Annotated in this window: 57 protein-coding genes (2 of these 57 only partly in view); 28 read left to right on the forward strand and 29 right to left on the reverse strand. The window is 68.8% G+C overall.

Features of this window, described 5'->3' with window-relative positions; translation table 11 throughout:
• Positions 1-502: the 5' end (the start) of a phosphoenolpyruvate carboxykinase (GTP) gene (locus IEY88_RS25910; protein WP_189157436.1), read on the reverse strand. 1,310 nt of this gene lie to the left of the window's left edge; only the first 502 of its 1,812 coding nucleotides appear in the window; the start codon lies at positions 500-502; the stop codon falls past the left edge of the window.
• 311 nt (positions 503-813) lie between these two features.
• Positions 814-1,500, reverse strand: coding sequence for a DUF6802 family protein (locus IEY88_RS25915; RefSeq protein WP_189157437.1), 687 nt, complete (start codon positions 1,498-1,500; stop codon positions 814-816).
• A gap of 99 nt (positions 1,501-1,599) precedes the next feature.
• Here IEY88_RS25915 and IEY88_RS25920 point away from each other — a divergent pair, with 99 nt between their 5' ends.
• The gene (locus IEY88_RS25920; protein ID WP_189157438.1) at positions 1,600-1,983 is read left to right on the forward strand and encodes an Imm32 family immunity protein; all 384 of its coding nucleotides are present in this window, start codon (positions 1,600-1,602) and stop codon (positions 1,981-1,983) included.
• Here the strand turns inward: IEY88_RS25920 and IEY88_RS25925 are convergent.
• Genes IEY88_RS25925 through IEY88_RS25935 form a run of 3 tightly spaced genes read right to left on the reverse strand, consistent with a single transcriptional unit; the run spans position 1,980 to position 5,661 of the window.
• A complete protein-coding gene (locus tag IEY88_RS25925; RefSeq protein ID WP_189157439.1) occupies positions 1,980-3,800 on the reverse strand; it encodes a dynamin family protein in 1,821 nt (606 codons plus the stop codon). The two genes, IEY88_RS25920 and IEY88_RS25925, sit on opposite strands and share 4 nt — an antisense overlap.
• On the reverse strand, positions 3,797-4,162 hold the full coding sequence (gene grpE, locus IEY88_RS25930) for a nucleotide exchange factor GrpE (RefSeq protein ID WP_189157440.1): 366 nt from the start codon (positions 4,160-4,162) through the stop codon (positions 3,797-3,799). The genes IEY88_RS25925 and grpE overlap by 4 nt, the downstream gene beginning before the upstream one ends.
• Positions 4,159-5,661, reverse strand: a complete 1,503-nt coding sequence (locus tag IEY88_RS25935; protein ID WP_189157564.1) for a dynamin family protein — start codon at positions 5,659-5,661, stop codon at positions 4,159-4,161. Before IEY88_RS25935 ends, grpE begins: the two co-directional genes overlap by 4 nt.
• A gap of 54 nt (positions 5,662-5,715) precedes the next feature.
• Here IEY88_RS25935 and IEY88_RS25940 point away from each other — a divergent pair, with 54 nt between their 5' ends.
• Positions 5,716-6,165, forward strand: a complete 450-nt coding sequence (locus IEY88_RS25940) for a hypothetical protein (RefSeq protein WP_189157441.1) — start codon at positions 5,716-5,718, stop codon at positions 6,163-6,165.
• Here the strand turns inward: IEY88_RS25940 and IEY88_RS25945 are convergent.
• Positions 6,150-6,518, reverse strand: a complete 369-nt coding sequence (locus tag IEY88_RS25945; RefSeq protein WP_189157442.1) for a GntR family transcriptional regulator — start codon at positions 6,516-6,518, stop codon at positions 6,150-6,152. The genes IEY88_RS25940 and IEY88_RS25945 overlap by 16 nt on opposite strands.
• Complete coding sequence (locus IEY88_RS25950) at positions 6,515-7,183, reverse strand: hypothetical protein (protein ID WP_189157443.1); 669 nt, start codon at positions 7,181-7,183, stop codon at positions 6,515-6,517. The genes IEY88_RS25945 and IEY88_RS25950 overlap by 4 nt, the downstream gene beginning before the upstream one ends.
• A 116-nt stretch (positions 7,184-7,299) precedes the next feature.
• Here IEY88_RS25950 and IEY88_RS25955 point away from each other — a divergent pair, with 116 nt between their 5' ends.
• On the forward strand, positions 7,300-8,475 hold the full coding sequence (locus tag IEY88_RS25955) for a sensor histidine kinase (protein WP_308426011.1): 1,176 nt from the start codon (positions 7,300-7,302) through the stop codon (positions 8,473-8,475).
• A gap of 9 nt (positions 8,476-8,484) precedes the next feature.
• The gene (locus IEY88_RS25960) at positions 8,485-9,141 is read left to right on the forward strand and encodes a response regulator (protein ID WP_089918409.1); all 657 of its coding nucleotides are present in this window, start codon (positions 8,485-8,487) and stop codon (positions 9,139-9,141) included.
• On the opposite strand, the gene IEY88_RS25965 is transcribed toward IEY88_RS25960, so the two are convergent.
• The 3 genes from IEY88_RS25965 to IEY88_RS25975 are packed head-to-tail and all read right to left on the reverse strand — an operon-like array spanning position 9,138 to position 11,048.
• Positions 9,138-10,058 (reverse strand): SDR family oxidoreductase, encoded by a 921-nt coding sequence (locus IEY88_RS25965; RefSeq protein ID WP_189157444.1) that lies wholly within the window; start codon positions 10,056-10,058, stop codon positions 9,138-9,140. The genes IEY88_RS25960 and IEY88_RS25965 overlap by 4 nt on opposite strands.
• Complete coding sequence (locus IEY88_RS25970) at positions 10,042-10,521, reverse strand: pyridoxamine 5'-phosphate oxidase family protein (protein WP_189157445.1); 480 nt, start codon at positions 10,519-10,521, stop codon at positions 10,042-10,044. The genes IEY88_RS25965 and IEY88_RS25970 overlap by 17 nt, the downstream gene beginning before the upstream one ends.
• On the reverse strand, positions 10,521-11,048 hold the full coding sequence (locus IEY88_RS25975; RefSeq protein ID WP_189157446.1) for a TetR/AcrR family transcriptional regulator: 528 nt from the start codon (positions 11,046-11,048) through the stop codon (positions 10,521-10,523). Before IEY88_RS25975 ends, IEY88_RS25970 begins: the two co-directional genes overlap by 1 nt.
• A 48-nt stretch (positions 11,049-11,096) precedes the next feature.
• Between IEY88_RS25975 and IEY88_RS25980 the strand changes: the two genes are divergently transcribed.
• Positions 11,097-11,879: an HAD family hydrolase gene (locus IEY88_RS25980; RefSeq protein WP_229693757.1), complete on the forward strand. Its 783-nt coding sequence runs from the start codon at positions 11,097-11,099 to the stop codon at positions 11,877-11,879.
• Here IEY88_RS25980 and IEY88_RS25985 read toward each other — a convergent pair.
• Positions 11,876-12,310 carry a PPOX class F420-dependent oxidoreductase gene (locus tag IEY88_RS25985; protein ID WP_189157447.1) on the reverse strand — a complete coding sequence of 145 codons (435 nt, stop codon included), beginning with the start codon at positions 12,308-12,310 and terminating at the stop codon, positions 11,876-11,878. The two genes, IEY88_RS25980 and IEY88_RS25985, sit on opposite strands and share 4 nt — an antisense overlap.
• Before the next feature lie 131 nt (positions 12,311-12,441).
• Between IEY88_RS25985 and IEY88_RS25990 the strand changes: the two genes are divergently transcribed.
• From IEY88_RS25990 to IEY88_RS26000, 3 genes are all read left to right on the forward strand, one after another.
• A complete protein-coding gene (locus IEY88_RS25990; protein WP_189157448.1) occupies positions 12,442-13,353 on the forward strand; it encodes an ABC transporter ATP-binding protein in 912 nt (303 codons plus the stop codon).
• A gap of 5 nt (positions 13,354-13,358) precedes the next feature.
• Positions 13,359-14,114 (forward strand): hypothetical protein, encoded by a 756-nt coding sequence (locus IEY88_RS25995; RefSeq protein ID WP_189157449.1) that lies wholly within the window; start codon positions 13,359-13,361, stop codon positions 14,112-14,114.
• Between the two features lie 93 nt (positions 14,115-14,207).
• On the forward strand, positions 14,208-15,110 hold the full coding sequence (locus IEY88_RS26000) for an ABC transporter ATP-binding protein (RefSeq protein ID WP_189157450.1): 903 nt from the start codon (positions 14,208-14,210) through the stop codon (positions 15,108-15,110).
• Here IEY88_RS26000 and mycP read toward each other — a convergent pair.
• The gene (gene mycP / locus IEY88_RS26005; RefSeq protein ID WP_189157451.1) at positions 15,076-16,224 is read right to left on the reverse strand and encodes a type VII secretion-associated serine protease mycosin; all 1,149 of its coding nucleotides are present in this window, start codon (positions 16,222-16,224) and stop codon (positions 15,076-15,078) included. The genes IEY88_RS26000 and mycP overlap by 35 nt on opposite strands.
• 175 nt (positions 16,225-16,399) lie before the next feature.
• Here mycP and IEY88_RS26010 point away from each other — a divergent pair, with 175 nt between their 5' ends.
• The 4 genes from IEY88_RS26010 to IEY88_RS26025 all read left to right on the forward strand — a co-directional run bounded on the left by IEY88_RS26010 (position 16,400) and on the right by IEY88_RS26025 (position 20,298).
• Positions 16,400-16,891 carry a hypothetical protein gene (locus tag IEY88_RS26010; protein WP_229693758.1) on the forward strand — a complete coding sequence of 164 codons (492 nt, stop codon included), beginning with the start codon at positions 16,400-16,402 and terminating at the stop codon, positions 16,889-16,891.
• Between the two features lie 68 nt (positions 16,892-16,959).
• Positions 16,960-17,604: a tRNA (guanosine(46)-N7)-methyltransferase TrmB gene (gene trmB / locus IEY88_RS26015; RefSeq protein ID WP_229693779.1), complete on the forward strand. Its 645-nt coding sequence runs from the start codon at positions 16,960-16,962 to the stop codon at positions 17,602-17,604.
• A gap of 132 nt (positions 17,605-17,736) precedes the next feature.
• Positions 17,737-18,843: a nitric oxide synthase oxygenase gene (locus IEY88_RS26020; protein WP_229693759.1), complete on the forward strand. Its 1,107-nt coding sequence runs from the start codon at positions 17,737-17,739 to the stop codon at positions 18,841-18,843.
• Between the two features lie 294 nt (positions 18,844-19,137).
• Positions 19,138-20,298, forward strand: a complete 1,161-nt coding sequence (locus IEY88_RS26025) for a sensor histidine kinase (protein WP_189157454.1) — start codon at positions 19,138-19,140, stop codon at positions 20,296-20,298.
• 1 nt (position 20,299) lies between these two features.
• Here IEY88_RS26025 and IEY88_RS26030 read toward each other — a convergent pair whose 3' ends face one another.
• Entirely contained in the window at positions 20,300-20,506 is a 207-nt protein-coding gene (locus IEY88_RS26030; protein WP_189157455.1) for a hypothetical protein, read from the reverse strand.
• 221 nt (positions 20,507-20,727) lie between these two features.
• Here IEY88_RS26030 and IEY88_RS26035 point away from each other — a divergent pair, with 221 nt between their 5' ends.
• On the forward strand, positions 20,728-22,041 hold the full coding sequence (locus IEY88_RS26035) for an amidohydrolase family protein (RefSeq protein ID WP_189157456.1): 1,314 nt from the start codon (positions 20,728-20,730) through the stop codon (positions 22,039-22,041).
• A 32-nt stretch (positions 22,042-22,073) separates the two neighbouring features.
• Here the strand turns inward: IEY88_RS26035 and IEY88_RS26040 are convergent, their stop codons facing one another.
• Positions 22,074-22,751, reverse strand: a complete 678-nt coding sequence (locus IEY88_RS26040) for an SDR family oxidoreductase (protein WP_189157457.1) — start codon at positions 22,749-22,751, stop codon at positions 22,074-22,076.
• A 12-nt stretch (positions 22,752-22,763) separates the two neighbouring features.
• Between IEY88_RS26040 and IEY88_RS26045 the strand changes: the two genes are divergently transcribed.
• Entirely contained in the window at positions 22,764-23,942 is a 1,179-nt protein-coding gene (locus IEY88_RS26045) for an MFS transporter (RefSeq protein WP_229693760.1), read from the forward strand.
• On the opposite strand, the gene IEY88_RS26050 is transcribed toward IEY88_RS26045, so the two are convergent.
• The 4 genes from IEY88_RS26050 to IEY88_RS26065 form a co-directional block, all read right to left on the reverse strand.
• A complete protein-coding gene (locus IEY88_RS26050; protein WP_189157458.1) occupies positions 23,915-24,454 on the reverse strand; it encodes a DUF3455 domain-containing protein in 540 nt (179 codons plus the stop codon). The genes IEY88_RS26045 and IEY88_RS26050 overlap by 28 nt on opposite strands.
• A gap of 103 nt (positions 24,455-24,557) precedes the next feature.
• Complete coding sequence (locus tag IEY88_RS26055; protein WP_189157459.1) at positions 24,558-26,645, reverse strand: PhoX family protein; 2,088 nt, start codon at positions 26,643-26,645, stop codon at positions 24,558-24,560.
• Between the two features lie 129 nt (positions 26,646-26,774).
• Complete coding sequence (locus tag IEY88_RS26060) at positions 26,775-28,796, reverse strand: PhoX family protein (protein ID WP_189157460.1); 2,022 nt, start codon at positions 28,794-28,796, stop codon at positions 26,775-26,777.
• Between the two features lie 64 nt (positions 28,797-28,860).
• Positions 28,861-30,027 carry an MFS transporter gene (locus IEY88_RS26065; protein WP_189157461.1) on the reverse strand — a complete coding sequence of 389 codons (1,167 nt, stop codon included), beginning with the start codon at positions 30,025-30,027 and terminating at the stop codon, positions 28,861-28,863.
• A 67-nt stretch (positions 30,028-30,094) separates the two neighbouring features.
• Between IEY88_RS26065 and IEY88_RS26070 the strand changes: the two genes are divergently transcribed.
• A complete protein-coding gene (locus tag IEY88_RS26070) occupies positions 30,095-30,721 on the forward strand; it encodes an HAD family hydrolase (RefSeq protein ID WP_189157462.1) in 627 nt (208 codons plus the stop codon).
• Here the strand turns inward: IEY88_RS26070 and IEY88_RS26075 are convergent.
• Entirely contained in the window at positions 30,670-31,251 is a 582-nt protein-coding gene (locus IEY88_RS26075; protein WP_189157463.1) for a hypothetical protein, read from the reverse strand. The genes IEY88_RS26070 and IEY88_RS26075 overlap by 52 nt on opposite strands.
• A gap of 442 nt (positions 31,252-31,693) precedes the next feature.
• Here IEY88_RS26075 and IEY88_RS26080 point away from each other — a divergent pair, with 442 nt between their 5' ends.
• Positions 31,694-32,428: an SDR family NAD(P)-dependent oxidoreductase gene (locus IEY88_RS26080; protein WP_189157464.1), complete on the forward strand. Its 735-nt coding sequence runs from the start codon at positions 31,694-31,696 to the stop codon at positions 32,426-32,428.
• 39 nt (positions 32,429-32,467) lie between these two features.
• On the opposite strand, the gene IEY88_RS26085 is transcribed toward IEY88_RS26080, so the two are convergent.
• Together IEY88_RS26085 and IEY88_RS26090 are read right to left on the reverse strand one after the other, a co-directional pair.
• Complete coding sequence (locus IEY88_RS26085) at positions 32,468-33,553, reverse strand: inositol-3-phosphate synthase (protein ID WP_189157465.1); 1,086 nt, start codon at positions 33,551-33,553, stop codon at positions 32,468-32,470.
• A gap of 31 nt (positions 33,554-33,584) precedes the next feature.
• Entirely contained in the window at positions 33,585-34,121 is a 537-nt protein-coding gene (locus tag IEY88_RS26090) for a PadR family transcriptional regulator (protein ID WP_189157466.1), read from the reverse strand.
• 164 nt (positions 34,122-34,285) lie between these two features.
• On the opposite strand from IEY88_RS26090, the gene IEY88_RS26095 reads away from it, so the two are divergent.
• From IEY88_RS26095 to IEY88_RS26105, 3 genes are all read left to right on the forward strand, one after another.
• Entirely contained in the window at positions 34,286-34,684 is a 399-nt protein-coding gene (locus IEY88_RS26095) for a DUF5318 domain-containing protein (protein WP_189157467.1), read from the forward strand.
• A gap of 338 nt (positions 34,685-35,022) precedes the next feature.
• Complete coding sequence (locus tag IEY88_RS26100; RefSeq protein ID WP_189157468.1) at positions 35,023-37,530, forward strand: transglycosylase domain-containing protein; 2,508 nt, start codon at positions 35,023-35,025, stop codon at positions 37,528-37,530.
• A 101-nt stretch (positions 37,531-37,631) separates the two neighbouring features.
• On the forward strand, positions 37,632-39,245 hold the full coding sequence (locus IEY88_RS26105) for a glycosyltransferase family 87 protein (protein ID WP_189157469.1): 1,614 nt from the start codon (positions 37,632-37,634) through the stop codon (positions 39,243-39,245).
• On the opposite strand, the gene IEY88_RS26110 is transcribed toward IEY88_RS26105, so the two are convergent.
• From IEY88_RS26110 to IEY88_RS26120, 3 genes are read right to left on the reverse strand one after another with little or no spacing between them, the layout of a single operon-like run.
• Positions 39,157-40,164, reverse strand: coding sequence for a GDSL-type esterase/lipase family protein (locus IEY88_RS26110; RefSeq protein ID WP_189157470.1), 1,008 nt, complete (start codon positions 40,162-40,164; stop codon positions 39,157-39,159). The genes IEY88_RS26105 and IEY88_RS26110 overlap by 89 nt on opposite strands.
• Positions 40,165-40,183: 19 nt before the next feature.
• Positions 40,184-41,560 carry a glycosyltransferase family 87 protein gene (locus IEY88_RS26115; protein ID WP_229693761.1) on the reverse strand — a complete coding sequence of 459 codons (1,377 nt, stop codon included), beginning with the start codon at positions 41,558-41,560 and terminating at the stop codon, positions 40,184-40,186.
• 23 nt (positions 41,561-41,583) lie between these two features.
• Positions 41,584-42,354 carry a deoxyribonuclease IV gene (locus tag IEY88_RS26120; protein ID WP_189157472.1) on the reverse strand — a complete coding sequence of 257 codons (771 nt, stop codon included), beginning with the start codon at positions 42,352-42,354 and terminating at the stop codon, positions 41,584-41,586.
• A gap of 131 nt (positions 42,355-42,485) precedes the next feature.
• Between IEY88_RS26120 and IEY88_RS26125 the strand changes: the two genes are divergently transcribed.
• The 6 genes from IEY88_RS26125 (at position 42,486) to dnaB (ending at position 47,891) form a co-directional block, all read left to right on the forward strand.
• On the forward strand, positions 42,486-43,421 hold the full coding sequence (locus tag IEY88_RS26125; protein WP_189157473.1) for a hypothetical protein: 936 nt from the start codon (positions 42,486-42,488) through the stop codon (positions 43,419-43,421).
• Positions 43,422-43,522: 101 nt separating this feature from the next.
• Entirely contained in the window at positions 43,523-43,897 is a 375-nt protein-coding gene (gene rpsF, locus IEY88_RS26130; RefSeq protein ID WP_189157474.1) for a 30S ribosomal protein S6, read from the forward strand.
• 29 nt (positions 43,898-43,926) lie between these two features.
• Positions 43,927-44,436 (forward strand): single-stranded DNA-binding protein, encoded by a 510-nt coding sequence (locus tag IEY88_RS26135; protein ID WP_189157475.1) that lies wholly within the window; start codon positions 43,927-43,929, stop codon positions 44,434-44,436.
• A 58-nt stretch (positions 44,437-44,494) separates the two neighbouring features.
• Positions 44,495-44,734, forward strand: a complete 240-nt coding sequence (rpsR, locus tag IEY88_RS26140; protein WP_030480165.1) for a 30S ribosomal protein S18 — start codon at positions 44,495-44,497, stop codon at positions 44,732-44,734.
• Between the two features lie 17 nt (positions 44,735-44,751).
• The gene (gene rplI / locus IEY88_RS26145) at positions 44,752-45,204 is read left to right on the forward strand and encodes a 50S ribosomal protein L9 (protein ID WP_189157476.1); all 453 of its coding nucleotides are present in this window, start codon (positions 44,752-44,754) and stop codon (positions 45,202-45,204) included.
• A 728-nt stretch (positions 45,205-45,932) separates the two neighbouring features.
• Entirely contained in the window at positions 45,933-47,891 is a 1,959-nt protein-coding gene (gene dnaB, locus IEY88_RS26150) for a replicative DNA helicase (RefSeq protein WP_373294191.1), read from the forward strand.
• A 10-nt stretch (positions 47,892-47,901) separates the two neighbouring features.
• Here dnaB and IEY88_RS26155 read toward each other — a convergent pair whose 3' ends face one another.
• The gene (locus IEY88_RS26155) at positions 47,902-48,240 is read right to left on the reverse strand and encodes a hypothetical protein (protein WP_189157477.1); all 339 of its coding nucleotides are present in this window, start codon (positions 48,238-48,240) and stop codon (positions 47,902-47,904) included.
• 289 nt (positions 48,241-48,529) lie between these two features.
• Positions 48,530-49,132 carry a TetR/AcrR family transcriptional regulator gene (locus tag IEY88_RS26160; RefSeq protein WP_189157478.1) on the reverse strand — a complete coding sequence of 201 codons (603 nt, stop codon included), beginning with the start codon at positions 49,130-49,132 and terminating at the stop codon, positions 48,530-48,532.
• Positions 49,133-49,258: 126 nt separating this feature from the next.
• On the opposite strand from IEY88_RS26160, the gene IEY88_RS26165 reads away from it, so the two are divergent.
• Genes IEY88_RS26165 through IEY88_RS26175 form a run of 3 tightly spaced genes read left to right on the forward strand, consistent with a single transcriptional unit; the run spans position 49,259 to position 52,002 of the window.
• Complete coding sequence (locus tag IEY88_RS26165; RefSeq protein WP_189157479.1) at positions 49,259-50,104, forward strand: SDR family oxidoreductase; 846 nt, start codon at positions 49,259-49,261, stop codon at positions 50,102-50,104.
• Between the two features lie 27 nt (positions 50,105-50,131).
• Positions 50,132-50,794, forward strand: a complete 663-nt coding sequence (locus IEY88_RS26170; protein ID WP_189157480.1) for a hypothetical protein — start codon at positions 50,132-50,134, stop codon at positions 50,792-50,794.
• A 14-nt stretch (positions 50,795-50,808) separates the two neighbouring features.
• On the forward strand, positions 50,809-52,002 hold the full coding sequence (locus tag IEY88_RS26175; protein WP_189157481.1) for a glycosyltransferase: 1,194 nt from the start codon (positions 50,809-50,811) through the stop codon (positions 52,000-52,002).
• 136 nt (positions 52,003-52,138) lie between these two features.
• Here IEY88_RS26175 and IEY88_RS26180 read toward each other — a convergent pair whose 3' ends face one another.
• The 3 genes from IEY88_RS26180 to IEY88_RS26190 all read right to left on the reverse strand — a co-directional run.
• Positions 52,139-55,234 carry a beta strand repeat-containing protein gene (locus tag IEY88_RS26180; RefSeq protein WP_189157482.1) on the reverse strand — a complete coding sequence of 1,032 codons (3,096 nt, stop codon included), beginning with the start codon at positions 55,232-55,234 and terminating at the stop codon, positions 52,139-52,141.
• A gap of 197 nt (positions 55,235-55,431) precedes the next feature.
• Positions 55,432-56,166 (reverse strand): hypothetical protein, encoded by a 735-nt coding sequence (locus IEY88_RS26185; RefSeq protein ID WP_189157483.1) that lies wholly within the window; start codon positions 56,164-56,166, stop codon positions 55,432-55,434.
• Between the two features lie 192 nt (positions 56,167-56,358).
• Positions 56,359-56,559: the final stretch of a translocation/assembly module TamB domain-containing protein gene (locus IEY88_RS26190; protein WP_229693762.1), read on the reverse strand. Its footprint extends 1,977 nt past the window's final position; the window shows 201 of its 2,178 coding nt (coding positions 1,978-2,178); its start codon lies off the right edge, out of view; its stop codon occupies positions 56,359-56,361.

Raw genomic sequence — 56,559 nt, forward strand, 5'->3', positions numbered from 1 at the left:
ACAGGTTCAGCGCCTTGGTGCCCATGCGGGTCATGATGTGCATGGAGACGACGACGTACTCCGAGTCGGTGATCTCGACACCGAGCATCGGCTTCTCCGCGTCCAGCGGGCCCATGCAGAACGGGATGACGTACATCGTGCGACCACGCATGCAGCCCCGGTAGAGCTCGGTCATGATGGCCTTCATCTCCGAAGGGTCCATCCAGTTGTTCGTCGCGCCCGAGTCCTCCTCGCGCACCGAACAGATGTACGTGCGCTCTTCCACCCGCGCGACGTCGCTGGGGTCCGAGGCCGCCCAGAACGAGTTGGGCTTCTTCTTCAGCGGCACGAACGTGCCGGCGTCGACGAGCTTCTTCGTGAGACGGTCCCATTCGCCCTGAGACCCGTCAGCCCAAACAACCTCGTCGGGGCAGGTCAGCTCAGCGACTTCCTGAACCCATGCGAGCAGCTGCGCGTGGTTGGTAGGTGCCTGTTCGAGACCGGGAATGGTCACTGCCGTCATCTCGTCTCGTCTCCTGACTGAACGCCTCGGCAACCCGAGCACGTGGTGGTCCGGTGCAGGACTGCGTCGTCCTCGGGAATAGCTCACGACGCCCGGTGGGGCCGGGCGTACGTGGAAGGGGATGGACCGAGGTTAGCCCGGTGAATGGCAGGTAAAGCACCCCCAGCCTGTCGCTTCCCTCACAAAACCGATTCTGTAATCGATTCAGCACTCGGACGGCGTTAAGGCGGGCTTGAGGTGGGAAAAACACAAGAGGCCCCGGTGCGGTTCTCACCACACCGGGGCCTGTGACCTGCGCTTCAGTTCTGCGATCAGTTCGGGCTGATCCACTGCCCCGTCGTGGAATCGATTCGGACGACTCCGTCGAACCGTTCTTCCTCGAGCCAGTCGTCCGAGTCGTCCAGAATGCCGCTCTTCGAGTCCGTCACGTACCGGCCGTCGGCCTCGATGTGCCCGTGCTCGACCTCGACCCAGTCGTCACCGCGGTGTTCCGACATCGTGACCTCGCCGGATCGTGTGATCTCGGTCGCCACGTCGGCCTTGCCGTCGCCGTTCGAGTCCGTGAACAACCACGTGTCACCGGCGTCGTCCCGGACGACCGCGGTGTCCGCCTTGCCGTCTCCGTCGGTGTCCTCGGTCGCCCGCCCGACGTTTCGTTCGCCATCGCCGGTGTCAACGACAATCGCCTGAGTGGGCGAGGAATTCGTCTTTTCCTGCCGCGAGTCGTTCGGGTCGACGGCGACCCACTCACCGGAATTCTCCTCGAACCGGGCCTGGCTCAGGAGATTGCCGTCCTTGTCGAACGTGCTCATCAGATCGGCGTCACCGTCGCCGTTCGTGTCGGTGAACGCGAGATGGCCACCGTCATCGGTCTCGACGACGGCGGAGTCGTTCACGCCGTCCCGGTCGAGGTCGAAGGTGACGTCGGCGGTGTACTCCTCATCCTCGACGGTGACCTTCAGCTCGGCGTCGGCCGCACCGTTCTCGTCGATGTACACCGGGACACACCTCCTACTTGCTCATGTACCGGTATGACCCACGTTATGCCGGTTTGGTTCCGTCGCCAACCTCGCGCCGGTCGACCTGGGGAGAACGCCATGAACGACCTGCCGGAAATCAGCTACGCGGCGAAGACGAACGAGTGCGAGATCGCGGGGTCCACCACCTGCTTCGAGCGGATCGCCGATCTGATCGACTCGGGCACCGGCCGGATCGCCGCAGCGGTGCACGACCCCGCGCCCTACGACGCCGCGCCGGCGAAGTTGACGGTGCGCCGAACGGAAGGGCTGGTCAGGGTGCTGGTGAGCGACGACGAGGTCGTCATCGAGGGCGGCGCCGAGTCGCTGGCCGTTCTCGCGGACAGCCTGCGCGGGCCGGTCGACCTCGTGAACGGCTCCTACCACGTGCACATCGAGTACTTCCCCGACCACTTCTACCTCGCCGAGGACTCGCATCCGCTGGTCGTGCGGTGGGTGGCCTAGGCGCGGTCGCGGACCGAACGGATGCGGCCCAGTAGCTCCTCCGCCTTCGACCGCCCCTGCTCCACCTCGGCGAGCTGACGGGTCGCGGACTGCAGTTCGCGGCCCCGTTCGCCGGCCTCCATGCGCAGCGCGCGGTCGACCTCGCGCAGCTCCGCCTCGATGGCCTCGATGCGCTTGGCCAAGGCCTCGTCCAGAGCGAGCGACAGGGCCTGTTCGGCCTCGATCAGCTGTTCGGCGGCCAGTTGGTCCACTGTGGAGCGGGCGTCCGCGATGGCGTCGGAGAGCCACTGCTTGACGTGCTGCTTTTCTGCCGTGTGGGTGCGGGTGCGGGCCATCCACCAGCCTGCGCCCAGGCCCAGTGCGATGGTGACGGGCAGGACGATCGGGTTCAGCGCGGCTATGCCGAGGCCGGCCAGCGGCATGACGGCGAGCTTGCCCGCGCCCAGGCCGCCGGAGACGCCCATGAAGACCAGCAGCTTGTCTTCGGCTGTCGGTGGGCGCTTTTCCTTGGGGCGCAGGATGACCGGGGGTTGTTCGCCCCGTGCGAACTGGCCTCGGATCAGGGTCAGTTCTTCCTGGCTGAACAGGGTGGCCAGCACCGCGTCGGTCACCTGGGAGAGGCGTGCGGACAGGGCTGTGGAGATGCGGCCCGACACGACCTGCAGTGCCGTGTCGACCTGTTGGGGCAGTGCGGCCAGGGCCGTGCGGTCGGCCGCGTCGATGGCCTGGCGGTACCAGGTCTGCAGGTCGCGCATTTGGCGGGAGATCTCGTGGGAGTTCTCGATGCGGGCGCGTTGGACCTCGCCGCGCAGGCGGACCTGCCAGCCGCGCGTCGAGGAACGGCGTTCGGTCTGGAGTTCTTCGCGGCGGGCGCGCAGGACGGCGGCCTCGTCCTCGCCCACGGACAGGGCGCGCTTCTCGTGTTCGAGGCGGATTTCCAGTTCGGCCAGGACTGTCGTCAACGCGCGCAGGGCGTTGGCCTCGGCGAGCATGCCGGCGCGTCCCGTGACGAGTTCCTGCAGGGCGGTCTGCAGAAATGAGATGCCGGAGCGTTCGCGGAGCATCGAGGCCGCGTCCGGGTTCGGGGCCTGGGCGGCCATGCCGAACATGCGGGACGACACCGGGTACCAGGTGGCGTCGGCGAAACGGGGGGCGTGTTCGGCGAGCAAGGCCTGGTTCGCGTCGAGGACCTGGCGCCAGCCCCGGTACTGGTCGGTCTTGGTCAGCGCGAAGACGACGGTCTCGACGCGGTCGCCCACGCGCTTGAGGAAGTCCAGCTCACCGCGGGTGAACGGCGACGAGGCGTCCACGACGAAGATCAGGGCGGTGGCGGAGGTGACGGCTTCGAGCGCCAGTTCGCCGTGCACGGACTCCAGGCCGCCGACGCCGGGGGTGTCCACGACGGACATCCGTTCCAGCAACGGGATCGGCGCGTCGACCTCGACGTAGCGCGGGGGCAGCTCGCCCTCGGGCAGGTCGTGGGCGGCGGAGACCCAGTTGATCAGCGCGGGCAGCGGGAAGCTGACCGGCGCGAGCAGGCCGGGGTAGCAGGCGCGGGCCGCCCAGGACGGGCCGTGCTGGAAGACGAGGTAGGTCGAGGTGGCCACGTCGGCGTCGACCGGCGAGAGTCCCGGGGCCGACAGCAGAGCGTTGACCAGCGACGACTTGCCGCGGTTCGTCTCGCCGACGATCACGACCGACGACACCTCCGGCGCCGCTCGCCGCGTCACCCAGTCAGCCATCGACGGGTCGAGCTCGCGTACGAGAGAGGTGAGACGTTCGCGCGTCTGCCGGACCGTCTGCGAGAGGTTGCTCATCGGGCCGTGTAGACCGTCACGATCGGAGCCCGCAGCACGCGGCCGCGGTCGCAGAAGCCGGGTACCTCGGTCTCGGCGACCAGGCCCTGCAGCGCCAGGTCGTCGGTCGGCACGGCGCCACCGGCCTCGTGCCGCGACGGGTCGAACCGCTCGCCGTCCACCCTCAGCGCCGTGACGCCGATGGACGACAGGCCTTCCTCGATGCGTTCGACCACGCCCGCACTGGCGCGGTCCAGCGCGTACAGGCACAGCTGGACCAGCGCGCGGCGTTCGGCCAGCGCCTGGTCGAGCAGCTCGTCGGCAATGGTCTCCACACCGTCGTCCGACGCCAGCCCGGTGTGTTCGGTTCCGTTCACGCTCATCGGTGCCCCCCAGCACGTAGTTGCTGCCAGATGAGGAAATACGCCCGGTGGACGACGTGCGCCACCCGAGCCTGCGCGGGAGTCGCGCCGAAGGAGGCGAACGAACGCCACCACCCGGCCCGTTCCAGCGCGAACGCCACCAGCTCCGCACCCGGCCTGCCCGGCATGCCCAGCTGGGCGGCGACGTCCGGGGTGCTGCCGACGCGCAGCACCTCCTCCGTCAGGTCCGGGGCCAGGGTGACGGCGCCGGACGAGACCAGCGTCAACGCCTCCAGCAGCCGCAGCTGATGGGCCTCGGGACGGGCCAGCAGGAGTTCGATCGCGTCGTGCACGCGCTGCCGTTCGCCGGCATCACCCGCGGCCAGCGACGTGACGGAGGCCAGCGCGGCGGCGGCCTTGATGCCGTCGGCACGTGCCCGGAAGACCGCGTCCAACCGGCCTCGGACCTCGGCGAACCCGGACGCGTCGAACAGCACCCGCCGCAACGCGCCGGCGGGCAACGCGGGTTCGGCGTCCAACGCCTCCAGCGCGCGGCCGATGCCGTAGAGGTCGAGCTTCTCCAGCAACCGGGAGCGCACACCGGCCGCCACGTCGCACTCCCACGACGTGAAGAGGTCGCCGGACATCAGCATCATCGTGCGGGTGTCCGCGTCCAGCGCCGCCAAGGCCCGCAACGCCTCCGCGTCCGCCGACGTGAACTCACCGGTCTCCGCGGACTCGGCGAGCAGGCTGATCACCGGCAGCACGTCGGCCACCCTCGGCTTGAGCAATTCGGCCTGCTTCGCCGCGAGGATCTGCGCGGCCCGCCAGACGTCACCCTCCGAGCCCTCGACGGTCTCCGGCGCGACGGCGTCGACCTTGTTCAGCGCGGCGATGGCGTTGACCGGGCCTGCCTCGCGGGACGCGGTCGCGGCGGAGAAAGCGGCCAACGTCGAATGGTCGTCCGCGCGCACGCCCTGCGTCACGACGTAGAGAACGGCTTCCGCGCCGGCGACCGCGTTGCGCGACACGGGATCCAGCAGTTCCTCGGTGCGTGCGACCGACGCCGCGTCCAGCGAACCGAGCCCTGGCGTGTCGATGACGGTGATGTCGCGCAGCACGGCGTTCGTCAGGTACGCCTCGATGTGCGAGACGCCTTCAACACCAAGAGAAGCGGGGATCATGCCGTTGGCGTCGAACGGCAGCACCTGCCGTCTGCCGTCGCGCAGCACCACTTCGATGCGGTCGACCGTGCCGTACTGGTAGCGCGTCACGAGCCGCGTGCACTCGCCGATGTCGGTGGGCGCGACCCGGCGTCCGATCAACGCGTTCACCAACGTCGACTTGCCGGACTTGATCCGGCCGGCGACCGCGACCTGCAACGGCGCGTGCAGGCGGCGCAGCACCTCCTGGAAACCGGCGGCGGTCTGCGGCGAGACCTGGGGTTGCAGGGCAGCGCACAGGTTGGCCACCGCCGCGCACAGCGGACCGGCCAGTTGTTGTCCCTGCAACGCCGTCACGAGCACTGATCGTGCCACGGTTTGTGTGCGTGCGTGCGCGGGTAGCCACAGCTCATGGGTGACAGCTACGTGACGTTCCTAGTGCTGGGGATCGTCCTGGTCGTGGTCGACGGCCAGCTGATCTACCACAGCGGCAAGGGATACCTGAGGCGCGCTGCGTACGACGACGAGCAGGCCGGCGGCATGATGAAGCTGACGGCTGTGCTCTTCCACCTCGTCGTGCTCGGCCTGCTCGCGCTGGTGTCGATCATCGAGGTCGAGACCGGTAGCGCGGTGAAGAACGTGGTCGTCAAGCTGGGCATCGTGCTGCTGCTCCTGGCACTGGCCCACGGCGCGACGATGGCGATCCTGGCCAGGATTCGGGATCGTCAGATGCAGCAGCAACTCGCTGACCAGATGGCCGAGGAACACCGCATCTACGAGGAACGGCAAGAGGAACGTCAGGCTCACATCGGCGAACCGCGACCCGCACCCAAGATCGAGTCGCCTTACTCACCCAAGTAATGGGCTCGCACGGCGTTCAGCGTCTCCCCCTCGCTGGCGCCGAGTGACCGAGCGATGGCGACGAACTCCGCCGCGGCGGCGGAGAGCGGGTCCGGTGCATGCGAAGGCAGGGCAGCCACCACGGTGCCCTGCCTTCGTCCTGTCGTGATCACGCCCGAGGTCTCCAGCTCCCGGTAGGCCCGCGCGACGGTGCCGGCGGCGAGCCCGAGGTCGGCGGCGAGCTGCCGGATCGTCGGCAGGCGGGACCCGACCGGGAGCACCCCGCCGTTGATCAACCGGACGAGCTGGTCCCGGACCTGGCGCCACGGCGGGACACCGTTCTCGACGTCGACGACGATCCGGGGAGCGCTCACCGCACAATCTTCTTGGACACGACGTTCGTGTTGGCCATCAGGACCCACGCGACGATGCCGGCTAACAGGAATCCGCCGCCGATGAGCGCACCGACCATGGCCGCGCCGATGCCCGCCGACACGTGCACGCTGCGGGTGCGCAGCGCCCGGTCGACCTCCTCGTCCCCGTCCGCCGGACGGGCGACCGCCGCCCACATGACCGTCGCGACCGCGGCGACCGACACGACGAACACCGGCAACTGCTCGATCTCGAGCCTCACGAGCAGCCAGCCCAGCCCGAACAGCACGATCACCGCGTACGCGCCCAGCACGTACTGCGAGCCGATGTCGAACAGGCCGCGCGGGGTGAGCGAGGCGACCCGCTGACGGCCCTCGCGCGGCAGCGACAACGCGATCAGCTCCGCCAGCAAGGTGCCCCCGAGCACGACCGCCGCGAACGACCCGACGCCGCGGCCGCTCGCGAACGGCACGAACGACAGGCCGACGAAGAGCCACGGGTAGTGCAGCCGCCGGCGCTTCAGGTACCGGACCGCGTCGTCGATCTGCGCCGGCGTCGGATCGGACACCTTCCAGCTCTTCAGCAAGCGCTTGCCGGTCGACCGCGTGGGCCACAGGGCGACCAGCAGCACCAACCCGACCCCAGCGGCCCACAGGACGTCGTACATGGCGAACCCCCGAACTTTGTATCAACCCCTCGACACAATAACTCACACTGAAGTCGTACGCGGCGTCAACCCGTGGCGCGACGCGAGGGAGTTCGATCCGCACCTAATCTTGTCCGGTGCGGAGGTTCAGCCTGTGGATGAAGGCTCACCCGGCGTTCGGGGACTCCCTGATCGCCGGCATTCTGCTGATCTTCGACATGGGCTTCGGGGTCGCGGGGATCGACCGCGGGGTGTCGTTCTCGGCATTCCTCGCGGTGACCCTGCTGATGGTCGGGCCGGTGCCCTTCCGCAGGTACCACCCGCTCGGCACCAGCTACCTGATCCTCGGTGGCGCGTTCCTGCAGCTGTTCACGCATGGCGGCTCCGACGGCATCCCCGTGCGCATGTCCGACTTCGCGCTGGCCATCGCGCTCTACACGCTGGTCGCGTACACGAACCGCAAGACGGCGCTGATCTACTCGGGCTGGCTGCTGGCCGGCACGTTGCTCTGGGCGATCTTCCAGGTCGGCGAGATCCAGGCCGTGTTCCTGGTGTTCTTCGTGTTCATGATCTTCGGCTTCAGCTGGGCCATGGGCGAGTTCATCGGCGCCCGCCGCGCCTACCAGCGGGAGATGGAACAGCGCCTGCTCCTGCTGGAGACCGAGCGCGACCAGCAGGCCAAGATCGCGGTGGGCGAGGAGCGGTCCCGGATAGCTCGTGAACTGCACGACGTCGTCGCGCACGCGGTGAGCGTGATGATCGTCCACGCCGACGGCGCCGCGTACACGATCAGGTCCCAGCCCGAGGTGGCCGAGAACGCGGTCCGCACGATCGCCGACACCGGCCGCCTGGCGCTGACCGAGATGCGCCGCCTGCTGGGTGTTCTGCGTAGCGAGGACGCCGAGACGCAGTGGGCTCCGCAGCCCGACGCACGGGGTGTGGTCGAGCTGGCCGAGAACACCCGCGCGGCCGGGGTCCCGGTGCGCCTGGAGATCAACGGCGACGTGGACGACCTCCCCGTCGGCGTCGGCCTGAGCATCTACCGGATCGTGCAGGAAGCACTGACGAACATCATCAAGCACGCTGGAGCGGGCACGACCGCCCTGGTCCGCCTCGCGCGCACGCCGGAGGAGCTGCGGCTCGAAGTGATCGACAACGGCTTCGGCACCCCCCACGACGTGGTCAAGGTGTCGGGCGGCAACGGACTGATCGGCATGAGGGAAAGGGCAGCGGTGCTGGGCGGGGAGTTCGAGGCGGGCCCCAATCCAGGCGGGGGCTGGCGCGTGCGCGCGACATTCCCGCTCGCCGCATAGGGTGATCGAGTGATTCGGGTGCTGCTGGTCGACGACCAGGAACTCATGCGCATGGGCTTCCGCATGGTGCTGGGCGCGCAGGAGGACATCGACGTGATCGGCGAGGCCGCGGACGGCCTCGACGCCGTGCAGATGGCCGACAAGCTGCGTCCCGACGTCGTGCTGATGGACGTGCGCATGCCCGTGATGGACGGCGTGGAGGCGACCAAGCGGATCGCCGAGGCCGACACCGCGAAGGTGCTGGTCATGACGACGTTCGACATGGACGAGTACGCGTTGTCGGCGCTGCGCAACGGCGCCAGCGGGTTCCTGCTGAAGGACACCCCGCCGTCCGACCTCGTGTCGGCCCTGCGCGCGGTGGCCTCGGGTGACGCGGTGGTCTCGCCATCGGTGACCAAGCGGCTGCTGGGCCGGTTCCTCGGCGACGGCGGCGGTGAGCTGCGGGACGCCTCGATGCTCGACGTGCTGACCGAACGCGAGCGCGAGGTGCTCGTGCTGATCGCGAAGGGCCTGTCGAACACCGAGATCGCCCGCAAGCTCTTCCTGTCGGAGGCGACGGTGAAGACGCACGTCGGGCGGATCCTCGCGAAGCTGGAGCTGCGAGACCGGGTGCAGGCCGTGGTGCTGGCCTACGAGACCGGTCTCGTCCGCCCCGGCGACGCCTAGCGGTACTTCTCCGGGTCAGCGTCGACCGTCTGGCCCGCCATCCGCGGCTTCACGACGTCGTCCCACCAGTGGCCCCAGTCGGGCTGCGAGCCGTCGAGGTCGGTGAACCCGTACTCGCGCTTGAGCTTCCACGACGACAGGCACTGGCCCGAGAACCGCCGGCGGTCCTTGTCGGCCGCGAGGTGCACGATGCCGCGGCCGAGGTAGTGCGGCGTCTCGGACAACGCGTAGTCCGGCACCTTCTCGATCGCGTCACGCCAATTCGCCTCCGTGACGCCGAAGCCCTCCAGCATCTGCTCGGACCGCAGGAACCCCGGAGTGGCCGCCAGCGCCGTCACGTTCGGGTGGTCCTTCAGGTCCTTGGCCAGCACCTCGCCGAACCGCCGCACGGTGTTCTTCACCGCGTCGTACGGGAGGTTCACGAAGTACGCCTCGCCGTCTTCTCCGTCGGTCACCTCGACCACGAGGCCGTCGTCGGACCTCAACAGGATCGGCATCAGCTTGTGGATGGCGATCAGGTGCGTCTCGACGCCGTTGCGCCACATGTGCAGCTGCTTGTCGAGGTCGTGCTCCCAGAACTTGCCCCACTCGACGAGGTTCTCGCCACCCCAGGCGTTGTCGATGAAGATGTCGAGCCGGTCGATCCGCGCGGCCAGAGCGTCCACATCGGACGGATTCGTGAGGTCGCACCGGACGGCGATGCCCTTGCCACCGGCCGCGTCAACCAGCTCGGCGGTCTCCTCGATCGTCTCCGACCGCCCGATCTCGGACTGCTGCTCCCGCGTGGTCCGGCCGGCGACGAACACGGTCGCTCCTGCCGCTCCGAGCTCCACTGCGATCGCTCGTCCCGCACCGCGCGTGGCGCCGGTGACGACCGCGACCTTCCCGCTCAGATCAGGGTTACTTCTTGACGACACGGTGAGTTCCCCTTCCCTCGTGCCAAGAGAGGACGACCATCCCGTCGCCCTCGACGACGAGCTGCACGACCTCGGTGACGTCGAACCGGAACAGGTCGATCTCCTCCGGCTTCGGTCGCCACTCCGTGCGCTCGAACAGCTCGTCCAGGTAGGTCTCCTTGTCCGTCCAGAACTCGGCGGTGCCGCTGATCTTCGCGTCCCCCGCCTCCGTCATGGACGCGGTCGTGGTCATGCAGTGCAGCGCGAACCTCGGGTCGCGCCGCAAGTCCTTCGACTTCAACGAGTTCAGCATCATGCCCGCCCACACCTCACCGCGCGTGAAGTCCGGTTCCACGCCGCTGATGCGCGGCGAGCCGTCCTTGCGCAGCGTCGCGAGCAACGCGTGCCGGTCCGCGGCGAACCGGCTCTCCACGAACGCGGCCATTTCCGGCTGTTCCGCCGTGAACTCCGCCCAGGTGGCCATCAACGCATCCCTTCCAGCACCAGATCGATGTCCTCGGACATGCGGGCCAGCAGGTCGCCGCGCGGGCGTACCGACCAGTCCATCGAGATCCCGTACACCAGCGCGGCGAGCACGCGGGCCGCGTTCGGCGGCAGGTCCTCGGCCGCACACAGGACCTCCAGCTCCTCCTCCAGCGCCGCGTAGTGCAGCGCCAGCAACGCGCGCAGTTCCGGGTCGATCAGGTCGACCCCGAGCTGCGCCAAGTTGTTCGTGGCGACCTCCGGGTCGTTGAGGCGGTCGAACCACATCATCAGCGCGGCCCGGACGCTTCCCGCCTCGCGCATCCGGCGCACGACCTCTTCGGTGCCCGCCTTCGTGAGCGCCTGCAGCAGGCCGCTCTTGGACCCGAACCGCTTCGCCACCGCCCCCACCGACACCCCGGCCTCCGCCGCCACGTCCGCGACGGTGAACTCCGGCCCGCGACGGTCGATGACGGCCTCGACGGCGTTCAGGATCCGTTCGTCGGTGATGGTGCGAGGTCGTGCCACGCCATTAGTGAACCACAGTTCACTAACCTTCGCCTAGGGTGATGCCGCGTGACCTGGAGACCGCGAATGATCGCGCTGGACATCGACGGAACCCTGACCCCGGTCGGCTCGAACGAGATCCCGCCCGCCGTGAAGGCGGCCGTCACCCGTGCCGCCGACCACGGCGCCCACGTCGTGCTGTGCACCGGCCGCAGCCTCATCGGGATCACCGCGGTCGCCGCGCAACTGCCCGTCTCGTACGCCGTGTGCTCGAACGGCGCCGTGTGGTGGGACCCTGCGACCTCGTCGGTGACCAGGCGGACGACGTTCGATCCCGGTCCGACCATCAAGACGCTGCAGGCGCTGCTGCCGAACTCGGTGTTCGCCGTGGAGAAGACCGGCGTCGGCAGCCTGTCGCTCGGCGAGTTCCTGCCGGGTGACCTGTGGGGCGAGACGAGGCAGGTGACGTTCGAGGAGATGGCGGTGCCCACCCCGCGGCTGGTCATGCGCTGGCTCGGCCACACGCCGGCCGAGCTGTCGTTCGCCGTGCGGGAGCTGGAACTGCCGGGCGTCGAGTGGAACGTCGACCACACCGAGGCGTGGCTGACCGCGGTGCCGCCCAACGTCTCGAAGGGCACGGCGCTGGACGAGCTCAGCGCCTCGCTGGGCATCAGCCCGCAGGACGCGCTCGCGATCGGGGACGGCTCGAACGACGTCGAGATGCTGACGTGGGCCGGGCTCGGGGTCGCGATGGGACAGGCACCGGCACACGTCCAGGCGGTCGCGGACGAGGTGGCGCCGACCGTGCTGGAGGACGGCGCCGCCCAGGCGCTGAACCGCTTCTTCCCCTAGTCCGACACGTTCTGCTTGGCGACGACCTTGTCGATCTTCACCCGGACCACCATCTCGCCGGGTACGCCGTTGCGTTCGGCGTAGGCGTCGGCCTGGTCGTCGCCCATGTACCGCGCGGCCGTGCGGCCTGCCCAGTACTTGAGCTGCTCGGCGTCCTCGTCCACCACGGCCTGGCCGGTGATCGTGACGAAGTTGAACGGCGGCGTCTCGTCGTCGAAGCACAGGGCCACGCGGCCGTCGCGCAGGATCGACTTGCCCTTGATCGTGTCGCGGGCGGTCAGGAAGACCAGATCCGGTCCGTCGAGGTCCACCCAGACCGGGGCGACGTGCGGTGAGCCGTCCTTGCGGGTGACGGCGAGCTTGGCGGTGCGGGCGGGTTTGGCCAGGACGAACTCGCGCCACCAGCCGTCGGGCGCCTCCGTGTATCCCATGTGGCTCATTCAACTACGACGGAGGTAGCGGCACCCGGCGACGGAAGTTGACGCGGACCGCAGACCGCAGGTCGATGTGCGCGCACCCCTCGGAGCGTCAGAGTGATCCCATCACCGAGAGGGGAAAGCCCATGATCGAGGCAATCGGCCTCACCAAGAGATACGGCAGGACGGTCGCGGTCGACGACCTGTCGTTCACCGTCCAACCTGGACGGGTGACCGGATTCCTCGGTCCGAACGGCGCCGGCAAGTCGACCACGATGCGGATGATCCTGGGGCTCGACCGTCCGACGGCAGGCCGCGTGCTGATCGACGGGAAGCCCTACACCGAGCTCAACCGTCCACTGCAGACGGTCGGAGCGCTGCTCGACGCCAAGTGGGTTCACCCGAACCGCTCCGCCCGCGCTCACCTGCGTTGGCTCGCCAAGTCCAACAACCTGCCCGGGAACCGTGTGGACCAGGTCCTCGAGGCCGTCGGCCTCACGCAGGTCGCGGGCAAGAACGCCGGTGGGTTCTCGCTCGGCATGTCGCAGCGGCTGGGGATCGCCGCGGCACTGCTGGGTGACCCGAAGGTGCTGCTGTTCGACGAGCCGGTCAACGGCCTGGACCCCGAGGGCATCCTCTGGATCCGCACGTTCATGCAGAACCTCGCCGCCGAGGGCCGCACGGTCCTGGTGTCGAGCCACCTGCTGTCGGAGATGGCCGTGACGGCCAGCGAGCTCATCGTGATCGGCCGGGGGAAGCTGATCACGCAGAGCAGCACGCAGGAGTTCATCGACAGCGCGACGGGCAACACGGTTCTCGTGCGCAGCCCTCAGTTGTTCAAGCTCGGCCCGTTGCTCGTCGACAAGGGCTTCACGGTTCGTGACGGTGCGGACGGCTCGTTCTCCGTATCGGGTGCGACCAGCGACCAGATCGGGGACATCGCCGCTGCGAACGGTGTCGTCCTGCACGAGCTGAGCCCCCAGCGCGGTTCGCTCGAAGAGGCGTTCATGCAGCTGACCGGCGATGCTGTCGAGTACCACGCAGAGATCGGGAAGTGAGTCTGATGACCCTGTTGGCAGTTGAGAGAATCAAGCTCTTCTCGACCCGCTCGCCGTACTGGTGCAGCGCGCTCGCCCTGGTCCTCGGTGTCGGACTCACCGCGATCATCGCGGCCTCGACCGACAACGGCCAGCTGACCCTCGGCGTCACGCAGTTCGGCAGCAGCCAGCTCGCGCTGTCCGTCGTGCTGGTGATGGCGGCCCTCGCGGTCACGACCGAGTACCGCTTCAGCACGATCCGCGCCACGTTCCTCGCGGTGCCGAACCGGACGTCCGCGCTGCTCGCGAAGACCGTCGTGGTGGCGTTCATCGCCGGTGTCCTCGGCGAGATCATCGCGTTCGGCTCGGTGGGCATCGCGAAGGTGCTGTCGCCCGCCTCCGACCTCGCGATCAACACGAGCGGCGAGTGGCGGCACGTGGCGGGCGTCGGCCTGCTCTACGGCATCGGCGCGATCCTCGCGATCGCGGTCGGCATCCTGGTCCGCCAGACCGCCGGCGCCGTCGCGATCCTGCTGGTCTGGAACATGCTGCTGGAGCAGCTGATCGGGATCATCCCGAAGGCCGGCGTCAAGATCCAGGCGTGGCTGCCGTTCATGAACGCCAACCACTTCCTGCAGCTCGGCGGCGACAACGCGGCCGAACAGGCCGGTGCGGGCATCGACTTCAAGCTGAGCCAGTGGGGTTCGCTCGGCTACTTCGCCGGAGTCGCGGTCGCACTCCTGGTGGTCGCACTGATCGTCGCGAAGCGGCGGGACGCGTGACCTGTTCCGAATAAAGGGGGAGAGGGACCTGGGTCATCCGTCGGGGGGTGACCCAGGTCCCTGTCAGTTTCTTCGAGCGCACCGGGAGAGGCCATGATCGAAGCAGTCCGCCTGCAGAAGCACTACGGCAAGACCAAGGCCGTCGACGACCTGTCGTTCACCGTCCGGCCGGGGCGCGTGACCGGGTTCCTCGGACCGAACGGCGCCGGCAAGTCCACGACCATGCGGATGATCCTCGGCCTCGACACCCCCACGGGCGGCGACGTCACGATCGACGGGAAGCACTACGCCCAGCTCAGCCAGCCGCTGCGCAAGGTCGGCGCGCTGCTCGACGCGAAGTGGGTGCACCCCAACCGTTCCGCGCGCTCGCACCTCAAGTGGCTCGCGGTCTCCAACAGGATCCCGGTCAGCCGGGTGAAGGAGGTGCTGGAGATCGTCGGCCTCACCGAGGTCGCGCACAAGAACGCGGGCGGGTTCTCGCTCGGCATGTCCCAGCGGCTCGGCATCGCGGGCGCACTGCTCGGCGACCCCGAGGTGCTGCTGTTCGACGAGCCGGTCAACGGCCTCGACCCCGAGGGCATCCTCTGGATCCGGCAGTTCATGCACCGGCTCGCGGAGGAGGGCCGCACGGTGTTCGTGTCGAGCCACCTGCTGTCGGAGATGGCGCAGACCGCGCAGGACCTCATCGTCATCGGCAAGGGTCAGTTGATCGCGCAGACCTCGACCGAGCAGTTCATCGCCGACGCCACCCAGGACACGGTCCGGGTGCGGTCACCGCACGCCGCGAAGCTGCGGGAGATCCTCGCCGCGCACGCGACGGTCACGGACGACTCGGTGAGCGGAAGCCTGGTGGTGCACGGCATCCCTGCCCAGCAGATCGGTGAGCTCGCCGCGGAGAACCAGATCGTGCTGCACGAGCTCAGCCCTCAGCGCGGTTCGCTGGAGGAGGCCTTCATGCAGCTCACCAAGGAGTCGGTGGAGTACCACGCTCATTGAGAACGGGCTTGGGGCGCCGTGACCTGATGGCGGGCAGCACGATCAGCAGTGCGGTCATCAGCGCGGTGCCGCCCGAGACGGCGGCGATGAAGGGCAGCCGGTCGGACAGGTCGGCCGGCTGCTCGGACCGCTGCGCCGCGGCGGTCGGAGCCGGTTGGGTCGTCACCGGTTTCGGCGGCGGCAGCAGCGGGTTGCGTTCCACCGGCGGGAGCTGCGCGGTGAGCGCGCCCATCGGGTTGACCACGCCGAACCCGGTCGTCGTGTCCCTGCCCGGTTCCGCGATGTCGGTCGCGGTCTTGACCAGTGCGTTGACGACGTCCTTCGCGACCATGTCCGGGTGCTTGGCGCGCACCAGCGCGGCGACCCCGGACACGATCGCCGACGCCGCGCTCGTGCCGTCCATCTCGGCGTAACCGCTGGGGTAGACGCTTTCCGGCGCGACCGTCACGATGCCGACCGCCGGAGCCGAGAGCACCGTGTCCGCGCCGACGTTCGACGACGCCCACGGCTTGCCGTCCTTGGTCGTGCCCGCGACCGCGATCACGCCGTTGATGTTGGCGGGCGCGGAGACCTCCTTGCCCTCGTTGCCGGTGGCGGCGACGAGGACGACGTCCTTCTCGATCGCGTAGTTCACGGCTTTGACCAGCGTCGGCGTCATCGAGCTGGAGAAGCCCAGCGACATGTTGACGACCTTGGCGCCGTGGTCGGCCGCCCACCTGATGCTCTCCGCGACGACGTCGAGCCCGAACTGCTCCTTCTCGTCGGCGCTGGCGATCGGCAGGATCTTGGCGCCGGGGGCAATGCCCAGCGCGCCGCCGCTCCGGCCGGTCGCGGCGATGATTCCTGCCATCCCGGTGCCGTGACCGTCGGTGTCGGTCGTCCCGTCGGTGCCCTTGGACCTGCCGAAACCCGCTCCGGGCAGGACCTGGCCGGCGAGGTCGGGGTGCTTCGCGTCGACACCGGAGTCGATCACCGCCACGATCACGCCGTCCCCGCGGGCCTGGGCCTGCGCCGAGTAGACGTCGAGCGCGTCGAGGTGCCACTCCTGCTCCTCGATCGACTGCGCGGCGAGCAGCAGCGGCAGCACGACGGCGAGCGCGGGGAGCAGGGGCACGTCAGCTACATCGTGTTTCCAGGTCACAGCGCAACGTGCCTGGCATCACACGTTGCGTAAGAGAGCTGTTAACAACCCGTGAAAAGCCGCATTCTGGACATCCTCGGCGTTTGAATTCACGTTCAATTGGGTTATCCCAGTGTCGGAGGTGCCAGTGACGGTTCATGTCGAAGCAATGCTGAGCCTTGAGTGGTCTGACGCGCTCGAAGTTCCGAACACCCCTGACCTGGCCGGTTCGCCGGCGGAGGTCCGTCGTTCCTGGGTCGACCAGGCGGATGAGCAGCAGGTTCTGACCACCTACCGGGCCGCGAACGCGGCCGGGAACGCCCCCGGGCCGTGGTGGCTGCGGGCTCTCGACCGCGGCAAGCTGCGGTCACGTGCCGAAGGTCACGCCGTGGAAGACGCGGTGACGGAGCTGCTCGCGGCCCGTCCCGGCTGGGTCTTCGTGCCGTGGGTCGACTACGGCGAGATCGGGTACTGGGAGTACGTGCCGTCGGAGAGCGGCGTCTACGGGCCCGCCACCCCGACGACCGTGCAGTTCACCGACTCGCACCGCGGGTTCATCCACCTCGTTCCGGCGCACCGCGGGGCCGGCCGGCCCCAGCCGATCGACTTCACCGTCGACGACCTGCGTGCTCAGATCGAGGACATCGAACTGATTGCCTAGAATGTCCCGTCGTGACCAGGCCTGAGTTCCCCCGTTCCATCGTCAGCTTCGTCCAGCGCGGCGAGCGCATGACCGTGGGCCAGGAACGTGCCTGGGACACGTACTGGGAGAAGATGGGCAACGACGTGAAGTCGTTGCCCGAGGGGCCCCTGGACTTCGACTCGTGGTTCGGCCGTTCCGCGCCCGTGCTGCTGGAGATCGGTTCGGGCATGGGCGAGACCACCTCCCAGCTCGTCGCCGCCGCGCCCGAGCTCAACTACGTCGCCGCCGAGGTCTACAAGCCCGGCCTCGCCCAGTTGCTGCTCCGCGCCGAGCACCTCGGCGGTCTCGACAACCTGCGCGTCCTGCGCGGTGACGCCGTCGTCCTGCTGACCGACCACATCGCTCCCGCGTCGTTGCACGGCGTGCGGATCTTCTTCCCGGACCCGTGGCCGAAGAAGAAGCACCACAAGCGCCGGCTCGTGCAGCCGGAGTTCGTGTCCCTGATCGCGTCGCGGCTGGAGCCGGGTGGCGTGCTGCACCTCGCGACGGACTGGGAGAACTACGCCGACCAGATGCTCGAGGTCTGTTCCGGCGAGCGGCTGCTGACCAACGTGTACGACGGCTGGGCGCCGCGGCCGGACTGGCGGCCCGTCACGAAGTTCGAGCAGCGCGCGGTGAACGAGGATCGGGTGTCGCACGACCTGATGTTCCGGCGGAACGACCTCACCTGATCGAGGTCTCAAGCCGATCGAGTGAACACCGGGCGTCTACCGTTCACTCGACGGAGTGGTGGGTGTTGATCACCCGAAATGCCCCGAGTGGCAGTGACGCGTGAGGCTGTTCCGGGCTTAGCGTCTCGCTGCGTGACCCCCGACGTCCTCCCCGTCGCGGAGGAGTTCGTCCGCATGTTCCACGCGGCGCACTCCGACGCAGGCTCGCTGACCGCCCGCATCGCCCAGGTGCGCGCCGAGATCACCGAGACCGGAACCTACCGCCACACCACCAACGAACTCGCGTACGGCGCGCGGATCGCGTTGCGCGACTCGGGCTGGTGCACCTCTGGCGTGCCTTGGCGCCGCCTGAAAGTCCGCGACCTGCGCGGCTACCGCAACGCCGCCGCCGTTGCCGGCGAGTGCGTCGAGCACCTGCGGCTCGCGACCAACGGAGGTGAGATCCGGCCGCTGGTAACGGTTTTCGCGCCGGACGCACCCGGCACGCCCGGTCCGGTGATCTGGAACGAGCAGCTGATCCGGTACGCCGGGTACTCCGACGGCATGGGGGACAGGCGGTACACCCAGTTCACCGAAACCATGCAGGGCATGGGGTGGCGTCCGCCGGTGCGGCGCTCACGCTTCGACCTGCTGCCGTTGGTGGTGGAGACGCAGCACGAGGGACCGAGGCTGTTCACGCTGCCGTCCGAGATCGTGCACGAAGTTCCTTTGGAGCACCCGACTCTGCCGTGGTTCGGCGAGATGGGCCTGCGCTGGCACGCGGTTCCGGTCATCTCGAACATGCGGCTGTCGATCGGTGGCGTGAACTACCCCGCCGCGCCGTTCAACTCGTGGTTCGTCGGCGCCGAGATCGGCACGCGGTCACTGGCTGAGGAAGGTGCTTACGGTGTGGCACGTGAGGTTGCCGAAGCGCTGGGTTTGGACACCTCGTCCGAACGCACGCTGTGGCGGGACTTCGCGACCGTTCACCTGAACGCTGCAGTTCTGCACTCGTTCGACAAGGCGGCCGTCACCATCACGGACCACCACGCGGAAGCGTTGCACCGGCTCGCCTGGCTGCGTTCGCGCCAACGGCCTTCGGTCGCACGCCCGGCTTTCCGGCTCGACACCGCAGCCGCGGCGCGCGCACGGAACGGTTCTCCGGCGCGCTTCACGGCCGCGTTGGACGAAACTCGCCCTCAACCGACGAGCAGGCTGGCGGAACTTCTCCGCCAGCAACATTCCCTGACCAGCGTCTGACTTCCCCATCACACGCTGGTGCGGCGACTAGTGCTTCGAGTCGATCATCACGCCGGACAGGGCCATCAGCGCCAGGACCAACAGACCGACCACCGCGGCGGCCCAAGTGAACACAACTGACAACATGGCGTCCTCCGTTTCAGTACTCCCGCTCCTCCAGAGTCCGTTACCGCGCCGTCATCCGGCATCCGCCGTGAGGGTGTTTCCGCAGGTCGTCCCCTCAGCCTTCTGGCTGATGCCGGGGTAGCCCCCGGTCGGACGCGGGGTCGCACTTTCGGCCCTACTGTTGCTCGGGTGGAGAGCACGGACTTGACCTGGCGGCGCCTCGCCGAACGTCAGTGGCCGTTGGCGATCGCACTCACCGCCATCGCCCTGCTGGAGACCGGTTCGATCTCGACCGGTCTCGGCTGGTGGCAGGTGCCCGGAGTCGCGGTGGTCTGCGTGATCGCCGTGCTCGCACCCCGCAGGCCGTTCGACGCCGCCCTCGCGCTGGCGTTCGCCGTCGCCTGCGTGGCCGTCTACATGCGGCTGCTCGGGGTGGCGCTCGAACCGCACCTCTTCTGGAGCGGTGCGTGCATCTCGATGACCGGCGCGGCGATGGCCACGATCGCGACCCTCGTCCGGGATTCCCCTCGCACCAGGGCAGTGGCCGGAACCCTGGCCGTGCTCGCGGCCATGGCGCTCGCGGAGGTCCTGGGCTGGCCGATCGTGGCACCGCGCGAGTACCGCGAGTGGACCCCGGACGCGTGGAACTTCGGGATCGCGGCGTTCGTGCTGCTCGTCCTGTCGGTCGGCAGCGGGATGTACTTCCGGGCCCGCGACAACGAACGGGCCTCGCAGCTCGCCGCTTCCGTCGCGGCGGCCCAGAACGCCGAGCGGATGGCGTTGGCGCGCGAACTGCACGACGTGGTCGCGCACTACGTGACAGCGATCGTCGTGCACGCGCAGGCAGGTCAGCTCAACCGCGAGATCGACGTGCTGCCGGTGATCGCGTCGTCCGGAACGGAGGCGCTGACCGCGATGCGACGGCTCGTCGGCACCATGCGGGACGAGTCTTCCCCGGCAGGTCCGGCCGCTTCCTCGTCGTTGATGGACGACGTGCGGGAACTGGCTGCCGAGTCCGGGCTGCCGGTCCGGCTCACGTCCGACCTGCGGGACGCGGTGCCGCAGGAACTGGCCCGCTCGGTGCTGCGGCTGGTGCAGGAATCACTGACGAACACCCAGAAACACGCGTCCGCAGTGTCCTCAGTGGAGGTTTCACTGTCCTCTGGCGACGGTGTGCTGCACCTGGCGGTGCTCGACGACGGCGTCGCGTCCGGCGTGCCCGTCGGGGGCTCGGGAGGCTACGGGCTCGTCGGCATGCGCGAGCGCGTGGAACTGCTGGGCGGCACGTTCTCCGCAGGACGGCGCGAACCGACTGGCTGGACGGTTCGCGCCGAGCTGCCGATCACCTAGATCAGTCGACGTCGCGGATGACCTCGAACTCCTGAGTCATCTCGACATCGCTTTGCTGGTCGTCGTTCTGAGGGTCGATGTCGGCCACTGAATGCCTCCGCATGATCACGCCCGGTCGCGGGTTGTGATCATGCCAACTCAGCGCCGGGTCGGCGGCTTGGGGGTGGCGGGCTTCTGCGCGCGGCGGAACTGTCCACTGGACGTGCACGGCTTCTTCGACATGATCTTGAGACGCCCCTGTCCTACCCGTGGTTGCTCGTGAATGCACAAAGGGCCCGTCGCTCGCGCATGACGGGCCCCTTGGATGGGGAGAAGTTTTAGGCCGGGGCGGACCCTGGGGGTCGGCCCGCGCCCGACACAGCGAGGATGCCCATCCGCCGCGGATGTATGCATGCTTGTGACCGGCGTCACAGTGGCAGGATTCCCGGCATGTCACTGCGTCTACACGCTCCGGTCGTCCTGCCCTGCGACCCGTCCTGCGCCGTGTTGCGCGACGCGGTCGTGGACGTCGTCGACGGCCGGATCACGTACGTGGGTGCCGCTTCCGAGGCGCCCGCCTTCGACGGCGAGGTCCGCTCGCTGTCCGGCATCCTGCTGCCCGGCCTGATCAACACCCACGCGCACAGCCCGATGACGGTGCTGCGCGGCCTGGGCTCCGACCTGCCGCTGCTGCGGTGGCTGCAGGAGCAGATGTGGCCGAACGAGGCGCAGATGACCGCGGCCGACGTCGGCACCGGCATGCTGCTCGGCGCGGTCGAGATGCTGCGGCACGGCGTCACCACGTCCGCCGAGATGTACTTCCACGGCCCTGAGCTGGTGTCCTCGGTGCTCGCGGCCGGTTCACGGGTGGTGTTCGGCGGCGCGATCCTCGACGTGCCCGGGATGGACTGGAAGTCGCTGACCGGCGACATCTCCGCGTGGATCGACGCCGACGGGCTGCGGTTCGGACCCGGTGAGCGCGTCGAACTGGCCTACGGGCCGCACTCCGCCTACACGCTGTCGGCCCCGCAGCTGACGTCGATCGCCGCCGAGGCGCGCGAGCGTGGCGCGCTGTTCATGGTGCACGTGGCCGAGTCGCCGTTCGAGGACGAGGCCGCACGGGCCGAGTTCGGCTCGGTGCCGGCGCTGATGAAGGCCTCGGACGTGCTGGGCGGCCGCGTGCTGTCCGCACACTCCGTGCACCTGTCCGACGACGACATCGCGCTGTACGCGTCGTACGGCGTCGGCGTCGCGCACTGCCCGGGGTCGAACGCGAAGCTCGCATCGGGCATCGCGCGCGTGCCGGAGATGCTGGCCGCCGGGGTGAACGTCGGGCTGGGCACCGACGGACCGGCGTCCAACGACGACCTGGACCTGTTCGAGGAGGCTCGGCTGGCCGGGCTGTTCGCGCGCGTGTCGAAGATGGACGCCACCGTGCTCGGGGCCGCGCAGGCGTTGCTGATGGCCACTCGCGGTGGTGCCGACGCGCTCGGACGTGACGACATCGGCACGCTGGAGGCCGGGCGCTGGGCCGACGTCGTGCACATCGCCGCCGACGACCCGGCGTTCGCGACCGGGCTGGACGCGCCCGACTCGCAGCTGCTCGCGAACCTCGTGTGGGGGTCCGGGTCGCGCCGGGTCACCGACGTGTGGGTCGCCGGTGACCACGTGGTCGCCGAAGGGGAGTCCACTCGGGTGGACCGGCACGAGGCGCAGGCCGGGGTGGCCGCGGTGGCGCAGCGACTGCGGAGCGTCAACTCGTAACCACAGGCTGTTGACAAGCCTGTGGACAACTTTCAGTGCGGACGCGACCGCACGTTGATCTCGGTGATGTGGGCGTCGGGCGTCGCCAGCACGGCCGACGCCACCGCCCGCCCCACCGAGGCCGGGTCGATGTACTTCGACGCGTCGTACTCGCCACCCTCCTGGCGCCGCACGTCCTGCTGCATCGGCGTGGCGGTGCGGCCGGGGTAGACCGTGGTCACCCGCAGCGCCGGCTCGTCGCCGCGCAGCGCGTCCGCGTAGGCCCGCAGTGCGAACTTCGACGCCGCGTAGACACCCCAGCCCGGGTTCACGGAGAGGCCCGCGCCCGAGTTGATCAGCACGACATGGCCGCCGGCGGTGCGGAGCTGCGGGAGGACCAGGTTCGTCAGTTCGGCGACGGCGAAGACGTTCACGTCGAACGTCCTGCGCCAGTCCTCCTGCGAGGCCTCGGCCAGCGGGCCCAGCAGGGCGATGCCGGCGCTGTGGACGATCACGTCGAGGCGGGCGAGCGGGGTCAGGTCGGCCGAGGCGACGTTCGTCAGGTCGAACGGCCAGGCCTGGGCTCCCGGGAGCTCGGCGGCGAGGACGGACAGGGAGTCCTCGTCGCGACCGCCTAGCAGCAGGTCGTGGGTGGGGGCCAGACTTCTGGCGATGGCCGAGCCGATTCCGCTGGATGCCCCGGTGACGAGGGCGACCGGACGATCACTCATGGGGGGACCATAGTGCCCAGGAAGTTGATCCTGCCGTACCTGTGCCTGCTCTACTTCATCAACTACCTGGACCGGGTCAACATCGGGTTCGCCGGGCCGAACGGCATGTCGGAGGAGCTCCAGCTCTCGGCGACGGTGTTCGGGTTCGCGTCCGGGGTGTTCTTCATCGGGTACCTGCTGCTCGAGGTGCCGAGCAACCTGGCGCTGCACAAGTTCGGGGCGCGGCGGTGGATCGCGCGGATCATGGTCAGCTGGGGGATCATCGCGACGGCGATGGCGTTCGTGCCCAACGGGACCGTGCTGATCGTGCTGCGGTTCCTGCTGGGTGTGGCGGAGGCCGGGTTCTTCCCGGGGATCATCCTGTACCTGACGTACTGGTACCCGCAGAAGGAGCGGGCGCGGATCGTCGCGCTGTTCATGGTGGCGGTGCCGATCTCGACGGCGCTCGGGGCCACGTTCAGCGGGTTGCTGATCCAGTGGACGGACTGGCGCACGATGTTCCTCATCGAGGGCCTGCCGGCGATCGCGCTGGCGTTCGTGACGTGGTTCTGGTTGCCGGACAGGCCCGCCGAGGCCATCGAGGAGGAGCCGCGGCAGGAGCACTGGCCGTTGAAGAAAGCCCTGACGCACCCGCGCATCCTCGCGTTGAGCTTCGTGTACTTCGGGATCGTCTACGGGCTGTACACGCTGGGGTTCTTCCTGCCGACGATCATCAAGGGGCTCGCGCCGGACGCGGGCATCGTCGAGCGCGGGCTGATCAACGCGATCCCGTACGTCCTCGGCGCGGTCGCCATGGTCCTGTGGGCCAGGCACGGCGACCGCACCGGGGAACGGAAGTGGCACGTCGCCGCGCCCATGTTGCTCGGCGGGGTGGCGATCCCGTTCGCGCTCTACCTCGACAACCCCGTCGCGGCGATGGTGGCGGTCTCCGTCTGCGCCATCGGTGTCTGCGCCGCGCTGCCGACGTTCTGGGCGCTTCCCACGAGCTTCCTCGGCGGTGCGGCCGCGGCGGGCGGGATCGCGTTGATCAACTCGCTGGGCAACCTGAGCGGCTTCGTCGCGCCCTACGTCACCGGAACACTCCGCGACCTCACCGGGACCCAGAAGACCGGCCTCTGGGTCGTCGGCATCACGATGGTCGTGGCGGCGGTCGTCGCGCTCGTTCAGAGAGCGGGCACCGAGAAGGTGTAGAGCGTCTCGTACTTGACGGAGGTCTGGGCACCCTCGGTGCAGCCGCCCGTCGGCGCGAGGCCGCCCTTGGTGTTGAGGCGCTGCACGTAGCTGACGCCGGCGAAGACACCGGAACCCCTGGTGGACTTGGCTTTCAGGAGGAGCTCCGGAACGGCTCCGGGCACCTCGTTGCGTGCGCCGTCGACCGGGGCGGCCTCGACCGCGCTGCCGTCGACGGTGGAAACCCAGATCGGGCCGCGCGAGTGCAGTCCGACCGCCCTGCCGAGCCGGTCCGCCAGCGTCGCGGCGGGTTCCAGGCCCTTCCACGCCCCGGCCGTGCAGGTGTAGGTCTGCACGCCCTTGGCCTGGAGCCTTTGGACGATCTTGTGGCCGGGCGGGACCTGTACCGCGGGTGCGACCCTCGCGGAGGCCTCGCTCGTGGCAGCCTCGGTCGGCGCGGCGGTGGAGCTCACGCCTCCGACGAGGATGCCCAGAAGGCTTGATGCGACCAGGACGATGCCAGTTCGTTTCATCACCTGCTGTCGTACGGCCCGAAATGCGGACCGGTTCAGTACCGTCTCAGCCGGCTGTGCGGCCACCCGTCACGCGGACGGGTGGCCGCACCGAACCACACGATCAGTCGCAGATCTTCCTGCGGTCCTTGCGCCACACCACCGCGACGGACGGACGCGGCTGCGACGTGCCACCGTCCGGCCAGTGCGACAGCGGGTTGTTGGCCGAGGCACCGTCGATCTCGCCGGGGTGCTGCACGGACACCAGCACGAAGTCCTCGGTGATGACCGGGCCGCAGGTCTCCGCGCCGCGCGGCACCGTGAGGAACTGCTTGACCTGGCCACGGCGCTTGCCCTCGACGGGCACCGCGAACAGGCCGTCGTTGGACGCCAGGGCGTTGCCGTCCGTGGAGATCCACAGGTTGCCGTGCGTGTCGAACGCGACGTTGTCCGGGCAGGAGATCGGGCTGACCTGCGACTTGTCGAAGCCGCCGAAGTACGTGCCGGGGTCCAACGGGTCACCGCAGACGAGCAGCAGCTTCCACGAGAACGTCAGCGCCGTGTTGTCGCTGCGGCGCTCCTCGATCTCCAGGACGTGGCCGTGCTTGTTGCCGTTGCGCGGGTTGATCTCGGTCGGGCCTTCCTTGCCCGCCTTGCCGCGGTCGGTGTTGTTGGTCAGCGCGGCGTAGATCCGGCGGTTGTGCGTCGAGGGCTCGACGTCCTCCGGGCGGTCCATCTTCGTGGCGCCCATCTTGTCCGCGGCCAGGCGTGTGAAGACGTAGACCTCCTCGGCGGTGAAGCCGGGCACGAACGACTTGTCGTTGTGCGCCAGCGCGATCCACTCGCCGGAGCCGTCGAACTCGCCGTCGGCGGGCAGCTTGCCGGTGCCGTCGATCTCGGCGGCCGGGCTGTCACCGGTGAACTTGGCGACGTAGAGCGTTCCCTTGTCCAGCAACTGCTTGTTGTGCTCGCGGGCGCGCTTCGAGCCGCCCTTCTGCATCTTCTCGTCGGTGACGAACTTGTACATGTAGTCGAAGCGCTCGTCGTCGCCCATGTACGCGACCACGCGGCCGTCCTTGGCGACGATGACGTTCGCGCCCTCGTGCTTGAAGCGGCCGAGGGCGGTGTGCTTGACCGGCGTCGACGTCTTGTCGAGCGGGTCGATCTCGACGATCCAGCCGAAGCGGTTGGCCTCGTTGGGTTCCTGGGCCAGGTCGAAGCGCTTGTCAAAGCGCTCCCACTGGCGCAGCGACGCGCCGCCGCTGATGCCGTAGCGGGCGAACTTGGCCTTCGTGTCCGGGTCGGTGACCTGGTTCGCGTTGGCGAAGTACTGGTTGAAGTTCTCCTCGCCGGACAGGATCGTGCCCCACGGCGTGACGCCACCGGCGCAGTTGTTCTGCGTGCCCAGGACCCTGCGGCCCGTCGGGTCGGCGGAGGTCTTGAGGTACTTCGACCCGGCGGCCGGGCCCTTCACCTCGAACGGCGTGGTGAGGGTGATGCGGCGGTTGTACTTCTTCTTGTCGTCCGGGCAGACGAAGAGCTTGCCGGTGCGCGGGTCGCGGTCGACCATCACGACCGACATGCCGTGCGCGGCCCACGCGATCTTGGCGTGCTTCTCGGTGATCGTGGTGGTCGACCAGTCCTTGAACATGAACGACTCGGTCGTGTACTCGTGGTTGCTCACCATGAGCCAGCTGTCGTGGTAGCCCGGAACCGGGACGAGACCGCAGAAGTCGTTGTTGAAACCGAACTGCTTGGCCTGCGCCTCGGGCGTCTGGTTGTCGAAGTCGAACTTCGGCGCGTCGTCCAGCACACCGTCACCCCAGCGGATGACGACGTCCTGCTGGAAACCCTTGGGCACGCTGATCTGGTCGAGGGTGTTGGGCGCCACCGGCTCGAAGTTCAGGCCGCCGGGGTCGTTGCCGCCGTGGCCACGGGCCTCGGCGTGCGCCGGAGCGGCGGTGGCGGAACCGGAGAACGCGAGCGCACCGGCTCCGGCGGCCGCGACGACCGCACCGGCCTTCAGCATGCCGCGGCGGCTCACGACCTCCTTGACGACGTCGGCGAAGTACGCGTTCTTCGACGTGTTGGGCGCCTCGTGGGCACAGGCGTTGCCGCAGCGGAACTCGCAGGTGACGGCCTGACGCCCGAGCGGGTGGTTGGCCGTGAGCAGGGGCAGCAGGCGACGGCCCCGATCGGTGGGTGAGGACACGCAGGCCTCCGAGATCGGTCAGTGTGGGAACTGGCCGAACCTAAGAGCCCAACGAGTTCGCCTGTCGTCCAGGAGGTGAACGACAGGCGAACTCGTACTACTCCCGAACGATCACAACACGCAGGGTGATCAACCGATCTCACCCAGCTGACGACGGCCCTTGCGCCACACCGCGACGACCGACGGCCGCGGCCTGCTGGTGCCGCGGTCGGGCCAGTTCGAGGCGGGCTTGTCGGCACTCGCGCCATCGACCTCGCCGGGGTGCTGGACGCACACCGTGATCACCCGCTCGCCGATGATCGGGCCGCACGTCTCGCCCCCGCGCGGCACCGTGAGGAACAGCTTGAGGTGACCGCGTTCCGGGCCTTCCAGCGGCACGCCGTAGAGGCCGTCGTTCAGCCCGTCGAGCTTGCCGTCGGCGTCCGTGGAGATCCACAGGTTGCCGTGCCGGTCGAACGCGACGTTGTCCGGACTGGAGATCGGGCTGACCTGCGACTTGTCGTAGCCGCCGAAGTACGTGTTCGGGTCCTCCGGGAAGCCGCAGACGAGGAACAGGCCCCAGTTGAACGTCAGCGAGAGCGCGTCGCCGCGGCGTTCGACGATCTCCAGCACCTGCCCGTGCCGGTTGTTGATGCGCGGGTTCGGCTCGGTCGGGCCCTCCTTGCCCGCCGTGACACCGCGTTCGACGTTGTTGCTGAGCGCGCAGTAGATCGTTCCAGTGCGCGGGTGGCACTCGATGTCCTCGGGGCGGTCCATCTTCGTCGCGCCGACCTTGTCCGCCGCGATGCGCGTGAAGACGTAGACCTCCTCGGCCGTCATGCCCGGCACGAAGGACTTCTTGCCCGACGCGAGCGGAATCCACTCGCCGCCGCCGTCGAACTTCCCGTCGCTGGGCAGCTTTCCGGTGCCGTCGATCTCCGACGCGGGGCTGTCGCCGGTGAACCGGCCCACGTAGAGCGTGCCGTCGTCGAGCAGCGTCATGTTGTGGCGGCGTGCGGCCTTGCTGTTGCCGCGCTTCATCTTCCCGTTGGAGATGAACTTGTAGATGTACTCGAACCGCTCGTCGTCACCGGAGTACGCGACGATGCGGCCGTCGTCGGCGACGCGGATGTTCGCGGTCTCGTGCTTGAAGCGGCCGAGGTGCGTGTGCTTGATCGGCGTCGAGTCCGGGTCGTGCGGGTCGAGCTCGATGACCCAGCCGAACCTGTTGACCTCGTTGGGTTCCTGCGCCAGGTCCCAGCGCTTGTCGAAGCGCTCCCACTTGCGCGTGGTCGCGGTGCCGGTGACGCCGTACCTGGTGAGCCTCGGGTCGTTGCGGCCTGCGGCGTTGCCGAAGTACTGGTTGAAGTTCTCCTCGCCGGACAGGATCGTGCCCCACGGCGTGACGCCGCCGGCGCAGTTGTTGATCGTGCCGAGGACCCTCTTGCCAGTGGGGTCGACGGAGGTCTTCAGCAGGTCGCTGCCGGCCGCCGGGCCACGCACCTCGAACGGCGTGTGCAGGGTGATGCGGCGGTTGTACCTGCTGAACTTCGCCTTGTAGTGGCCGGAGAACAGCGAGCGCTTGATCATGAACACCGACAGGCCGTGGGCGGCCCAGCCGATCTTCACCTGCTCCTCGGTGGGGTTGTTCGGGTCGTACCCGCGGAACATGAACGTCTCGCTGGTGTACTCGTGGTTCGTGACCATGATCCCGGTCAGGTCCAGCGGGTCCAGCGGCAGGATGGCGGCGAAGTCGCAGTTGAAGCCGAACTGCTTGGCCTGCTTCGCGGCGGTCTGGTCGTCGAAGTCGAACTCGGGGACGCCGGGGAACAGCGGGTCGCCCCAGCGGATCACGATCCCCTGCTCGTACCCCTCGGGCACGACGACCTCGTCCTTGGTGTTGACCGCGACGGGCTTGAAGTCGAGTCCCCTGGGTGGGCGGCCCTGGGACTGGGCTTCGGGTGCTGCCGCGGCCGTGGCCGGAGTGGCGATGGTGGCCGCGGCGGCGACCACGGCACCGGCCTTGAGCGCGGTGCGGCGGCTGACCAGGTCACCGAAGTACGGGTTGTCCGAGGTGTTCGGGACGTCGTGGAAGCACGCGTCCCCGCAGCGGTACTCGCACGTCACCGCGGCTCTGCCGACGCGGTGGTTGACGAGCGGCAGAGGAATCATGGTGGTGGCCTCCTACGGTCGGTTCGGGAACCGCAACCGACCGTAGGCGTCCGTTCATGCTTTGTTAACCCACAAGTTGTTCACCCGCGAGCACAGCTTCGGACGGAACGTCCCTTGTGTCCGTCCTGTTGAACGTCAGCAGTCCCGCGGCGACGAGACACAGGACCGCCGCGACGACGAACGGCTGGGCCAGGTGGCTGACGAAAGTCGCGGCCAGGGCACCGCCGAGCCACCGCAGGAAGTTGTACCCGGCACTCGCGACCGGCCGCGGCGCGTCGCTGACGCTCATCGCGGTACCGGTGAACAACGTGTTGAGCAGGCCACTCACCAGGCCGCTCACGATGACCGCGACCACGAGCAACGGCTTGCTGGGCACCGCCATCAGCAGCATCAGCACGGCGAAGGCCAGCACAGATCCGATGATTGCGCTCTTCTCACCGACGCGTTCCGCGAGCCTGGGCGCGAGGAAAACGCTCGACACGGCGACGCACACGCCCCAGCCGAAGAAGATCAGTCCGATCTCGACGGCACCCCACCGCAGGACGAACGGCGACCAGGCGAGAACTGTGAAGAACGCGGCCGTGTAGAGCGCCGCCCCGATCGAGGTGCGCAGGAGGGTGGGGTTCCTCAACGCCTTGAGCGGGTCGAGCAGGCTGATCCTCGGACGTTCCTCGTGCGAGTCCTTGGCCAGGAACGTTGCACAAAGGATCAGCGCCGCCGCCATGAGGATCGCCGTCCCGAGGAACGGCCCGCGCCACGAGAAGCTGCCGAGCAACGCGCCGAGGAGCGGCCCGACGCTCAGACCGAGACCGAGCGCGGCCTCGTAGAGCAGGATCGCGGCCTTCTGCCCACCACTGGCGGCACCGACGATGACGCTGAGCGCGGTGGCGATGAAGAACGCGTTGCCGAGCCCCCACACCGCCCGCAGTCCGACCAGTTGCCCGATGCTCCCGGCCGCCGCACAGGCGAGCGTGGCGATGACGATCAGCGCGAGCCCGCCGACGAGCGTGCGCTTGGCCCCGAACCGCGCCGTCGCCGCGCCCGTGAAGAGCATCGCGACGACCTGGACACCGAGGTAGGAGGAGAACAGGAGGGTGACCTGCGCGGGTGTTGCGTGCAGACCCTCTGCGATGGACAGCAGGATCGGGTCCACGAGCCCGATCCCCATGAAGGCGATGACCGCGGCGAACGCGGTGATCCACACCTGTTTGGGCTGAGCCTTGAAATTCACTTCGCCATCCTAACCGGTTTTGGTTAGCATGGCGAAGTATCATGCGACACAGGGTACGGTGACCGGCGTGGATGCGGTGATCTTCGACCTCGATGGCGTGCTGATCGACTCAGAGCAGGTGTGGGACGAGGTGCGCCAGGCGTTCGCCGCTGCTCACGGCGGCACGTGGACACCTGAGGCGACCCGTGCCATGCAGGGGATGTCGACGCCGGAGTGGGGCGCGTACCTGGTCTCGCTGGGTGTTCAGCTGACCCCGGCCGAGGCTTCCGCCGGCGTGATCGCCGAGATGGAGAAGGCGTACGCCGCGCACCTCCCGCTCATCCCCGGCGCCGACGAGACGGTACGTCTCGTCTCGTCGCGGTTCCCGGTGGCGATCGCCTCGTCCGCACCGGCCGTGCTGATCAAGGCGTTCCTCGACGCGACAGGCCTGCACGTGCCCGTCGCCGTGTCGTCGGAGTCGTGCGCCGCCGGCAAGCCTTCACCGGACGTGTACCTGGCGGCGGCGTCGCAGCTCGGGGTTTCGCCTGGTTCCTGTTATGCCGTGGAGGATTCGACCAACGGACTGAAGGCGGCGCTCGCGGCCGGCATGACCGTGCTCGCCGTGCCGAACCCGCACTTCCCACCCGCCGCCGACGTGCTGGCTCAGGTGCGGGTGCTGCCCTCGATCACCGACCTGCCGGACGCGCTCGCGTAGCTGATCCCGGCCATGCCGACCGCGATGCAGACGCAGGCGAGCACGCCCTTGGGCCAGTAGATGTGGCTGCTGAGGAACAGGTAGCTGCCCAGCGTCAGGAAGACCGCGCCCGGGATCGCCTTGAGGCGGTCTTGGAGCAGCGCGCACACCACGATCGCAAGGCTGGCCGCGAAGAAGCACCACGCGCCAACGGTTCCGAGCTGGTTGCCGATCTTGAAGATGGGCGCGTCGGAGGGCGAGCGGCCACCGTTGGCGATGGCCAGCGCGCCACCACCGATGCCCGCCAACGCGTCCAGCGCGCCGTAGAAGACGACGTACCCGAACGCGGCCGCACGGGCCGGGTAGCGAACGTACTTCGGGGTGTCGGCCAGCAGAACCCATTGCGCCGCACCGAGCAGCGGGAAGATCACCGCCAGGATGACGTGCATGTCCCGCCACCAGTGGGCGGTCGACGCGTCCAGGTGGTGCGGGTGGGTCAGGCCGATGCCGGCGAGGACCAGGCCGGGGAGGGCGACGAGCAGCGTGCGCACCGGGCCGAAGTTAGCGGTGATCACTGCTGTCCCGGCTAGACTCGCCCACTTTCAGGCGATTCGGCCAAGCGTGTCGAACCTGTGTTCGATAGGATGTGCCAGTGGCGAACCGGCGTGAACAGGCGGCGCTCCTGCTCGCACTGCGCGACAGCGGGCGTGGCTGGTCCGACGTCACGAACGCCGTTCACCGATGAGTTGGCGTACGTGCTCGCGACGTTCCTGGCGCGACACCTTCGATGCCAGGACCACGAGCTCCAACACCCCAACAGCTCCGGCCGCACGAGTACGCCGTCCAGGCGGTCGTCGCATGCAAACACTTGCTGCTCGCCCCACGAGCAGCGTGCGCACCGGGCCGAAAACAGCCGAAGCAGGGCTTTCGCTGAGACTCCGAACACTCGAACGTGTCTGTCGCCGGACGGCCGCTCATCCCTAGCGTGACGGCATGACGCAACGAGTTGCCGTGGTCACCGGCACGGCGCAGGGCATGGGGCTGCGGATCGCCGACGTGCTGCGCGAGGACGGGTTCGCCGTCGTCGGCTTCGACCTGCAGGAGAGCAAGGACGGGATCGTCGGCAACGTGGCCAGCGCCGCGGACGTGCAACGGCTCACCGAGCACGTCATGAGCACGCACGGCCGTGTGGACGTGCTGGTCAACAACGCCGGGATCGCCGGCATCGTGCCGTTCGAGGACACGACGCTCGAACAGTGGGAACGGGTCATGGCGGTCAACCTGACCGGGCCGTTCCTGCTCACCCAGGCGCTGGGCAAGGTCATGCTGGCCCAGGGCTCCGGCAGCGTCGTCAACATCGCGTCCGTCGCCGGGCTGCAGGGAGTGGCGGACCGGGCCGCGTACAACACGACCAAGCACGGGCTGATCGGGTTGACGCGCACGCTCGCCGTCGAGTGGGGCGGGCGGGGGATCAGGGTCAACGCCGTGTGTCCCGGCTGGGTCAAGACCGAGATGGACGTCGAGTCGCAGGCCGGCGGGTACTACGTCGACGACGACATCACGGACCACGTGCCCATGGGGCGGTTCGCTGCGCCGGATGACATCGCGCAAGCGGTCAGGTTCCTCGCCAGTGACAACGCGCGGTACGTCAACGGGGTCGCGCTGCCCGTCGACGGCGGGTGGACCGCGGACGGCAGCTGGCAGAAGCTGCGGCTCTCGAAGCGCTGAAAGGAAGGGCCGCCCTCGTGAAGAGGGCGGCCCACCAGATCAGGCTTCGCCGCGGATGAACTTCTCGACGGCCTCGTGGGCCTCGGAGTCCGAGTACTGCACGGGCGGGGACTTCATGAAGTACGACGATGCCGAGAGGATCGGGCCGCCGATGCCCCGGTCGAGGGCGATCTTCGCCGCGCGGACCGCGTCGATGATGATGCCCGCGGAGTTCGGGGAGTCCCAGACCTCCAGCTTGTACTCGAGGTTCAGCGGCACGTCGCCGAAGGCGCGGCCTTCCAGGCGCACGTAGGCCCACTTGCGGTCGTCGAGCCACGCCACGTAGTCCGACGGGCCGATGTGGACGTTGCGCTTGCCCATCTCGCGGTCCACCTGGGACGTGACGGCCTGGGTCTTGGAGACCTTCTTGGACTCCAGGCGCTCCAGTTCCTTCATGTTCAGGAAGTCCATGTTGCCGCCGACGTTCAGCTGCATGGTGCGGTCGAGCTGGACACCGCGGTCCTCGAACAGCTTCGCCAGCACGCGGTGCGTGATGGTGGCGCCGACCTGGGACTTGATGTCGTCACCGACGATCGGGACACCGGCCGCGCGGAACTTCTCCGCCCACTCCGGGTCCGACGCGATGAAGACCGGCAGGGCGTTGACGAAGCCGACACCGGCGTCGATGGCGCACTGGGCGTAGAAGCGGTCCGCGTCCTCGGAACCCACCGGCAGGTACGAGACCAGCACGTCGACCTCGGCCTCGCGCAACGCGGCGACCACGTCGACCGGCTCGGAGTCGGACTCCTCGATCGTCTCCCGGTAGAACTTCCCGAGACCGTCGTAGGTGTGCCCGCGCTGCACGACGACGCCGAGCGGCGGCACGTCCGCGATCTTGATCGTGTTGTTCTCGCTGGCGCCGATGGCCTCCGAGAGGTCGACACCGACCTTCTTCGCGTCCACGTCGAACGCAGCGACGAACTCGACATCGCGCACGTGGTAGTCACCGAACTGCACGTGCATGAGTCCGGGCACGCGGGTGCTCGGGTCGGCGTCCCGGTAGTAGTGAACGCCCTGCACCAGCGACGCCGCGCAGTTGCCCACCCCGACGATGGCCACTCGAACGGTGCGGCGGTTTTCGCCCATTGCCGAGTCCTCCTTGATCAACAGTGAAGTGCTACTCGTCCTGCTCGGACTTCTCGTGCGCGATGAGCTCGTTGAGCCACCGCACCTCGCGCTCCGTGCTTTCCAGGCCTTGGCTGTGCAGCTCACGGGTGTAGCGGTCGATCTGCTCGCCCGTGCGCGTGAGCCGCTCGCGAAGTCCTTCCCTGCGTTCTTCGACACACCGCCGGCGGCCTTCCAGGATGCGCATCCTGACGTCGGCCGGCGTGCGCGAGAAGAACGCCAGGTGGACTCCGAACGAGTCGTCGTCCCAGGTCTGCGGACCCGCGTTGGCCAGGAGGTCGGCGAACCGCTCCTTGCCTTCCGGTGTCAGCTCGTAGACCTTGCGAGCCCGACGTCCCCAAGAAAGAGCCGATTCCTCCGGCCCCTCCTCCACGATCAGGCCCGCCCTCTGGAGTCGCCGCAGTGTTGGGTACAGCGATCCGTAGGAGAACGCGCGAAACGCTCCGAGCAGGTCATGCAAGCGCTTGCGCAGCTCGTAGCCGTGCATGGGCGCCTCGTGCAGCAGGCCGAGCAGCGCGAACTCGAACACGAGTCACCTCCTCGCACCTGCACCGATAGGTGAGGTGATTATATCGGCGCGATACATCGTGTGCCCCTCAGAACTGTGGGATGTGGCACACCGTCATACCGCGCCGGGCCTCGCTGCCCTGAACGGCCCATCATCGGAAAGCGCCCGGCACGTACTCTTGTCACGTGTTGACCCAACGACAGGTGGTGGACTACTCGCTGCAGCGCCGCGCGCTGCTGGCGGAGGTCTATGCCGGTCGCACGGGCACCATGGAGGTCTGCGACGCGAACCCGTACCTGCTGCGAGCTGCGAAGTTCCACGGGACGGCGACCGAAGTGCCCTGCCCGGTGTGCCGCAAGGAACCGCTTACCCACGTGTCGTGGGTCTACGGTGACGAGCTCAAGCACGCGGCCGGCTCGGCACGCACGCCTGAAGAACTGGTGAAGATGGCGAACCTCTTCGACGAGTTCTCCGTGTACCTAGTTGAAGTTTGTCGCACGTGCAGTTGGAACCACCTGGTGCAGTCATACGTCCTGGGGAAGCGTGGGCTGGAAAAGCCACGCAGGAGGACTGCGGCGGAATGACCCACAGGTGACACTGCTCCGAATGAAGTACGACCACCGAACCGTGTGCTGATGCACACCGGTCTGGGAGGCCTTTTCACGTGAACGACCAGCATGATGACCGGCAGCGCGGAGGCGAGCCGCAGTGGCCGACCGGGGACGACCCGGACGGCGGCGGCACGAGGCGCGATGTCCCGAATCAGCCACGACCGGGCACCCCACCCGGTGGTTTCGCGCGCCCTCCCCAGGGTGGCACGCCACCTGGTGGTTTCCCACAGCAGCAGCCCCCACGCCGCCCGAACGGACCAGGCGGTCCGCAGGGTGGGCCTCAGGGCGCACCCGGGCGTACGCAGGGGCCCGTGAGCGGTCCCGGTGGCCCGCAGGGTGGCCCGGGTGGTCCCGGTGGTCCGGGCAACCGCCCGCCGACGCCTCCCGGTGGCATGCCCATCGCCCCGCCCCCCGGTGCCCGTCGCCCCGGTGGACCGGGTGGCCCCGGCGGCCCGCAGGGTGGCCCTGGCGGCCCCGGCCGTCCCGGCGTGCCCCCGCGCACCCCCAACGCGGACCGCACCACGCAGCTGCCGCCGGTCAACCGGCCGACGCAGCGCGAGCCCGAGCTCATCACCCACCGCGAGCCTGACGACGAGTTCCTCATGGCCGGTGTGGACGACGATGACGAGGAGTACTACGACGACGAGCCGGAGCTCACCGAGGAGGAGGAGCGTCGTCTGCGCAAGAAGAAGATCTGGAAGCGCGTCCGGATCGCGGCGTTCGTCTCGATCGGCCTGATGATCCTGGGCCCCGTGATCGCCATCGCGGTCGCGTACCCGCTCGTCGACTGGCCGCGCCCGAACGACATCGCGGCCGACCAGGACAAGACGATCACCCTGCTCTACTCGGACAACACCGAGATGGGCAAGATCACCTCACCCGGCCAGAACCGCACGCTGCTCACGTACGAGGAGCTCCCGGACTCGGTCAAGCAGGCCGTGATGGCCGCGGAGGACGCGAACTTCTACGACAACCCCGGCTTCGACGTCAAGGCCATCGTCCGCGCCGTCTGGATCCAGGCGACCGGCGGCAGCTCCGGTGGTTCCGGTCTGACGCAGCAGTACATCAAGAAGGCGACCGGCAAAGAGGACGCGACGCTGACTCGTAAGTTCACCGAGCTCGTCAAGGCCTACAAGATGAGCAACGAGTCGGACCACAACACGATCCTCACCGCGTACATGAACACCGTGTACTTCGGTCGTGGCGCGAACGGCATGAAGGCCGCCGCGCAGGTCTACTACAACAAGCCGATGAAGGACCTCACGCCTTCGGAAGCCGCCTTCATCGCCGGCATGATCCAGATTCCTTCGTGGTCGGAGGACGAGGAGCACGCGAAGAAGCGCTGGGAGTTCGTGATGCTGCAGATGCTCCAGAAGGGCTGGGTCAGCCAGGCCGACTACGACGCCCGCCAGTACCCGAAGCCGCTGCCGTTCGAGCAGACGCAGCCCGCGAGCCTCGACGGCCCGCTCGCCCGCGTCAGCCAGCAGGTCCAGAACGAGATCGACAGCGAGCTCGTCGGCCTCACCATGGAGAAGGCCCAGAAGGTCGGCGTCACCGTCACCACGACGATCGACCCGAAGATGCAGCAGGCCGCGCTCGACGCCGTGAACTCGGTGATGGCCAACCAGGACCCCGACCTGCGCACGTCGCTCAGCGCGATCGAACCGCAGTCCGGCGCGGTCAGGGCCTATTACCCCGGCAAGGACGGCCTCAAGGGCATCGACTACGCCAAGGGCACGATCCAGGAGGCCGGCTCGTCGTTCAAGCCGTTCGACCTGGTGGCCGACCTGAAGCGGGGCAAGGGCATCGGCGACACCTACGACGCCACGCCTCGCAAGATCGCCGGCGTCGAGATCCGCAACGCCAGCAACACCCAGTGCGGCAAGGAATGCACGACCAAGCAGGCCATGAAGGAGTCCCTCAACACCGTCTTCTACGAGATGGTGGCGGGCCCCCAGGGCACGGGCACGAAGGCCGTGGCGGACGCGGCGCACGCGGCCGGCATCCCGAAGACCGTGATGGTCGGCGGCCAGGCGAAGCAGACGCTGGTCGGTGAGGGCGGCAACGCGCCCACCGCCGGTATCGCCATCGGTGCCGACAGCGCCCAGGTGCGGCCGTTCGACATGGCCTCGGCGTTCGCGACGTTCGCGGCCCGCGGCGTGTACCGAGCCCCGTTCTTCGTCACGAAGATCGTGGGCCCGACCGGCGACGTCCTCTACCAGCACGTCGACCAGCCCGTTCCGGCGTTCGACCCCGTGGAGACGAAGAGCCGCGACATCGCCGACAACGTCACCGAGACGTTGAAGGAGATCCCGTCGGGGCCGATCGCCTGCGCCGGCGGCCGTCCGTGCGCCGGCAAGACCGGTACGCACGAGCTCGCGGGCAGCCGCGACCAGAACTCGAAGGCCTGGATGGTCGGCTACACGCCGCAGCTCTCCGCCTCCGTGTGGGTCGGCAAGGACGCGGGCAACGTGGCCATCAGGGACGCCAGGGGCAACCCGGTCTTCGGCTCCGGCCTGCCCGGCCTGATGTGGAAGAAGTTCATGGACGGTGCCCTCGCGGGTGCGCAGAAGGAAGCGTTCGCGAAGCCGGTGCCCCTGGGCAACTTCAACCCGCCGAAGAAGTCCGAGCCGCCGGCGCCGCCGTCCAGCAACAACCAGCCGTCGAGCAACAACAACCAGCCGACGACGACCACGGATCCGGGCAAGCCGACGACGACGAAGCCGCAGAACCCCGGTTGCATCCCGGGGATCAACTGCCCCGACCCGTCCGACGATCCCGAGACGTCCACCAGCGGTCGACCTCGACCAGGTGGCTGACCCGCGAAGGGGCCCGGTGCACACGCACCGGGCCCCTTCGCTTTGTGCGTTACCTGGGATGTTGACCACGGCGAAACGGTCTTGGCCGTAACATCCGCCCCGTGCCCAGCAGCCCTGCCGAGCTTCCCCCCGAGGCGTCCGAGTCCGACCTCGCCGAGGAGACCGACTCGCTCACCCGTGAAGAGCGCGTCGCACCCACGTGGACCGAGTCACTCGCCCGCGGTCTGAGCAGACCGTTCGGCGGTCCGCTCGGCGAGCACGCGCAGGTCGGCCGGAACTACTTCTGGACGGCGCTGCGGGTGGTCCTGATGCTCGCCGTGGTCACGTTGCTGCTGGGCTGGGTGCAGAAGTCGCCGTGCATCCAGCAGTACGTGGACGACAAGGGCGTCGTGCAGCTCGACTGGCGGGGCAGCAAGCAGTTCACCGCGCTCTGCTACTCCGACACGGTCCCGCTCTACACCGCCGAACGGCTCGACCAGCGAGGTTCCTTCCCGTACATCACGTCGTGGAAGGACGACGAGGGCAAGCCGACCGAGCACGTCCGGTACATGGAGTACCCGGTGGTCACGGGGCTGTTCATGTGGCTCAACGCGCGCGTGGCGCAGGGTCTCGTGGCGCTCGTGCCGGGCCTGCCCATGACGGTGATCGTGTTCTTCAACGTCACCGCGTTCTGGTTGGCCGTGGCGTGGCTGGTGACGGTGTTCTGCGTCGCCCGGATCGCCCGCCGGCGCATCTGGGACGCGGCGATCGTCGCGGTGTCCCCGCTGGTCATCGTGCACGCGTTCACGAACTTCGACACCATCGCGACGGCGTTCGCGACGGCCGGTCTGCTGGCGTGGGCGCGGAAGAAACCCGTGCTCGCCGGTGTGCTTCTGGGGCTCGGTGGTGCGGCGAAGCTCTATCCGTTGTTCCTGCTCGGGCCGTTGCTCTTGTTGTGCTGGCGGTCGAACAGGATCAAGGTGGGTCTCACCACCACCGCGGCGGCCATAGGCGCGTGGGCGCTCGTCAACGCGCCGATCGCCCTGAACCCGGCGTCGAAGACGGGCTGGCGGGAGTTCTTCCGCCTCAACACCGAACGCAACGCGGACCCGGACACGCTCTACAACGTGCTGGTGCAGTGGACGGGCTGGCCGGGCTTCGATCCCGGGCTGACGCAGGGACAACCGCCGACGGTTCTCAACACGGTCAGCATGGTGCTGTTCCTCGTCTGCTGCGCCGGCATCGCCTACGTGGCCCTCTCGGCGCCGACGAGGCCCCGGCTCGCGCAGCTCGGGTTCCTGGTGGTGGCGGCGTTCCTGCTGACGAACAAGGTGTGGAGCCCGCAGTACTCGCTGTGGCTGGTGCCGCTGGCGGTGCTCGCGTTGCCGCGCTGGAAGCTGCTGCTGGCGTGGATGGCGGTCGACGCGCTGGTGTGGGTGCCGCGCATGTACTTCTACCTCGGCACGGACAACAAGGGTCTGCCGATCGACTGGTTCCTCGGTGCCGTGCTGCTGCGTGACGCCGCTGTCATCGCGTTGTGCGTGATGATCCTCAAGGAGATCTACCACCCGGAGCGCGACCTCGTGCGGATGGCGGGCGACGACCCGTTGGCGGGCGTACTGGCCGACGCGCCGGACCGCCGGCTGGTCAAACCCGTACGAGGCGAGCCATTGCACCGAATGCGGCCCCGTTCGGATGCAGGTGATCACCGGAGTCGAACTCCGGACGCAGTCTGAGCGGATCGGCGGGGTCGCGCACGGCCTCGTCGAAGTCGATGGCGGCGGGGAAGGTGGCGCGGATCCACGCGTTCACCTTCTGGCGCTGCAATTCCCTCTCCTCGGTCCACGCGAACCAGCCGCGCCACGGCGTGATGGTGCCGACGTGGAACTCCACGCCCTCGTTCCGGCACCGCAGCTGGACCGTGCGGATGCCGGCGATGACGTTCTCGGCGTTGACGCCGCTCTGGATGTCGTTGATGCCGCCGAGCAGCACGACCTTGCGGACTTCCTTGCTGTACAAGACGTCCCGGTGCACACGGGTGACCATCGGCGCGTTGCCCAGCACCACGCCGTTACCGTTGATGCCCGCGTTCAGGACCGCGTAGTCGCTTTCGACGAGTGCGGGCCAGGTGTTCTCGTAGAAGCCCTCGGTGATCGAGTCGCCGAACATCACCACCGCACCCGGCGCGGTGAAGCCCGCGACCTCGACGGCCGAGACCAGGCAGATCTGCTCACGCGTCGACGTGATCGTGCGGTGCGCGCGGGCCTGGCAGGGCGTGCCGGCGGGGGAGTACGTGCTGACGTCCAGTGTCTTGGTGGTCCTGAGCTGCACGGCGTCGCTGTAGACCTCGGCACGGGCCCTGATCGTGACGGCACGGGAGCGGCCGAACGTGAGCTGCCGCGTCTCGCCGTCGGCGGTGACGGTCACCTGCTCGACGCGGACCGGCCTGGTGCCCATCAGGTTCGACAGGCGCACCCGGACCGAGGTGCCGCCCGCCGCGAGGTCGACCGTCGTGCGCACGCTCGGATCCGGCACGGCACCGGACAGCGTCGGCACGGCCTGCCACACGGGCAGCCAGCGGATCACCTCCGACCGCACGGGCACGCCGGAGGCACCGCAGACCAGCAGCAACGCCAGCACGATGATCACCCTCACGGGTGAAGTCTGCGGCGGATCAGGCCCTGGCGGCTACATCCCCGCGGATGAACTTCAGATCTTCGTGGTCGTCCTCGGTGACGTCCCTGGACTTGAGGAACACCACGAACAGAGCCAGGAGCAGCGCGGCCCGGCCCCACACGCCGATCATCACGGCCTGCGCCGAGAAGCTGTCGTAGATCCCGGCGGGCTGCCCGAACTCGATCGCCCAGAACCAGCGGAAGATGCCGATGCCCATGGCCAGGTCGACCACGAAGTACGCGAAGGCCCACACCAGCCGCACGCGCAGCAGCACCAGGAACGGCACCAGCCACAGCGTGTACTGCGGCGAGTGGACCTTGTGCAGCAGCATGAAGCCGCACAGCATCGCGCCGGACACCGCGATCCACGGGTAGCTGCCCTCGCGCCGGAACCGCGTCCAGCCGTAGCCGGCGGCGATCCCGAACGACAGCAGGATCGTGATCGGCGAGATGACCGCGACCAGCGACTGCATCGCGTCGTCGCCGATGAACGGCCGCAGGCCCCAGTACCAGATCGAGTTCGTCGTGATGTCGACCCGGCGCAGCGACTGGAACTCGAACGACGCCGCCCAGCCGTCGTAGCCCGCGATCGCGAACGGCAGGTTGACCAGCACGACCGTGATGATCGAGGCGAGGCCGACCTTGACCGCGCCGGCGACGTCGACCCTCTTGCCTTCCGGCAGTTCCCGGCCGCGCCAGCCACCGGTGGCGACGAAGAGCATCAGCGGCAGCACGAAGGCCGCCGGGTAGACCTTGAACGCGAACCCGAGCCCCAGCAGCACGGAGGCCACCACGGCTCTTTCGACCAGCGGCCGGTTCCAGCGGTGCACCACGAAGACCGCGGCGACCGAGCAGAGCACGACCGGCAGGTCCCAGTTGTGGAACGCGTAGAGGACCAGCGGTGGCCCGATGGCCCACAGCAACGCGCGCCAGCGGGCCAGCTTGCCCAGCAGCCAGCCCGTGAGCAGGCCGAACGGCGCCATCAGCAGCGACGAGTAGAGCAGGTACTCCGCGTCGTTGTGCGCGAAGATCGCACCCGCCCAGATGAGCAGGCCGGAGAGCACCGGGTACTCGACCGTGCCCCCGACGAGGATGCCCTTGTCGTTGATGTTGCCGTCGACGTAGGGGAAGACGTGCCGGTCGATGTCGCGACCGATCCAGAGGTGCTGGATGTCGGAGTAGCAGACGTCCTGCTTGTTGCGTTCGTCGTAGTCGGGCTGCGTGCGGCCCCACTGGTCGAACGCGGGACCGGTGCAGCGGTCCTTGTTGATGAAGCCCAGCAGCAGCGTGAGCCCGCACAGGAGCACGAGCACGACGGCGGCGGGCTTGCCGAAGCGGGTCGTGAACCGCCCGGAGTCGCCTCGCTCGGGCGTCACGCTCACCACCTCGTGCACGGTGTTCACCGGCCGGCGCGGTCGCGCAGGAAGGCGATGTCGTCGGCCTGGCCCTCGTCCGGTGTCTCCACCACGACGGGGCATCCGGCACTGGCGACCACGGCCGCCAGCTGGTCGGCGTCGATGGTGCCAGTCTTGATGTTGTCGTGCCGGTCGCGCGACGAGCCGAACTCGTCGCGTGAGCTGTTGAGGTGCACGAGGTCGATCCGGCCGGTGATGGCTTTCACCCGATCGACGATGCCGACCAGGTCCTCACCGGCGGCGAACGCGTGGCAGGTGTCGAGGCAGAAGCCCGCGCCGAACTCGCCGACCGCGTCCCAGAGGAGCTTGAGGGAGTCGAACGTGCGGGCCATGGCGTTGTCGCCGCCCGCGGTGTTCTCGATCAGGACCGGGACCGCGAAGCCGCCCTCGGCGACCTGGCGCTCGAAGAACTTGCGCCAGTTCGCGAAGCCCTCCGCCGGGTCCTCGCCCTTGGTGACGTGGCCGCCGTGCACGATCAGGCCCTTGGCGCCGACGGTCGCGGCGGCCTCCGCGTGCTGGACCACGTTCTTCCTGGACGGAATCCGGATCTTGTTGTTCAGCGACGCGACGTTGATCAGGTACGGGGCGTGGACGAACACCTCGAGGTCCGAGGCGAGCAGGGCCTCCGTCTGCGGATGAGGTTTCGGCTTCTTCCAGCCCTGGGGATCCGACAGGAAGAACTGGACGACCTCGGCCCCGCGTTCGGCCGCGGCGCCGACCGGGTCGTCGTCGCGTACATGGGCCCCGATGCGCATACGCAGGAGGGTAGTCGGCGTCCACAACGCCATCGCAGCCGCCGCCGATAGGAGTAATCGGAAAAACTGGGGATGGTTTACGTCACCACCAGGACCTACGGTCGTTACCAGAGAGTAGGAAAGGGGTTCGCATGAGGCTGTCGAGCGTCGCCGCCACGGCGTTGCTGGCCCTGGCGTCCGCGTCGGTGGGCGGGGTCGCGCACGCGGCCGATCCCATCGTGGTCGGCAGCTGTGCCACCACCGTGCAGGGCGCGCCCGGCACCCCCGTCTCCCTGAGCCCGGCCGCGGTGACGCAGCCGATCACGGACCTCGTGCGCGCCGTCCCGTTGCTCGGGCCGCCGCTCGCCGAGCCGTTCCAGAAGGCGTTCTCGCAGGTCAAGCCCATTCCGATCGGTGCGGTGCAGGCCGGCACGACGACCATCACCGGCGGCACGATCGCGAACGCGGTCATGGTCGAGGTGAACAAGATCCCGCTGCTCGGGCCGATCCTCGGCACGCTCGACCAGACCGTCCGCGCGACCCTGACCAGCGGCTGCAAGGTGACGGTGACCGGCGTCAACCAGGTCGCGGCGCCCGTCCAGGACGGTGCGAAGGCCGTCGCGGACGCGTCCCAGCAGGCCGTCGGGGCGATCCCCGGCGCGCCGAAACCGCCTGGTCAGCAGCCTCAGCCGGGTACGCCGCCCGGTCAGCCCGGCACGCAGCCGGGAACTCAGCCGGGAGTCCCCGGTGTCGGTGCGGGCGCGCCGAGCAACCGCGACTTCTCGCTCTACCCGATCGGCTCGAACTTCGGCCGCGTGCCGCTGTTCAGCTACGGCTCGCTGCCGTTCGCGATGCCCGGCCTGTACTCGCCGTCGCCCGGTGTGCGGTACGGCTCGCAGGTGCCCCGCGCGTCCAACGGGACCGGCGTCGAGGGCGATCTGGTGCAGGCCGCCGGTCGCGCGACGGCGTTGCCCAGGCTCAGCGGTCCCGGCGGTGTCGGTGCCCCGGTGCTGGTCGCGGTGCTGATGCTGGCCCTGGTCACGGGCGCGCTGGTGCGGACCTGGGCGCTGCGCCGCACCCCTGCGTAGTCACCGGACGCGCTCTGTTAACCTTTGTCAGTTGCTGACGCGACGACCCTCCTGCCACGGAAAGCCCGTGGCCGCGAGTCCACAGGAGGTGAGTGGTCCTCATGCGTCATTACGAAGTGATGGTCATCCTCGACCCCAGTCTCGACGAGCGCACGATCGCGCCGTCTCTCGACACGTTCCTCAACGTCATCCGCACCACGGGCGGAAACGTTGAGAAGGTCGAGGTGTGGGGCAAGCGCCGGTTGAGCTTCGAGATCAACAAGAACAGCGAGGGCATCTACGCGGTGCTCGACCTGTCCTCGACGCCTGAAGCGGTGAAGGAACTGGACCGCCAGCTCGGTCTGCAGGAGACGGTGCTCCGGACGAAGGTCCTGCGCCGCGAGCCCGCCAAGGCCGCCAAGCTGGCTGCCAAGGCCGCGGCCAAGTCGGACGCCAAGTCGGCCAAGTCGGCGGCCCGCGCCGCCGCCAGGGCCTGACGAACCTCGATTAGGGGAGCTCCCAAGACATGGCTGGTGAGACGACGATCACGGTGGTCGGGAACCTGACTGCCGACCCTGAACTGCGCTTTACCCAGTCCGGTGCGGCGGTGGCCAGCTTCACGGTCGCCTCCACGCCCCGCACGTTCGACAAGAACTCGGGCGAGTGGAAAGACGGCGAAGCGCTGTTCCTGCGGTGCAACGTGTGGCGTCAGGTCGCCGAGAACGTGGCCGAGTCGCTCACCCGCGGTTCGCGAGTGCTCGTCTCCGGACGGCTGCGCCAGCGTTCCTTCGACACGAAGGAAGGCGAAAAGCGCACTGTCGTGGAGCTGGAGGTCGACGAGATCGGCCCCTCGCTGCGCTACGCGACCGCGAAGGTCAACAAGGTCAGCCGTGGAGACGGCGGCGGTGGCGGCGGCTTCGGCGGCGGCGGCGGTCAGCAGTCTCGCGGCGGTGGCGGCGCGCCCGCGGACGACCCGTGGGGCTCGGCCCCGCAGGCCGGTTCCAGCGGTGGCTTCGCCGACGAGCCCCCCTTCTAGACCGACTGCACCGGTCATCCAGTACTTCACACATCGCGTATTCAGGAGTTAGAGACACATGGCCAAGCCGCCTGTGCGCAAGCCCAAGAAGAAGGTCTGCGCCTTCTGCAAGGACAAGAGCGCGTCCCTGATCGACTACAAGGACACGACGCTCCTCCGCAAGTTCATCTCCGACCGCGGCAAGATCCGTGCCCGCCGCGTCACGGGCAACTGCTCGCAGCACCAGCGCGACGTCGCTGTTGCCGTGAAGAACGCCCGTGAGATGGCCCTGCTGCCCTACACCTCGACCGCCCGCTAAGAGAAGGAGACACTGCGATGAAGCTCATCCTCACCGCTGACGTTTCCGGCCTTGGCGCTCCCGGCGACATCGTCGAGGTCAAGGACGGCTACGGCCGCAACTACCTGCTCCCGCGTGGTCTCGCGATCGTCGCGACCCGTGGCGCGCAGAAGCAGATCCAGGTCATCACCCGCGCGCAGGACACCCGCCGCGTGCGCGACCTGGACCACGCCAAGGAGATCAAGACCGCGCTCGAGGGTCTCTCCGTGACGCTCAAGGCCAAGGCCGCCGCGGGCAGCACCAAGCTGTTCGGCTCGGTCACCGCGTCGGACGTGGCGGCTGCCGTCAAGTCCGCCGGCGGTCCGGTCCTGGACAAGCGCGCCATCGAGCTGCCGGGTCACATCAAGACCACGGGCAAGCACTCGGTCACGGTTCGCCTCCACCCCGAGGTCACCGTCGCCCTGCCGCTCGTCGTCACCGGCGGCGAGTAGCAAGCCCTACGGCTCCAGCGAGTGGCGAGCCCTGCTCACCCGCCAACGCGGCTTCGCAGAGCTCGCCTCCGCGTGTCTGTCGCGGGGCGACCCCCGCAGACCCACGGGCGAACTTGTGGCGTCGCATCGTGCGGTGGTCCCACCACGCGTTGGTGGGGATCGCCCACGGTTCGGTTTGCTGAAGCGCCGCTCACCCGGAATGCTCCGGGTGGGTGGCGCTTTCGCTCGTTCGGACCAGCGTCGTTCTGTCCACGTCCTGTGGATAAACGACATGTCCACCGTGGGCGCGACACGCCGACGATAGTGTTTTCTGCGACACGCCGACGCCGTGCCACACAACTTTTTCCACAACTTGTGCACAGCCTTTGAGCTGCAGTTACTTCTGTCACTCCACTAGTTGTCAACAGGTTGTCCCCAGCACCACCACCCCTGTGAGCAACCATCCACAGGTTGTCCCCCAGTTGTCCACAGGTCGATCCACACGCTGGTTTGCTTGCTCCGGACGGGTCCCTCTAGCGTCGCTGTCAGGGCAGGGCCATCGCGCAGCGTGGCCGCCCGAAATTGTCGGTGCCTCGCTGTACAACTAGGGGACTTAGGCACCGTCTCTCGACTTCTTTCGCAGGGGTGATTCGGCAGTGGCGCTCGTGGACGACCGGGGCATGGCGGAGCCCGCATTCGAGCGTCAGCCGCCCCAGGACCTCGCGGCGGAGCAGTCCGTCCTCGGCGGCATGCTGCTGTCGAAGGACGCGATCGCGGACGTCATCGAGGCGCTCGCGCCGAACGACTTCTACCGCCCGGCGCACCAGGCGATCTACGACTGCATCCTCGACCTCTACGGCCGTGGCGAGCCCGCCGACCCGATCACCATCTCGGCCGAGCTCGAGCGCCGCGGCGAACTGCTGCGCGTGGGCGGCGCGCCGTACCTGCACACGTTGATCGCGACGGTCCCCACGGCCGCGAACGCCGGCTACTACGCCGAGATCGTGGCCGAGAAGGCGGTGCTGCGCCGTCTGGTCGAGGCCGGCACGCGCATCGTGCAGCTGGGTTACAACGGTGCCGAGGGCGCGGACGTCGACGAGGTGGTCGACCGGGCGCAGGCCGCGATCTACGAGGTCACCGACCGCCGCACCACCGAGGACTACGTCGCCCTCGAGGACCTGCTGCAGCCGACGATGGACGAGATCGACGCGATCGCGTCCCGAGGCGGCATCTCGCAGGGCATCCCGACGGGCTTCGCCGACCTCGACGCCCTGACCAACGGCCTGCACGGCGGCCAGATGATCATCGTCGCCGCCCGCCCCGGTGTCGGCAAGGCGCTGGCCCTCGACACCCCGCTGCCCACCCCGTCCGGCTGGACGACGATGGGTGCGGTGTCCGTCGGCTCGTACCTGATCGGCGCCGACGGCCGCCCGACCAGGGTCGTCGCCGCGACCGAGGTGATGACGGGCCGCCCGTGCTTCGAGGTGGAGTTCTCCGACGGCACGGTGATCGTCGCCGACGCCGAGCACCAGTGGCTGACGGAGTCGTGCAGCGAGACCGGCGGTTTCTGGGCGATCCGCACGACCGCGCAGCTGTTCGAGCGCGTCGGCGTGTGCCGCATGTTCGTCCGCATGTCCGCGGCCTGGGAACTGCCTGCCGCAGCGCTGCCCCTCTCGCCCCGCGCGCTCGGCCAGTTCCTCTCGGGCCTGGGCGACCTGGAGCTGACGGACGAGGAACTGCGCGTCGCCAAGGAACTGGACCTGGCCGACGACCCGCACATCCCCGCCGCCTACCTGCGCGCCTCGCACAAGCAACGCGCCGAACTGCTCGCCGCCCTGCAGATCGACGGCCGCTTCGCCCGCCTGCGCCGCGACGTCGACGAACTGATCGCGGGCCTCGGCAAGCACGACCAGGTGGAGATCGTCGCCGTCCGCCCGGTCGCCTCCGTCCCGGTGAGGTGCGTGGAGGTCGACAACCACGACCACCTGTACCTCGCGGGCGAGACGATGATCCCGACCCACAACTCGACGCTGGGCCTCGACTTCGCCAGGTCGTGCTCGGTCAAGCACGGCATGACCAGCGCCATCTTCAGCCTGGAGATGAGCCGCACCGAAATCGTCATGCGCATGCTCTCCGCCGAGGCACGCATCCGCCTCAGCGACATGCGAGGCGGCACCATGAGCGACGACGACTGGACCCGCCTGGCCCGCCGGATGAGCGAGATCAGCGAGGCCCCGCTCTTCGTGGACGACAGCCCGAACCTCACGATGATGGAGATCAGGGCCAAGGCCCGCCGCCTCAAGCAGAGGCACGACCTCAAGCTGGTCGTGGTCGACTACCTCCAGCTGATGTCCTCGGGCAAGAAGACGGAGTCCCGCCAGCAGGAAGTCTCGGAGTTCTCCCGAAACCTCAAGCTGATCGCCAAGGAACTCCACGTCCCGGTAATCGCGATCTCACAGCTCAACCGCGGCCCGGAACAACGAACCGACAAGCGCCCGATGCTCTCCGACCTCCGCGAGTCAGGCTCCCTCGAGCAGGACGCCGACATGGTCATCCTGGTCAACCGCCCAGACGCCTGGGAACGAGACGACCCACGCGCCGGCGAGGCCGACCTGATCATCGCCAAGCACCGCGCAGGACCGACCGCGACCATCGTCGTGGCGCACCAACTGCACTACAGCCGCTTCACGGACCTGGCCCAGACCTAGGCCGCGCAGGTCAGCCCGCAAACCGGTCCCAGCCGCCGGGGTACTGCTCGACATCGCCACGCTCGACGTCGGCCGGCGTCACGTAAAAGGCCGGCGCGCCGAAGGACAGGTCCACGAACACCAACGCGTGCGCGCCGTCGGCATCTTGCTGGGTGCCACGCCGCATCGGGCGTTCCTGCGCGGTGCGGCGAGCGAACACCCGCGCGAGCTTGCCGTTGATCTCGAGGCGGAAGCGCCGCCCTTCTTCTTCGATCTTGATTCGGTACGACGTTTCGCGGGCCGCTTCAGCGGCGGCCAGGTAGACGGCGAACTCGTGCAGCCTGTCGGTGCTCAGCTCGGAGATCTCCACGGCGGTCAGGTTATGGGTGCGGCAACCGACCCCGGCCGTCGTTGGCACGGCTTCACCTGCCCGGCCCAGAGAAGCGCGGGCCACAAGCCGCACTCAGCAGATGATCCTCGATGAGGTCGGTGCTCGCGGGCGCTCACGAGACGCGGGCGCGAGGCCTCGCAACGCCGTGTCCACCACCTGGTCCACGTAGGCGTGAGTCAGCGGGCCGACTCCGGCGACGCGCGCAATGCCCTGGACAGTGACCTTCGGGGCAGTCCGCTTCCCGACGACGGCCGGTCGTCGCTGACGCTCACGAGACGCGGGGCGCGAGGCCTCGCAACGCCGTGTCCACCACCTGGTGCGCGTACTCGCTGGTCAGCGGCGCCGTGCGGTGCAGCCATCGGTTGAGGATCGGCCCCCAGACCAGGTCAACCGCCACCTCCAGGTCCACGTCCTCGGCGAGTTGGCCGGCTTCTTGCGCGGTGCGGAGGCGGGCCTTCTTGATGTCACGCATCGGATTGTCGAGGCGCGTCGCGTACTCGGCGGCCAGGGCCGGGTCCAGGACGATCTCGGTGTGCAGGGCGCGCATTGCCTGGTCGAAGCGCGGGTTGTTGAGTTCGTCGATTGTGGCGTCCAGGACCAGCTTCAGGTCTGCCGCCAGGTCGCCGGTGTCCGGGAGGGCCGTTGCTTCGCCGTCGCCGGCCAGGTCGAGGAAGGCGTCGAAGAACAGCGCGCCCTTGGAGGGCCACCAGCGGTAGATCGTCTGTTTGCCTACCCCTGCTGACTTGGCGATGCGCTCGATGGTGAGTTTCGCGTAGCCCACCTCTCCGACCTGGTCGATGGCGGCGCTGAGGATCGCGCGCCGTACGCCGTCGTTGCGTCGGGTGGGGTCTGGAGCAACCGTCGTGGACACGGCGTCAATCTAGCGCATGACGAGACGAGACGTCTCGTCTTGACACGGCCACCCTGGTCGGGGCATGCTTCGTCAGGTCAACGAGACGAGACGTCTCGTCTCGTCAGAGCCACAGGGGGAACGAAGATGACTGCGTCAGCCTCATCGCGCGTTTGGTTCGTCACCGGTGCGAGCCGTGGGCTTGGCCGGGCCTTCACCGAGGCGGCGCTCGCCGCGGGTGACCGGGTTGTCGGGGTGGCGCGGAACCTGTCGCCGCTTGACGAGTTGGCCGCGGGGCATCCGGAGCGGTTGCTTCGGCTGCCGGTGGACGTCACGGATCGGGAGGCCGTGTTTGCCGTCACGGAGAAGGCTGTTGAGCACTTCGGACGGCTTGATGTCGTGGTGAACAACGCTGGTGCGTTGTTCGCGGGGATGGTGGAGGAGTTCAGCGAAGCTGAGGCTCGGGCGCAGATGGAGCTCAACTTCTTCGGGGCGTTGTGGGTCAGTCAGGCGGTGATGCCGCATCTGCGCGCCAACGGGGGTGGGCACCTGATGCAGATCTCCAGCATCGGGGCGTTGGGTGGGTTCCCCAGCACTGGGCTGTACAGCGCCAGCAAGTTCGCGCTCGAAGGGATGAGCGAGGCGTTGGCTGCCGAGGCCGCGCAGTTCGGGGTCAAGGTGACCATCGTCCAGCCCGGTGGGTACTGGACCGACCTGTACACGAGCAGCCGGGCGACTGAGCCGAACCCCGTTTACGACGGGTTGCGCGAGGAGTTGCAGAAGCAGTGGGCTGAGGGGTCCGTTGACAGCGAGCCGAAGTTGGCGGCTGAGGCGGTGATGAAGTTGGTCGCGAGTGATGAGCCGCCGTTGAGGCTCCTGCTCGGCAGCATGGTTTACGACGTTGCGTTCGACATCTCCCGGCGGCGAATGGAGACGTGGGCCGCGTGGGAGGAGACCAGTCGTGCGGCGGAGAAGGCTGTTCCGGCGCCCTGACGGAGCTGGGCTTGCTTGGATGGTGGTGTGACCGCTTACGACGTGGCTCGTCGCCTGCCCGACATCCCGGAACTGCGTGCGCTGTGCCGTTCGCTGGCTGCGTTGGACGTGGTGTTGAGTCCTGGCAGCGATGACCGGCACCACCTCTACGACGCCGCTTGGGCGCCGGGTGAGGAGTTGGCGTCCATGTGGAACGGCTCCGGCGACGAGTACTCGATCGTGTTCACGGCCGCAGGAGCGTACGTGCGCGGGTTTGACCACGAGTCGCCCATGAGTCCTTATGCCACGGACGACGGGAAGCCGTGGCCTGGTGTTCTGGATGCGGTGCCGGACGTGTTCCGGGCGTGCGTCGAGGAGCCGGCGTTCTCCGACGAGCCCGGCATGCCGACCGTGACGGTGTGTCTGTGGCGCGAGCACGGTGACACCGCCTGGCGGCACGGAGACGTCGACTTTCCCGGCGACGGTGATGACGGGGCCGACTGGATGTTCGCACTGCTGACCGACGGCACGCCCGAGGCGTTCCAGGAGTGGGCGCAGGACTACTACGAGATGCCGGTCGACCTCGGCGCGGTGCGGCACGTCTTCGCCGGGCAGCCGTTGACCGCGCAGGTCGTGGCCGCGCTCAACCCCTCCACCACCCTGGCCGACGTCGCCGACGACGTGGCCGAGACCGGCTATCCGATCCACTGAGGAGAGTCCGAAGAATGCGTGTGTTGTTGTCGACCCGCGGGTCGCGCGGGGACGTCGAACCGATGGCGGCGCTGGCGGTGCGGCTGCGCGACCTCGGGGCCGAGGCGCTGGTGTGTGCGCCGCCCGACGACGAGTTCGCCGCTGTGCTGGCTCGGGCCGGTGTGCCGTTCGTGCCGGTGGGGCGGTCGCAACGGTCGCTGCTCGAGGGCGCCGGCTCCGGGGACATGGCGCAGCGGGTGGCCGAGATGGTCGCGACGACCTACGAGGCGGTGGTCGCGGCGGCCGAGGGATGTGACGTCGTGGTGGCCACCGGGATGTTCCCCGCTGTGGCGGGGGCGCGTGCGGCGGCGGAGAAGCTCGGGCTGCGGTACGTCTACACGTGCTTCCAGCCGACGATGTTGCCCTCGCCGCACCACCCGCCGTTCGAGTACCCGGGGCGCCCGCATCCGGCCGGCGTCGAGGACAACCGGGTGCTGTGGGACCTCGACGCCGAGAACATGAACGCCCTGTTCGGCGGGCCGGTCAACGAGCATCGGAGGTCGGTCGGGCTGGCGCCGGTCGGCAACCTGCGCGATCACCTGTTCACCGAACGGCCGTGGCTCGCCACCGATCCGACGTTGAGTCCCTGGGTGTTGCCCGCGGACCTGGACGTCGTGCAGACCGGCGCGTGGGTCCTGCCCGACGAACGGCCGCTGCCCGCCGATCTCGAAGCGTTCCTGGACGCCGGTGCGCCGCCGGTCTACGTCGGGTTCGGCAGCATGCCGGTGGCGAAGGACATCGCGAAAACGGCCGTCGAGGCTGTTCGCGCGCAACGACACCGGGTTCTGCTGGCACGCGGCTGGGCCGGACTCACCCAGGTCGACGACGGCGACGACTGCTTCGTGGTCGGCGAGGTCAACCAGCAGGCGCTGTTCCGCCGGGTCGCGGCGGTGGTGCACCACGGCGGCGCAGGCACGATGACGGCCGCGGCGACCGCGGGTGCTCCGCAGGTCGTGGTGCCGCAGATGGTGGACCAGCCGTACTACGCGCGGCGCGTGGCCGACCTCGAGATCGGCGTGGCCCACGACGGGCCCGCGCCGACCGTCGACTCCCTGGCAGCGGCACTGGGGTCGGCTCTCGAAGCGGACGTCCGGGAACGGGCAGCGGCCGTGGCGCGCGAGATCCGGAGCGACGGAGCGGTGGTGGCCGCGAAGGCACTGCTGGCGTGACGGGGCTGCCCGGACACGCACAGCACGAACACCCCCGAACGGCACTGAGCCCCAGCGACACCGTCGTGTCGCTGGGGCTCAGCTTCTTACCGGAGGGAGGGTGTTGCGTACTGCGGGGTGTGGTGCGGGGTGTTGCTCAGAGCGAGCCGGTGACCTTCTGGAACAGGTTGGCCGGGTCGATCATGGCCAGCGCCGGGGCGTCGAACGGCAGCTGCGGGAGCGCGCGCTCGTCGGCGTTCGGGGCGAGGCCCTGGGTCGGGTTCAGGTTCAGACCCGAGATGGAGGCCGGACCGTCGACGGGCAGCACGGGCAGTGCGGGCATCGAACGCTCGGTCGGGAGCGCGGGCAGCTGCACGGGCACCGGCAGGGCCGGGGCGGTCACCGGGAGGGACGGCAGCGAACGCCCGGTGGCACCGGCCGGGACGATGCGCTTCGCGGCGTCGAGCAGCTGGCCCAGCGGCAGGCCCTGGACGTTCGGGGTGATGCTGCCGGTGCCGCCGTTGATCGGCAGGGCGGAGCGCTCCTTCGCCAGACCGGGCAGAGCCGGGGTGGGCAGCTGGCCGGTCATGGCCGCCAGGCCAGCCGGGTTCGGGAGCTGGTTGACGGGCAGCTTGCCGTTGAGACCGTTGAGACCGTTGAGGCCGCCGAGACCGTTGAGACCGCCGATGCCGTTGAGTCCCTTGAGGCCGCCGATGCCGTGGAACGCCGGAACCTCGTTGGCCTTCAACAGGCTGTCGACACCCTTGGGGAGCTCCAGGCCCTTGAGCTGCGTGGCGCGCAGCGTGCCCTCGGTGTCCTCGCCGGTGAGCTGCGTGTCGTCGTCCACGCCCTCCGTGATCGCCTGGCCGACGACCTCGACGGGGATGCGGGCGAGCTTGGCGGCCACCTCGACGGGGACGGTCATCTCGCGGGCGGTCAGCGGTCCGCTGCCCTCCGTGAGCATCTCGCCGCCGGCCTTGGTGTACGAGGCCTTGTCGGTGATCGTCGTCGCGTTGCCGGCGACGGCGACCGCGTCCGCGTACACGCCGGCGAAGGCGTTGGCGGGGACGTGGACCAGGTTGCCGGAGACCGAGGCGTCCTCAGCCGAGGTGTAGCTGTCGGCACCGGACACGACGTTGGTGGCGGACACCACGTCGGAGTTGGTGATGCCGGCCGCCGCGACCGTGTTGCCCGGAACCGCCGGGAGCACGGCCGGCTGCGCGCCGACCAGGTTGCCGGAGACGGCACCCTTGTCACCGTTGCTGTTGACGTCGCCACCGGCGACCGAGCTGAGGTCGTTGGTGGAGAAGGCGTCGACGTTGCTGCCGCCGCCGACCGACCAGCCGAGCACCTGGGTGCCGGTCGCGACCGGAGCCGAGACGGCGTTGCCCGCGATGGAGCCGTTCTCGCCGGTGCTGATGGCGTCGCCGCCGGCCTTCATGTCGGTGGTGTTGTCGCCCGTGGTCTCGTTGTTGCCCACCAGGGTGACGCCGTCGGCGAAGACCTGGGCCGGCGTCGAGGTCGGGACCTGGACGATGTTGCCGGACACCGAGCTCTTCTTGCCGGTGGCCAGCGGGTCGTCACCGGCCTTGACGGTGGTGTCGTTCGCCGAGTCGGACCTGGTGTTGCCCACCAGGCCGGCGGTGACCGCGAAGACCTGCGGTGCGGCGGCGGTGGGAGCGGTCACGATGTTGCTCGAGACCGTGCCGTTGTCGTCGACGGTGTTCGGCTTGCCGCTGGAGCGGACGTGCTTGACCTCGTCGGCCGAGCCGGACGCCTGACCACCGAGCGCCCCCGCGAGGCCGTAGACCTCGGCGGGGGTGGCGAACGGCGCCGACACGACGTTGCCGCCGACCACGGAGTCGTTGCCGAGCGTGCCCTGGTAGCCGCTGGTCGTCGAGGTGACGTCGTTCTCGCAGGTGCCCGCGGCCTGACCGGCCAGGGTCGCACCGTTGCCGCACCCGTCCACGGCGGTGGCGGGCGGGGCGTCGACGAGGTTGCCGGACAGAACCGACTTGTCGCCGTTGCTGTAGACGTCGCCGCCCGCGTTGGACTTCGCGTCGTTCACGTGCTCGGTGGCCGCGTTGCCGACCAAGGACGCCCCGTTGCCACCCACGGACGCGGGGAGCGAGATGGGTGCGCCGGCGATGTTGCCGGAAGCCGTGGAGCCGTAGCCGTTGCTGTTGAGGTCGCCACCGGCACGCGAGGTGTTGGTCGTCTCGCTGACGGCCTTCGAGTTGCCACCCGCGGCACCGGCGTTGTCGTCGACCGTGATCGGGCCGGCGAGAGACGGCGCGGCGACGTTGCCGGCCAGCGTGGCGGGGTCACCCGTGGTCCACGTCCTGCCACCGGCGTCGGCGGTACCGCGCTGCACGGAGTCGGTCGCGGCGTTGCCCGCGGCGGCGGCCGAGTTGCCGTTCACCTCGAACAGCGGTGCCAGCGGGACCGGCACGGCGTTGCCGGAGATCGAGCCGCTGTTGCCGCTGGTGGTGACGCCGCCCTTGGAGGAGGCGAACGTGTCGGCGGTGGAGTTGGCGTTGGCGATGCCCGCCGCGCCCACACCGTTGCCGGTGATCTGAACCGGGGTCGCACCCTGCTGGGCGATGACGTTGCCGGAGAGCGAGCCCTTTTCGCCGCTGGTCCTGATGTCGCCGCCGGTCGTGGAGACCTGCTTGGCGTCAGTGCTGGTCCCGGCGTTGCCGCCGGCCCCGATCGCGTTGCCGGTCAGCTGGACCGGGAGCGCGTGGTTGGCGGCGACGACGTTGCCGGCGAGAGCCTGGCCCGCGCCGTCCGTGACGATCGTGCCGTTGCGGTGGGTGGTCTGCGAGCAGTCGCCGGACGCCTCGGTGTCCGCGAGGACCGCGATCGCGTTGCCGCAGATGTTGATCGGCACATCGGCGTGCCCCTGAACCGTGTTGCCGCGCACCAGGTGCTGGAACGAGGTGCCCTGCAGGCGCTCGCCGACCTGACGAACCAGCGGGTTCGCGACGGGAGCGGCGGTGCGGGCCGGCACCGCGCTGGTGACGCGGTCCGTGCTGATCGTGCGGTCCACCTTGGGGACCGTGATCTCCTTGACCGGCGTGGCCAACTTGTTCTGGTCCGCCTTGAGCGGCACGGCGGCCGCGACGTCGACGGCCGGAGGCGCTGCGTCCGGGTCGACGTTCTCCTGGGCAGAAGCGATGCCCGTACCGAGCATCAGCAAACCACCAGTGACAAACGCGGTCTGAAGTCCGCGCTTTGCCCAGGTCTGCATTAGAACTCCTTCTTTGGGGTTCCCGTCAGTGAGCGACGGGGGCTCAAGGGGGTGGGGCCGAAACGCGCAGGGGAAAGCGCGTCATCACCGGGAGGAGTCGCACGCGGTGATCGACCGAGTTGAGCGCAAGAAAAAAGCGCGACGGTCGACTTCCGGACAGCCAGGGGAGGAGGGCTGTCGCGGACCGCGCGCTGAAATCAGTCGGGGTTGATACCGGGCTGCTTGCCCGGCGTCACGGTGACCTCGTCGGTGGACGGCGCGAGAGCGCGCGTCGACGAGATGCCGTGAGCGTCACCGGGTGCAGCGGAGGCAGCGATCAGGCTGCCCTTGGCAGAACCAGAACCGTCGCTGCACGAAGTGCACTGCACCGGCGCGGGGGCCGGGACGGGCAGCTTCGGGAACGGGTTGCTGGGCAGGGACGGACGCTGCTCGGAGGGCACGACGACGTCGTTGTGCTCCAACAGATCCGTCCAGCTGCCACCGGACGTGCCGGTGAACTGCGAGACCACGGGTGCCGGCGACTGGACGGCATCCGTGGCGGGGGCCGGGATCTCCGGGAACGTGACGTCCATGGCCCGCTCGGTGGCGGGGCTGCTGGACTGACCGATCCTGGTGACCTGCGGCAGGATTCGAGCGGCGATCTGGTCGACCGCCTGGGAGACCTGCACGTCCGGCAGGGCGGCGCGAGCCTTCTCCTGCTCGGCGCGCAAGGTCTCGTCGAGCTTGTGCACCGCCTCGGCAGCGGGAACGACGACCGGCAGCGTCTCGTCCGTCTTGGCGACGATCTTGCTGACGACGTCGAGCTGCTGCGCGTCGGCAGCGGGCACGGTGTCGGCCGCGCTGGCCGACGTCGTGGTGAGCGCCCAGGCAACGGCCGTTCCCGCGATCGCCCCACCGACGGCGAGCAGCGCTCGGGTGGCGAAGCGGCGCATGCCGTTCGCTCCCGTCTTCGCTCGCAGACCAGTGGAGAACAACGCGGGAAACCTCGCTACTCGGTGGCGCTCAAGGGATTCGCCGACGATCCAGCTGATCGAGTCGACGTCGGCGACTCTGCCAGTCCATCCACCCCGAATGCACGCTCTGAGCGCTCGGTTAACCACATCGTGTGAACGGCTTCCCTTGCCTCACACCCGTTTCAGCACCCGTGCGGCTCCGGCCGCCGCGGTCGACGCGAGGACCCATCCGACGGCCACGAGCAGCGAGGATATCCATTGCGACGCACCGGTGAACTGCCACTTGCCGTCGTGGCCGAAGTCGATGATCGGGATCAGGAGGTCGAGGGCGAGCAACGCGGCGTTCCACACCGGGTCCTCGTCCTTGTTGAG

The organism is Lentzea pudingi, from assembly GCF_014646255.1.
Lineage (GTDB): Bacteria > Actinomycetota > Actinomycetes > Mycobacteriales > Pseudonocardiaceae > Lentzea > Lentzea pudingi.

Excerpts from the sequence above, each read along its gene's own strand:
- IEY88_RS25925 (WP_189157439.1), bottom strand. The coding sequence starts at position 3,800 with ATGAGCAACCTCTCGCAGACGGTCCGGCAGACGCGCGAACGTCTCACC.
- IEY88_RS25995 (WP_189157449.1), top strand. The coding sequence starts at position 13,359 with ATGACCCTGTTGGCAGTTGAGAGAATCAAGCTCTTCTCGACCCGCTCG.
- IEY88_RS26175 (WP_189157481.1), top strand. The coding sequence starts at position 50,809 with ATGCGTGTGTTGTTGTCGACCCGCGGGTCGCGCGGGGACGTCGAACCG.
- IEY88_RS26085 (WP_189157465.1), bottom strand. The coding sequence starts at position 33,553 with ATGGGCGAAAACCGCCGCACCGTTCGAGTGGCCATCGTCGGGGTGGGC.
- IEY88_RS26180 (WP_189157482.1), bottom strand. The coding sequence starts at position 55,234 with ATGCAGACCTGGGCAAAGCGCGGACTTCAGACCGCGTTTGTCACTGGT.
- grpE (WP_189157440.1), bottom strand. The coding sequence starts at position 4,162 with ATGAGCGTGAACGGAACCGAACACACCGGGCTGGCGTCGGACGACGGT.
- IEY88_RS26125 (WP_189157473.1), top strand. The coding sequence starts at position 42,486 with ATGAGGCTGTCGAGCGTCGCCGCCACGGCGTTGCTGGCCCTGGCGTCC.
- IEY88_RS26185 (WP_189157483.1), bottom strand. The coding sequence starts at position 56,166 with ATGCGCCGCTTCGCCACCCGAGCGCTGCTCGCCGTCGGTGGGGCGATC.
- IEY88_RS25950 (WP_189157443.1), bottom strand. The coding sequence starts at position 7,183 with ATGTACGACGTCCTGTGGGCCGCTGGGGTCGGGTTGGTGCTGCTGGTC.
- trmB (WP_229693779.1), top strand. The coding sequence starts at position 16,960 with ATGACCGTGGGCCAGGAACGTGCCTGGGACACGTACTGGGAGAAGATG.
- IEY88_RS26035 (WP_189157456.1), top strand. The coding sequence starts at position 20,728 with ATGTCACTGCGTCTACACGCTCCGGTCGTCCTGCCCTGCGACCCGTCC.
- IEY88_RS26120 (WP_189157472.1), bottom strand. The coding sequence starts at position 42,354 with ATGCGCATCGGGGCCCATGTACGCGACGACGACCCGGTCGGCGCCGCG.
- rpsR (WP_030480165.1), top strand. The coding sequence starts at position 44,495 with ATGGCCAAGCCGCCTGTGCGCAAGCCCAAGAAGAAGGTCTGCGCCTTC.
- IEY88_RS25985 (WP_189157447.1), bottom strand. The coding sequence starts at position 12,310 with ATGGGATACACGGAGGCGCCCGACGGCTGGTGGCGCGAGTTCGTCCTG.
- IEY88_RS25990 (WP_189157448.1), top strand. The coding sequence starts at position 12,442 with ATGATCGAGGCAATCGGCCTCACCAAGAGATACGGCAGGACGGTCGCG.
- rplI (WP_189157476.1), top strand. The coding sequence starts at position 44,752 with ATGAAGCTCATCCTCACCGCTGACGTTTCCGGCCTTGGCGCTCCCGGC.
- IEY88_RS26040 (WP_189157457.1), bottom strand. The coding sequence starts at position 22,751 with ATGAGTGATCGTCCGGTCGCCCTCGTCACCGGGGCATCCAGCGGAATC.
- IEY88_RS26080 (WP_189157464.1), top strand. The coding sequence starts at position 31,694 with ATGACGCAACGAGTTGCCGTGGTCACCGGCACGGCGCAGGGCATGGGG.
- IEY88_RS26010 (WP_229693758.1), top strand. The coding sequence starts at position 16,400 with ATGCTGAGCCTTGAGTGGTCTGACGCGCTCGAAGTTCCGAACACCCCT.
- IEY88_RS25940 (WP_189157441.1), top strand. The coding sequence starts at position 5,716 with ATGGGTGACAGCTACGTGACGTTCCTAGTGCTGGGGATCGTCCTGGTC.
- IEY88_RS25970 (WP_189157445.1), bottom strand. The coding sequence starts at position 10,521 with ATGGCCACCTGGGCGGAGTTCACGGCGGAACAGCCGGAAATGGCCGCG.
- IEY88_RS26165 (WP_189157479.1), top strand. The coding sequence starts at position 49,259 with ATGACTGCGTCAGCCTCATCGCGCGTTTGGTTCGTCACCGGTGCGAGC.
- IEY88_RS26060 (WP_189157460.1), bottom strand. The coding sequence starts at position 28,796 with ATGATTCCTCTGCCGCTCGTCAACCACCGCGTCGGCAGAGCCGCGGTG.
- IEY88_RS25920 (WP_189157438.1), top strand. The coding sequence starts at position 1,600 with ATGAACGACCTGCCGGAAATCAGCTACGCGGCGAAGACGAACGAGTGC.
- IEY88_RS26000 (WP_189157450.1), top strand. The coding sequence starts at position 14,208 with ATGATCGAAGCAGTCCGCCTGCAGAAGCACTACGGCAAGACCAAGGCC.
- rpsF (WP_189157474.1), top strand. The coding sequence starts at position 43,523 with ATGCGTCATTACGAAGTGATGGTCATCCTCGACCCCAGTCTCGACGAG.
- IEY88_RS26135 (WP_189157475.1), top strand. The coding sequence starts at position 43,927 with ATGGCTGGTGAGACGACGATCACGGTGGTCGGGAACCTGACTGCCGAC.
- dnaB (WP_373294191.1), top strand. The coding sequence starts at position 45,933 with ATGCTGCTGTCGAAGGACGCGATCGCGGACGTCATCGAGGCGCTCGCG.
- IEY88_RS26050 (WP_189157458.1), bottom strand. The coding sequence starts at position 24,454 with ATGAAACGAACTGGCATCGTCCTGGTCGCATCAAGCCTTCTGGGCATC.